52 protein-coding genes, 1 tRNA gene and 3 pseudogenes (1 of these 56 running past the window's edge) are annotated in these 57,671 nt (G+C 66.5%); 28 read left to right on the top strand and 28 right to left on the bottom strand.

Going from position 1 to position 57,671, the window contains the following annotated elements; all coding sequences use genetic code 11:
* From A5724_RS34830 to A5724_RS31250, 4 genes and pseudogenes are all read right to left on the bottom strand, one after another.
* Positions 1-109, bottom strand: a pseudogene (locus tag A5724_RS34830) (DUF501 domain-containing protein); the annotation flags it as partial.
* Positions 105-719 (bottom strand): annotated as a pseudogene (locus A5724_RS31240) (septum formation initiator family protein); the annotation flags it as partial. The pseudogenes A5724_RS34830 and A5724_RS31240, both read right to left, overlap by 5 nt.
* A 3-nt stretch (positions 720-722) precedes the next feature.
* Complete coding sequence (gene eno, locus A5724_RS31245) at positions 723-2,045, bottom strand: phosphopyruvate hydratase (protein WP_067811762.1); 1,323 nt, start codon at positions 2,043-2,045, stop codon at positions 723-725.
* A gap of 68 nt (positions 2,046-2,113) precedes the next feature.
* A complete protein-coding gene (locus tag A5724_RS31250; protein ID WP_067811763.1) occupies positions 2,114-2,845 on the bottom strand; it encodes a lytic transglycosylase domain-containing protein in 732 nt (243 codons plus the stop codon).
* Between the two features lie 172 nt (positions 2,846-3,017).
* Between A5724_RS31250 and efeU the strand changes: the two genes are divergently transcribed.
* The 3 genes from efeU to efeB are packed head-to-tail and all read left to right on the top strand — an operon-like array spanning position 3,018 to position 6,359.
* Positions 3,018-3,932, top strand: a complete 915-nt coding sequence (gene efeU / locus A5724_RS31255; protein WP_067811764.1) for an iron uptake transporter permease EfeU — start codon at positions 3,018-3,020, stop codon at positions 3,930-3,932.
* The gene (gene efeO, locus A5724_RS31260; RefSeq protein ID WP_067811766.1) at positions 3,929-5,086 is read left to right on the top strand and encodes an iron uptake system protein EfeO; all 1,158 of its coding nucleotides are present in this window, start codon (positions 3,929-3,931) and stop codon (positions 5,084-5,086) included. The genes efeU and efeO overlap by 4 nt, the downstream gene beginning before the upstream one ends.
* A complete protein-coding gene (efeB, locus tag A5724_RS31265; protein WP_067811768.1) occupies positions 5,067-6,359 on the top strand; it encodes an iron uptake transporter deferrochelatase/peroxidase subunit in 1,293 nt (430 codons plus the stop codon). Before efeO ends, efeB begins: the two co-directional genes overlap by 20 nt.
* Positions 6,360-6,429: 70 nt before the next feature.
* On the opposite strand, the gene A5724_RS31270 is transcribed toward efeB, so the two are convergent.
* From A5724_RS31270 to A5724_RS31280, 3 genes are all read right to left on the bottom strand, one after another.
* Positions 6,430-7,404, bottom strand: coding sequence for a nucleoside triphosphate pyrophosphohydrolase (locus A5724_RS31270; protein WP_067811770.1), 975 nt, complete (start codon positions 7,402-7,404; stop codon positions 6,430-6,432).
* Positions 7,401-11,075 carry a transcription-repair coupling factor gene (gene mfd, locus A5724_RS31275; RefSeq protein ID WP_067811772.1) on the bottom strand — a complete coding sequence of 1,225 codons (3,675 nt, stop codon included), beginning with the start codon at positions 11,073-11,075 and terminating at the stop codon, positions 7,401-7,403. The genes A5724_RS31270 and mfd overlap by 4 nt, the downstream gene beginning before the upstream one ends.
* A 97-nt stretch (positions 11,076-11,172) precedes the next feature.
* Positions 11,173-11,775 carry a TetR/AcrR family transcriptional regulator gene (locus A5724_RS31280; RefSeq protein WP_067811775.1) on the bottom strand — a complete coding sequence of 201 codons (603 nt, stop codon included), beginning with the start codon at positions 11,773-11,775 and terminating at the stop codon, positions 11,173-11,175.
* 85 nt (positions 11,776-11,860) lie between these two features.
* On the opposite strand from A5724_RS31280, the gene A5724_RS31285 reads away from it, so the two are divergent.
* From A5724_RS31285 to pth, 8 genes are all read left to right on the top strand, one after another.
* Positions 11,861-11,932 (top strand) — tRNA-Gln (locus A5724_RS31285).
* Positions 11,933-11,936: 4 nt separating this feature from the next.
* Positions 11,937-13,499, top strand: coding sequence for a bifunctional UDP-N-acetylglucosamine diphosphorylase/glucosamine-1-phosphate N-acetyltransferase GlmU (gene glmU / locus A5724_RS31290; protein ID WP_067811777.1), 1,563 nt, complete (start codon positions 11,937-11,939; stop codon positions 13,497-13,499).
* Between the two features lie 82 nt (positions 13,500-13,581).
* Positions 13,582-14,562: a ribose-phosphate diphosphokinase gene (locus tag A5724_RS31295; protein WP_067811779.1), complete on the top strand. Its 981-nt coding sequence runs from the start codon at positions 13,582-13,584 to the stop codon at positions 14,560-14,562.
* Entirely contained in the window at positions 14,562-14,909 is a 348-nt protein-coding gene (arsC, locus tag A5724_RS31300) for an arsenate reductase (glutaredoxin) (protein WP_067811780.1), read from the top strand. The genes A5724_RS31295 and arsC overlap by 1 nt, the downstream gene beginning before the upstream one ends.
* A gap of 29 nt (positions 14,910-14,938) precedes the next feature.
* Positions 14,939-15,556: an LpqN/LpqT family lipoprotein gene (locus A5724_RS31305; RefSeq protein WP_232005034.1), complete on the top strand. Its 618-nt coding sequence runs from the start codon at positions 14,939-14,941 to the stop codon at positions 15,554-15,556.
* 82 nt (positions 15,557-15,638) lie between these two features.
* Positions 15,639-16,508 carry an oxidoreductase gene (locus A5724_RS31310; protein WP_067811784.1) on the top strand — a complete coding sequence of 290 codons (870 nt, stop codon included), beginning with the start codon at positions 15,639-15,641 and terminating at the stop codon, positions 16,506-16,508.
* 137 nt (positions 16,509-16,645) lie between these two features.
* Positions 16,646-17,305 (top strand): 50S ribosomal protein L25/general stress protein Ctc, encoded by a 660-nt coding sequence (locus A5724_RS31315; protein ID WP_067811786.1) that lies wholly within the window; start codon positions 16,646-16,648, stop codon positions 17,303-17,305.
* Positions 17,306-17,317: 12 nt separating this feature from the next.
* Positions 17,318-17,896 carry an aminoacyl-tRNA hydrolase gene (gene pth / locus A5724_RS31320; protein WP_067811788.1) on the top strand — a complete coding sequence of 193 codons (579 nt, stop codon included), beginning with the start codon at positions 17,318-17,320 and terminating at the stop codon, positions 17,894-17,896.
* Here the strand turns inward: pth and A5724_RS31325 are convergent, their stop codons facing one another.
* Both A5724_RS31325 and A5724_RS31330 read right to left on the bottom strand, forming a co-directional pair.
* Positions 17,897-18,640 (bottom strand): cutinase family protein, encoded by a 744-nt coding sequence (locus A5724_RS31325; RefSeq protein WP_067811790.1) that lies wholly within the window; start codon positions 18,638-18,640, stop codon positions 17,897-17,899.
* Between the two features lie 72 nt (positions 18,641-18,712).
* Positions 18,713-19,747: an epoxyqueuosine reductase gene (locus tag A5724_RS31330; RefSeq protein ID WP_067811792.1), complete on the bottom strand. Its 1,035-nt coding sequence runs from the start codon at positions 19,745-19,747 to the stop codon at positions 18,713-18,715.
* Positions 19,748-19,860: 113 nt separating this feature from the next.
* On the opposite strand from A5724_RS31330, the gene A5724_RS31335 reads away from it, so the two are divergent.
* Together A5724_RS31335 and A5724_RS31340 are read left to right on the top strand one after the other, a co-directional pair.
* Positions 19,861-20,385, top strand: a complete 525-nt coding sequence (locus tag A5724_RS31335) for a DUF6611 family protein (RefSeq protein WP_067811794.1) — start codon at positions 19,861-19,863, stop codon at positions 20,383-20,385.
* A 186-nt stretch (positions 20,386-20,571) separates the two neighbouring features.
* Positions 20,572-21,588 (top strand): LysR family transcriptional regulator, encoded by a 1,017-nt coding sequence (locus A5724_RS31340; protein WP_232005035.1) that lies wholly within the window; start codon positions 20,572-20,574, stop codon positions 21,586-21,588.
* A 32-nt stretch (positions 21,589-21,620) separates the two neighbouring features.
* Here A5724_RS31340 and A5724_RS31345 read toward each other — a convergent pair whose 3' ends face one another.
* The 6 genes and pseudogenes from A5724_RS31345 to A5724_RS31370 form a co-directional block, all read right to left on the bottom strand.
* Positions 21,621-22,190, bottom strand: a complete 570-nt coding sequence (locus A5724_RS31345) for a redoxin domain-containing protein (RefSeq protein WP_197518865.1) — start codon at positions 22,188-22,190, stop codon at positions 21,621-21,623.
* A gap of 40 nt (positions 22,191-22,230) precedes the next feature.
* Positions 22,231-23,534, bottom strand: a pseudogene (locus tag A5724_RS35265) (NADH:flavin oxidoreductase).
* Positions 23,443-26,250 carry a LuxR family transcriptional regulator gene (locus A5724_RS31355; RefSeq protein ID WP_255397319.1) on the bottom strand — a complete coding sequence of 936 codons (2,808 nt, stop codon included), beginning with the start codon at positions 26,248-26,250 and terminating at the stop codon, positions 23,443-23,445. Before A5724_RS31355 ends, A5724_RS35265 begins: the two are co-directional and overlap by 92 nt.
* A 232-nt stretch (positions 26,251-26,482) precedes the next feature.
* On the bottom strand, positions 26,483-26,770 hold the full coding sequence (locus tag A5724_RS33465) for a hypothetical protein (protein ID WP_082965377.1): 288 nt from the start codon (positions 26,768-26,770) through the stop codon (positions 26,483-26,485).
* A gap of 308 nt (positions 26,771-27,078) precedes the next feature.
* Positions 27,079-28,596 carry an NAD(P)/FAD-dependent oxidoreductase gene (locus tag A5724_RS31365; RefSeq protein ID WP_067812015.1) on the bottom strand — a complete coding sequence of 506 codons (1,518 nt, stop codon included), beginning with the start codon at positions 28,594-28,596 and terminating at the stop codon, positions 27,079-27,081.
* A gap of 68 nt (positions 28,597-28,664) precedes the next feature.
* Entirely contained in the window at positions 28,665-29,168 is a 504-nt protein-coding gene (locus A5724_RS31370; RefSeq protein ID WP_067811801.1) for a YkgB family protein, read from the bottom strand.
* A gap of 382 nt (positions 29,169-29,550) precedes the next feature.
* Here A5724_RS31370 and A5724_RS31375 point away from each other — a divergent pair, with 382 nt between their 5' ends.
* Positions 29,551-29,880 (top strand): hypothetical protein, encoded by a 330-nt coding sequence (locus A5724_RS31375; RefSeq protein WP_156752535.1) that lies wholly within the window; start codon positions 29,551-29,553, stop codon positions 29,878-29,880.
* Here A5724_RS31375 and A5724_RS31380 read toward each other — a convergent pair.
* Both A5724_RS31380 and A5724_RS31385 read right to left on the bottom strand, forming a co-directional pair.
* Entirely contained in the window at positions 29,877-30,725 is an 849-nt protein-coding gene (locus tag A5724_RS31380) for an ABC transporter permease (protein WP_067811805.1), read from the bottom strand. The genes A5724_RS31375 and A5724_RS31380 overlap by 4 nt on opposite strands.
* The gene (locus A5724_RS31385; RefSeq protein ID WP_067812017.1) at positions 30,722-31,684 is read right to left on the bottom strand and encodes an ATP-binding cassette domain-containing protein; all 963 of its coding nucleotides are present in this window, start codon (positions 31,682-31,684) and stop codon (positions 30,722-30,724) included. Before A5724_RS31385 ends, A5724_RS31380 begins: the two co-directional genes overlap by 4 nt.
* Positions 31,685-31,782: 98 nt before the next feature.
* Between A5724_RS31385 and A5724_RS31390 the strand changes: the two genes are divergently transcribed.
* Positions 31,783-33,210, top strand: coding sequence for a lipase maturation factor family protein (locus A5724_RS31390; protein WP_067811807.1), 1,428 nt, complete (start codon positions 31,783-31,785; stop codon positions 33,208-33,210).
* A gap of 5 nt (positions 33,211-33,215) precedes the next feature.
* Here A5724_RS31390 and A5724_RS31395 read toward each other — a convergent pair whose 3' ends face one another.
* Positions 33,216-34,850, bottom strand: a complete 1,635-nt coding sequence (locus A5724_RS31395) for a fatty acyl-AMP ligase (protein WP_067811809.1) — start codon at positions 34,848-34,850, stop codon at positions 33,216-33,218.
* 262 nt (positions 34,851-35,112) lie between these two features.
* On the bottom strand, positions 35,113-36,087 hold the full coding sequence (locus A5724_RS31400; protein ID WP_067811810.1) for a 4-(cytidine 5'-diphospho)-2-C-methyl-D-erythritol kinase: 975 nt from the start codon (positions 36,085-36,087) through the stop codon (positions 35,113-35,115).
* Between the two features lie 67 nt (positions 36,088-36,154).
* Between A5724_RS31400 and A5724_RS31405 the strand changes: the two genes are divergently transcribed.
* On the top strand, positions 36,155-36,952 hold the full coding sequence (locus tag A5724_RS31405) for a serine/threonine-protein kinase (protein ID WP_067811812.1): 798 nt from the start codon (positions 36,155-36,157) through the stop codon (positions 36,950-36,952).
* On the opposite strand, the gene rsmA is transcribed toward A5724_RS31405, so the two are convergent.
* From rsmA to A5724_RS31420, 3 genes are all read right to left on the bottom strand, one after another.
* Positions 36,953-37,888, bottom strand: a complete 936-nt coding sequence (gene rsmA, locus A5724_RS31410) for a 16S rRNA (adenine(1518)-N(6)/adenine(1519)-N(6))-dimethyltransferase RsmA (RefSeq protein ID WP_067811814.1) — start codon at positions 37,886-37,888, stop codon at positions 36,953-36,955.
* On the bottom strand, positions 37,885-39,012 hold the full coding sequence (locus A5724_RS31415; protein WP_156752536.1) for a resuscitation-promoting factor: 1,128 nt from the start codon (positions 39,010-39,012) through the stop codon (positions 37,885-37,887). Before A5724_RS31415 ends, rsmA begins: the two co-directional genes overlap by 4 nt.
* A 90-nt stretch (positions 39,013-39,102) precedes the next feature.
* Positions 39,103-39,945: a TatD family hydrolase gene (locus tag A5724_RS31420; protein WP_067811816.1), complete on the bottom strand. Its 843-nt coding sequence runs from the start codon at positions 39,943-39,945 to the stop codon at positions 39,103-39,105.
* Between the two features lie 24 nt (positions 39,946-39,969).
* Here A5724_RS31420 and metG point away from each other — a divergent pair, with 24 nt between their 5' ends.
* From metG to A5724_RS31445, 5 genes are all read left to right on the top strand, one after another.
* Complete coding sequence (gene metG / locus A5724_RS31425; RefSeq protein ID WP_067811817.1) at positions 39,970-41,547, top strand: methionine--tRNA ligase; 1,578 nt, start codon at positions 39,970-39,972, stop codon at positions 41,545-41,547.
* A 67-nt stretch (positions 41,548-41,614) separates the two neighbouring features.
* On the top strand, positions 41,615-42,916 hold the full coding sequence (locus tag A5724_RS31430) for an NtaA/DmoA family FMN-dependent monooxygenase (protein ID WP_067811819.1): 1,302 nt from the start codon (positions 41,615-41,617) through the stop codon (positions 42,914-42,916).
* 60 nt (positions 42,917-42,976) lie between these two features.
* Positions 42,977-44,167 carry an NAD(P)/FAD-dependent oxidoreductase gene (locus tag A5724_RS31435; RefSeq protein ID WP_067811821.1) on the top strand — a complete coding sequence of 397 codons (1,191 nt, stop codon included), beginning with the start codon at positions 42,977-42,979 and terminating at the stop codon, positions 44,165-44,167.
* A gap of 192 nt (positions 44,168-44,359) precedes the next feature.
* Positions 44,360-44,818 (top strand): hypothetical protein, encoded by a 459-nt coding sequence (locus tag A5724_RS31440; RefSeq protein ID WP_067811823.1) that lies wholly within the window; start codon positions 44,360-44,362, stop codon positions 44,816-44,818.
* Positions 44,818-45,714, top strand: a complete 897-nt coding sequence (locus A5724_RS31445) for an RNA polymerase sigma-70 factor (RefSeq protein WP_067811825.1) — start codon at positions 44,818-44,820, stop codon at positions 45,712-45,714. Before A5724_RS31440 ends, A5724_RS31445 begins: the two co-directional genes overlap by 1 nt.
* Here A5724_RS31445 and A5724_RS31450 read toward each other — a convergent pair.
* On the bottom strand, positions 45,704-46,177 hold the full coding sequence (locus A5724_RS31450) for an Lrp/AsnC family transcriptional regulator (protein ID WP_067811827.1): 474 nt from the start codon (positions 46,175-46,177) through the stop codon (positions 45,704-45,706). The genes A5724_RS31445 and A5724_RS31450 overlap by 11 nt on opposite strands.
* Before the next feature lie 101 nt (positions 46,178-46,278).
* Here A5724_RS31450 and A5724_RS31455 point away from each other — a divergent pair, with 101 nt between their 5' ends.
* Entirely contained in the window at positions 46,279-48,564 is a 2,286-nt protein-coding gene (locus tag A5724_RS31455; RefSeq protein ID WP_232005038.1) for a pyruvate dehydrogenase, read from the top strand.
* Positions 48,565-48,568: 4 nt separating this feature from the next.
* Entirely contained in the window at positions 48,569-49,819 is a 1,251-nt protein-coding gene (locus A5724_RS31460; RefSeq protein ID WP_067812025.1) for an aminodeoxychorismate synthase component I, read from the top strand.
* Here A5724_RS31460 and A5724_RS31465 read toward each other — a convergent pair.
* Both A5724_RS31465 and rsmI read right to left on the bottom strand, forming a co-directional pair.
* On the bottom strand, positions 49,761-50,498 hold the full coding sequence (locus A5724_RS31465; RefSeq protein ID WP_067811828.1) for an alpha/beta fold hydrolase: 738 nt from the start codon (positions 50,496-50,498) through the stop codon (positions 49,761-49,763). The genes A5724_RS31460 and A5724_RS31465 overlap by 59 nt on opposite strands.
* An 11-nt stretch (positions 50,499-50,509) precedes the next feature.
* The gene (gene rsmI / locus A5724_RS31470; RefSeq protein ID WP_067811829.1) at positions 50,510-51,346 is read right to left on the bottom strand and encodes a 16S rRNA (cytidine(1402)-2'-O)-methyltransferase; all 837 of its coding nucleotides are present in this window, start codon (positions 51,344-51,346) and stop codon (positions 50,510-50,512) included.
* A 24-nt stretch (positions 51,347-51,370) separates the two neighbouring features.
* Here rsmI and A5724_RS31475 point away from each other — a divergent pair, with 24 nt between their 5' ends.
* Positions 51,371-52,909 carry a dolichyl-phosphate-mannose--protein mannosyltransferase gene (locus A5724_RS31475; protein WP_067811830.1) on the top strand — a complete coding sequence of 513 codons (1,539 nt, stop codon included), beginning with the start codon at positions 51,371-51,373 and terminating at the stop codon, positions 52,907-52,909.
* Between the two features lie 109 nt (positions 52,910-53,018).
* On the top strand, positions 53,019-53,879 hold the full coding sequence (locus A5724_RS31480) for an endonuclease domain-containing protein (protein WP_067811831.1): 861 nt from the start codon (positions 53,019-53,021) through the stop codon (positions 53,877-53,879).
* A 40-nt stretch (positions 53,880-53,919) separates the two neighbouring features.
* Here A5724_RS31480 and arcA read toward each other — a convergent pair whose 3' ends face one another.
* The gene (gene arcA, locus A5724_RS31485) at positions 53,920-55,152 is read right to left on the bottom strand and encodes an arginine deiminase (protein ID WP_197518867.1); all 1,233 of its coding nucleotides are present in this window, start codon (positions 55,150-55,152) and stop codon (positions 53,920-53,922) included.
* Here arcA and soxR point away from each other — a divergent pair.
* Together soxR and A5724_RS31495 are read left to right on the top strand one after the other, a co-directional pair.
* Entirely contained in the window at positions 55,151-55,585 is a 435-nt protein-coding gene (soxR, locus tag A5724_RS31490) for a redox-sensitive transcriptional activator SoxR (RefSeq protein ID WP_067811834.1), read from the top strand. The genes arcA and soxR overlap by 2 nt on opposite strands.
* A 32-nt stretch (positions 55,586-55,617) precedes the next feature.
* Positions 55,618-56,214 carry an alpha-ketoglutarate-dependent dioxygenase AlkB gene (locus A5724_RS31495; RefSeq protein WP_067811836.1) on the top strand — a complete coding sequence of 199 codons (597 nt, stop codon included), beginning with the start codon at positions 55,618-55,620 and terminating at the stop codon, positions 56,212-56,214.
* Here the strand turns inward: A5724_RS31495 and A5724_RS31500 are convergent.
* Both A5724_RS31500 and A5724_RS31505 read right to left on the bottom strand, forming a co-directional pair.
* The gene (locus tag A5724_RS31500; protein WP_067811838.1) at positions 56,211-56,879 is read right to left on the bottom strand and encodes a DUF5642 family protein; all 669 of its coding nucleotides are present in this window, start codon (positions 56,877-56,879) and stop codon (positions 56,211-56,213) included. The two genes, A5724_RS31495 and A5724_RS31500, sit on opposite strands and share 4 nt — an antisense overlap.
* 28 nt (positions 56,880-56,907) lie before the next feature.
* Complete coding sequence (locus A5724_RS31505) at positions 56,908-57,564, bottom strand: DUF5642 family protein (protein WP_067811840.1); 657 nt, start codon at positions 57,562-57,564, stop codon at positions 56,908-56,910.
* A gap of 100 nt (positions 57,565-57,664) precedes the next feature.
* Here A5724_RS31505 and A5724_RS31510 point away from each other — a divergent pair, with 100 nt between their 5' ends.
* Positions 57,665-57,671 carry the 5' portion of a hypothetical protein gene (locus tag A5724_RS31510; protein ID WP_067812027.1) on the top strand. 302 nt of this gene lie beyond the right edge of the window, so the window shows 7 of its 309 coding nt (coding positions 1-7); its start codon is at positions 57,665-57,667; its stop codon lies off the right edge, out of view.

Consider the following 57,671-nt stretch of genomic DNA (forward strand, 5'->3'; position numbering starts at 1 on the left):
TTACCACGCCGGGCTCGCCGTTGGGGCACCGATCGCCTATCTCGACCACCCCGCGGGGCTCGGGGCCCATTTCCCGCGCGACGGCTTCGAGATCCGCTGCGAAAACCACCGGGAGGGGGGGGGGGCGGGGGCGGAGTGGCCGGAGCGGGTGAAACCCCGTGCGGCGCATCGGCGATGGTGTGCCACAGCGACGTGTACCACGGGTCGCCGCTCTTCACCCCAGTCGGGGCTTCGCCACCCGGCGGTCCGGGCGCGACGGCGCTTTCGGGCAACTGCACCTGATACGGGATGTCACCGGGCATCACGAAGCCGAGCCGTTCGCGGGCCTGCGCTGCGATGAACACCGGGTCGGCGAGCTTGACCTTCTGCTCCTCGAGATCGGCGATCTGCGAACGCAATTGCTGCTCGGTGGCCTTCAACTGTTTCATCTCGGTGCGCTGCGCGAAGTACGTGCGCACCGGACCCGCGATGGTCAGCGTCAGCACGCAGACCACCGCGGCCAGGATCGCCGCGCGGCGGGCCGCCGACCCGAACCGCTGCTCGGACTGCTGTTCGGCGGCCGCGACGATCGACTCGCGGACGGTTTCCTTCGGCTTCTCGACCGGTGCGGCCGCAGGTGCCTTCTCATTGCTGCGCGGCGGGCGGCGGCCAGGCGCGGTCCCCTTCGGACGGCCCGCGGGGGACCGTCGTTTGGGGTCTGGCCGTTTCGCCTCGGGCACGGGTTATTTGGCCTCTGACTCTACTCTTCGCGCAAGCGGCTCATCGCCCACCGAGAACCGCGGAAAGGCCAAGTCGCCCGCATAGCGCGCGGCGTCGCCGAGGGTCTCCTCGATGCGCAGCAACTGGTTGTACTTGGCGACCCGTTCGCTGCGGGCGGGGGCACCGGTCTTGATCTGGCCGCTGCCTACCGCGACGGCCAGATCGGCGATCGTGGTGTCCTCGGTCTCGCCGCTGCGGTGGCTCATCATCGTGCGATATCCGCTGTTGTGCGCCAGCGCGACGGCGTCCAGCGTCTCGGTGAGCGTGCCGATCTGGTTCACCTTCACCAGAAGCGCATTGGCGGCGCCCTTTTCGATGCCGTCTTCGAGCCGCTCGGGGTTGGTGACGAACAGGTCGTCGCCGACCAACTGAACGCGATCACCGATCGCGGTTGTCAACGCCACCCAGCCGTCCCAGTCGTCCTCGGACAGCGGGTCCTCGATGGACACCAGCGGATAGGAGTCGATCAGGCCGGCGTAGAACTCCGACATCTGCTCGGCGGTGCGGGTCTCTTTTTCGAAGCTGTAACCCGTTCCGGCGGTGAAGAATTCAGTGGCGGCGACGTCGAGCGCCAGCGCCACGTCGGAGCCGGGCGCCAGGCCCGTCGCCTCGATGGCGCTCAGGATCAGGTCGAGCGCCGCCTTGGTGCCTGCGACGTCGGGCGCGAAACCGCCCTCGTCGCCGAGGCCGGTGGCCAGGCCCTGCTTCTTGAGCACCGCCTTCAGCGAGTGGTACACCTCGGCGCCCCAGCGCAGCGATTCCTTGAAGCTGGGCGCACCGATCGGCGCGACCATGAACTCCTGGACATCGACGCCGGTGTCGGCGTGCGCGCCGCCGTTGAGGATGTTCATCATCGGCACCGGCAGGATGTGCGCGTTGGGCCCGCCGACGTAGCGGAACAGCGGCAGCCCGGCCGACTCCGCCGCGCCCTTGGCCACCGCGAGCGACACCCCCAGCATCGCGTTGGCGCCGAGGCGGGACTTGTCCGGCGTGCCGTCGAGGTCGACCAGCGCCTGGTCGACGAGTCGCTGGTCGTCGGCGGACAGCCCGATGACGGCGGGCGCGATCTCGTCGAGCACCGCCTGCACCGCCTTCTCGACTCCCTTGCCGCCGTAGCGGCTGCCGCCGTCGCGCAGTTCTACCGCCTCGTGTTCGCCGGTCGACGCGCCCGAGGGCACCGCGGCACGGGCGAACGTGCCGTCCAGCAGGGCCACTTCGACCTCGACCGTCGGGTTACCGCGGGAGTCGAGGATCTCGCGGGCTCCGACCTGCTCGATGATGGGCACTTGATTCTCCTTGGATCATGGGGCTGGACTCGCAATGAGCCTAGAGCGTGTGTCGGCCCGCGGCGTGCTCAGAGGGGGTGTCCGTTGGCGTAGGCGGTCGCCCAGTCCCGGACGGTACGGGCGTACTGGTCGGAGTGGTTGTAGGCGTGCAGCGCGTCCATCCAACCGCGGGGCTTGGCCAGGTCTTTGCCGCGCCAGCACAGGTAGCCCGCCGCGGACAGCGCGGCGTCGTCGAAATTGTCCGGGCTGATGATGCCGTCGTTGTTGGCGTCGACGCCGTAGAGCTTCCAGGTTTCGGGGATGAACTGCATCGGCCCCATGGCCCTGGCATACGGCGCGTCGCCGTCGTGGCTGACGCCGTCGTTGTCGAGGATCTCCAGGTTGCCGTTGGTGCCGTCCAACCGGACCCCGCGAATCGGCGGCGTGACGTCGCCGTTCGGCGCGATCACCGCGCCGTGGTAAGTGCCGTGGTGGCTTTCCACCTGGCCGATGCCCGCCAGCGTCGTCCAGGTCATGTGGCAGTCCGGGTTCTCCACGTCGGCCACCCGCGCGGCGTAGGCGTAGGCCTCCAGCGCCTGCACGGGCATGCCGAGCGCGGACGCCCGCTGCGCCGCCCAGTCGTGCAGCTGGTCGGCGGGTCTGCCTTTGGCGTGGGTGTCGATCTTGGGCACTGGATCGCCCGGCGGGGGCGGAACGCCTTCGGGGATCGGTGTGCCCACCTGCCACGAGCAGCTGGAAGCCATCAGCAGCACTGTCGCGCCGATTACCGCGACAATCCGCAGCCAACGCACTGGCGACACCGGACTCCCTCAAACCCACTCTCGTCATTGCCATGGTCGCACGCGCTCGGACCAGATCGGCAACGCTCACCGGACGTGTACTCTGCCGTGTCTCACCCTGCTAAGGTGAGCCACACCTTGCTTTGGTGAGCCAAAGCTTGGTGCGCGATTACGGCGTAGCGAGGACAAGTCGATGACTGCTGGTACGGACTTCCATGTCAGTATTCAGGCCGCGGCACCCAACATCACGTCGCAGCTGTTCGGGAGCGGTTTGATCGGCCTTCGCGAAGGGCTGGAAGCCGCGATCGTCGTCAGCATCCTGGTGGCATTCCTGGTCAAGGCGCAGCGCCGCGACGCGCTCAAGTGGGTTTGGCTGGGCGTCGGCGCGGCGATCGTGATGACCGTTGCGGTGTTTCTGGTGATCCAGTTCGGCGAGAACACGATCTCGGGGTTGGCGGCCGAGGCGATCGCGGGCATCGCATCGCTGGTGGCCGTGGCCATCGTCACGACGATGGTGCTGTGGATGAAGCGGGCGGCCGCCTCGATATCCGGTGAATTGCGCAGCGATATGCAGCGCGCGCTGGAGACGGGGTCGCTGGCGGTGCTTGCGCTGGCGTTCCTGGCGGTAGGCCGCGAAGGCGTCGAAACCGCGCTGTTCATGGTCGGCTACGCCGAGGCGCAGACGTCGTGGCCGCTGATCGGTCTGGTGATCGGGGTGCTGGCCGCCGCAGCGATCGCCTACGGCATGTACGCGGGCGCCATCCGCATCGACCTCGCCCGGTTCTTCTCCTACACGGGCGTCTTCCTGATCCTGGTAGCCGCAGGCATCCTGTCGTACGGCGTCGGCGCGCTGCAGACCGTCGGCTGGCTACCGGGGCTGAGCGCCAAGGCTTTTGACATCAGCACCTGGTTCAACTGGTCGTCGTGGTACGGCGAGATCGTGCAGGGCGTCTTCAACATCACCCCGACGCCGACCGTCCTGCAGCTCGTCGCGTGGCTGGCCTACCTGGTCCTCGTGCTGTCGATCTTCCTGCGACCGACCAGGTCGCCGGCGAAACCCGATCCTTCACCCCAACCCCTTCCCGAACCCGAAAGGTCCACCACGTGAAGCTTCATTCGTCCCTGGCGGTCGCGACGGCCGCGCTGGCGGGTCTGGCCCTGACAAGCTGTCAGGCAAAGCAAGAAGCAGCCCCGACCGAGCCGGGAAAAAGCGCCCCGTCTGAGATCACGGTCACCGCGTCGGACACTGCATGCGAGTTGTCGGGCACCGAAGCATCCACCGGGCCGAGCACATTCGTCGTCACCAACAACGGCAACAAGGTGACCGAGTTCTACGTGTACGGCGAGGGCGAGCGGGTGATGGGCGAGGTCGAGAACATCTCCCCCGGCCTGCAGCGCAAGCTGATCGTCCAGCTCGCCGAGCCGGGCACCTATCAGACGGCGTGCAAGCCCGGCATGGTCGGCGACGGTATCCGCGCCGACTTCAAGGTCACCGGTGACGCCGTCAAGGTCGACGAGGCGGGCAAGTTCAAGGAGGCGTCGGACGGCTACAAGCGGTATGTGAACAGCCAGACCGATGCACTGATCGCCGCCACCGGAGTGTTCGTCGACGCGGTCAAGAAGGGCGACGTCAACGCCGCCAAGGCGCAATACCCCGTCGCGCGCACGTATTACGAGCGCATCGAGCCGGTCGCCGAGTCGTTCCCCAACGATCTCGACCCGCGCATCGACCTTCGCGAGGCGGACCTGGAGCCGGGTCAGAAGTGGACCGGCTTCCACCGGTTGGAGAAGGACCTGTGGGTCACCGGTCTGCAGCCCGACAGCAACGCGATGGCCGACCAGCTGATGGCCGACGTGCAGGAGCTGGACAAGGGTGTGAAGGCGCCTGAGTACAAGATCGACTCGACCCAGATCGCCGGTGGCGCACAGGGTCTGCTCGACGAGGTCGCCTCGAGCAAGATCACCGGTGAAGAGGACATCTTCAGCCACACCGACCTGTGGGACTTCAAGGCCAACGTCGAGGGCTCGCAGACCGCGGTTGCGTCGGTGCGGCCGATCCTCGACGAGCGCAACGCCGATCTCGGCAAGAAGGTCGACCAACGGTTCGCCGAAGTCGAGGCGCTGCTCGAAAAGTACCGCCAGGGCGACGGTTTCATCTCCTACGACAAAGTGACCGAACCGCAGCGCCAGGAGTTGTCGCGGGCGATCGACGCGTTGTCCAAGGAAGTGAGCCAGGTGCAAGGTGTCGTCGCTCCCCAGTGACCCCGAGCCCCGCCAGGGGCTCTCGCGACGGAAGTTGTTCGGCGCGGCGGGAGTGACCGCCGCGGTGGTGGGCGCCGCCGGCGCCGGTGCGCTCGCAGGCCGGGCGTCGGCGGCGAGCGCGGATTTCGGCCTGGACAAGCCGATTCCGTTCCGCGGTGTGCGCCAGGCCGGCATCATCACGCCGCAGCAGGATCGAATGCACTTCTGCGCGTTCGATGTGACGACGGACAGCCGCGAGGACGTCGTCGCGCTGCTGAAGCAGTGGACACAGATGGCCGAGCGGATGACGCAGGGCGAGGACGCCGTGCCCAACGGTGCCGTCGGCGGCAATCCGTATGCGCCGCCGGACGATACGGGTGAGGCGCTGGGACTGCCTGCGTCCGGGCTGACGTTGACCATCGGGTTCGGGCCGTCGTTCTTCACCAAGGACGGCAAGGACCGGTTCGGCATCGCATCGCAACGCCCCGCGGCGCTGGCCGATCTGCCGAAGTTCACCAACGAGATCATGGATCCGGCCAAGTGTGGCGGCGACATCTGCATCCAGGCGTGCGCCCACGATCCACAGGTTGCGGTGCATGCGGTGCGCAACCTGGCGCGCGTCGGATTCGGCACGGTGGCGGTGAAGTATTCGCAGCTGGGCTTCGGCCGGACGTCGTCGACGACGCGGGATCAGGCGACTCCGCGAAACATGTTGGGGTTCAAGGACGGGACCAACAACATCAAAGCCGAGGACCACGACGCGCTCGACAAGAACGTCTGGGTGGCCAAGGGGGACGGCCCCGACTGGCTGGCCGGCGGTACGTATCTGGTGACGCGACGCATCCGCAACCGCATCGAGGCGTGGGACCGCACCACGCTCAAGGAGCAGGAGCGGGTTATCGGTCGCCAGAAGGGCAGCGGCGCGCCGAACGGTTACACCGACGAGTTCGCGCCGGTGGACTTCAACATCAAAGACGCCGACGGGAACCCGTTGGTCGACGTCGACGCCCACATCCGGTTGGTGTCACCTGACCATCTGGGCGGCATCAAGATGTTGCGCCGCGGCTACAACTTCACTGATGGCTCCGACGGATTCGGCCACCTCGATGCCGGGCTGTTCTTCATCGCGTTCGTGCGCAGTCCCACCACGAACTTCATTCCGGTGCTGGCACAGATGTCGACCGACGCGTTGAACGAGTACATCTTCCACACCGGAACAGCCGTTTTCGCATGCCCGCCGGGCCTTCCTGAGGGCGACGCGTCGGCGTATTGGGGTTCGACGCTGTTCGCCTGACGGTTTCGCCGAGACTGCAACTACGCACGAAAAGTACGAGAATCAGCGTCCTGGAATGCCGTTTCGGCGGTTACGCGGGGACATCCGCGGGCTCGGTGTCGTCGGCCGTGGACCAGTATGTCCGCCACTCCTCCTCGGAGATGTCACCGAGCGGCGCCACGTCCAGTTCCTCGGGGACATCCTCGCCGCGGCGTCCGGCGGCGATCGCATGCTCCACCACCCGCACTGTGTCCATGAACTCCAACACCGCTGAGCGCAAAACGTTTTCAGCGTCAGAACCCGCCGCCACCGTCACCGACGTGATCGACTCCGGAATCAGGTCGGCGGGCAGTCCCGCGGCGGAAACCCGCTCGAGCACCTTCTGCGCCAACGCCAACGCAGGCTGCCCGGTGGGCACGTCGTCCATCGACGAGTTGCGCGACTTCTCCAGCCTCTTGCGTTCCTCCCACTGGGCAAGCTGCTCGTCCAGCGAAATCGACTCCCCTGCCAGCACCGCGGGCACCCGGTTGCCGAGCTTGCGCACCAGCGAATCCGCCACATCGTCGATGGTGAACGGGTGCTGCGGCGCGTCCTCGGCGATGCGCGCGTGGAACAACACCTGCAGCAACACGTCGCCGAGTTCCTCGCGCAGTTCATCGGCGTTACCGCCACGCACCGCGTCGAACACCTCGTAGGTCTCCTCGAGCAGGTAGCGCCGCAGCGAATCGTGCGTTTGCTCGCTCTCCCATGGGCCCGCCGTGCGCAGCTTGTCCATCATCGCCACCGCGTCGACCAAGCGCTCCCCCGCGGCGGGTTCCGGTGCCGCGATCAGCTTCTCGCCCGCAGCGAGGCGGGCCTTCACCGCAGGATGCTCCGGATCACTCGACAGCAACACCGGGGCGTCCTCGTCGTCCGACACACCGGCGATGCACGGCCGCGCGGACGGCAACGACCACGGCACCCTGACGGGCATCTCCTCGGTGTATTGCACATCGCCGCCCAGCAAGCCAACGGCCTCGATCGGAATGAGCGAAGGTCGGCGAGGGTCGACGAGGACGACGGTCATGTCGCCTGTCGCTTCTCACTCATCGGCCTACCTCCGAACTTCGTTATATCAACACCTTCCAGGGGCTTTCCATCGAGGGCCAGCACCAAGCCCGCCACGAACGCGACGAGTTCAAGATCACGAATCCGTGGCGCGCCAACGCCGGAACCCGCCCGCGGGATGGGCACTTGTACGGTCGTCGTGGTCGCCCGATAGTTCGCTCCCGGATACAACCGCTTGAGCCGCAGTTGCTGAGAGTCGGCCAACTGCAGCGGAGACATCCGCAGCGTCGACTCCGAAATCGCACTGAGTTCGGTGATCCCGTAGCCGCGGAACAAGAGTCGCAGCCGCGCCACAGCAACCAATCTCTGCGCCGCCTCCGGTAGCGGACCGTACCGATCGATCAGCTCCTCGACCACAGCGTCCACGCCCGCGTCGTCGCCGGCCGCCGCCAACCGGCGATACGCCTCGAGCCGCAACCGGTCACTGGGGATGTAGTCCGGCGCCAGATGCGCGTCGACGGGAAGGTCGATCCGAACGTCCTTCGGTTCCTCGGGCGCCACAACAGTTTTCCCGTCCGCCGCCGCTCGGTATGCCTCGACCGCCTCACCAACCAGTCGCACGTAGAGGTCGAACCCGACACCTGCCACGTGCCCGGACTGCTCAGCTCCGAGAACGTTTCCGGCACCGCGGATTTCGAGATCCTTCATCGCGACCGCCATGCCTGCGCCCAGTTCGTTGTTCTGCGCGATCGTCGCGAGCCGGTCGTAGGCCGTCTCGGTCAGCGGCACCTCCGGCGGATACAGGAAGTAGGCGTAACCCCGCTCGCGGCTGCGGCCGACCCGGCCACGCAGCTGATGCAGCTGCGATAGGCCGAACGTGTCGGCCCGGTCCACGATCAACGTGTTCGCATTCGAAATGTCAAGGCCCGTCTCGACAATCGTCGTACACACCAGGATGTCGAACTCGCGGTTCCAGAAACCCTCGACGGTGCGCTCCAGCAGATCCTCCGGCATCTGCCCGTGCGCGATCGCGACGCGCGCCTCCGGCACCAGCGCCCGCACCTTGGCGGCAGCCTGCTCGATGGAGCGCACCCGGTTGTGAATGTAGAACGCCTGCCCGTCGCGCAGCATCTCGCGCCGCAACGCCGCCGCGATCTGCTTGTCGTCGTGCGGGCCGACGTAGGTCAGCACCGGGTAGCGCTCCTCGGGCGGCGTCAGGATCGTCGACATTTCACGGATGCCGGCCAGGCTCATCTCCAGCGTGCGCGGGATCGGCGTCGCGCTCATGGTCAGCACGTCGACGTGGGTGCGCATCGACTTGATGTGCTCCTTGTGCTCGACGCCGAAGCGCTGCTCCTCGTCGACCACGACCAGACCGAGGTCCTTCCAGGTCACTCCGGTCTGCAGCAGCCGGTGCGTGCCGATCACGATGTCGACCGAGCCGTCCTTCATGCCTTCCAGCACCGCCCGCGACTCCGCCGGGTCGGTGAACCGCGACAGCCCCTTCACGGTGACCGGGAAGCCGGCCATCCGCTCGGTGAACGTCTGCAGATGCTGGTCGGCCAAAAGCGTCGTCGGCACCAACACCGCGACCTGCTTACCGTCCTGCACCGCCTTGAACGCCGCGCGCACCGCGATCTCGGTCTTGCCGTAGCCGACGTCGCCGCAGATCACGCGGTCCATCGGCACGGGCTTCTCCATATCGGCCTTGACCTCGGTGATCGCGGTCAACTGGTCGACGGTCTCGGTGAAGCCGAACGCGTCCTCCATTTCCGCCTGCCACGGGGTGTCCGGGCCGAACGCGTGACCCGGCGACGCCTGCCGCTTGGCATACAGCGACACCAGCTCGGCCGCGATCTCGCGAACCGCCCTGCGCGCCTTGGTCTTCGTGTTGGCCCAGTCGCTGCCGCCGAGCCGGCTCAACGTCGGCGCCTCACCACCGACGTAACGGGACAGCTGATCGAGTGAGTCCATCGGGACATACAGCCGGTCGGAACTATCTTTTCCAGCCCCCCTTTTTCCTGACGCGTACTCCAGCACCAGGTATTCGCGGCGGGCGCCACCGACCACCCGCTCGGTCATCTCGACGAACCGCCCAATGCCGTGCTGGTCGTGCACCACCAGGTCGCCCGCGGTCAACGCCAGCGGGTCAACGACGTTGCGGCGCTTGGCCGCAAGCTTCTTACCCTCGGTCGCGGTGGCCCGGTTGCCGGTCAGGTCGGTCTCGGTGATCACCACGAGGTTGGCGCCTTCGATCACCACCCCTTCGTGCAGCGGACCCTTGAGCACTCCGACGACGCCTTCTTTCGGCGCGGCGCCGGCTTCCAAAAGGCTTGCCGGCGTGTCGGATTCGGCCAACTGCTCGATGACGCGGTGCGCGGTGCCGGTGCCGGGGGTGACGACGACCGCGTACCCACCGGTCGCCACGTGGGCGCGCAGCATCGCGAAGATTCCGTCGATAAAAGAAGCACCGTGTTGCTGGCCCCTAGCCGAGGGCGCCGGCCGGATGTTCAGCTCCAAAGCCGACTCGTCGGACAACTGCGAGAGCGTCCACCACGGGTGCCCGCCGTCGCGTGCGGCGGCTCGGGCGTCGTCGAGTTCGACAAAGCCGGATGCGCCCAGCGCCTCGATGTCGATCGGCACGTCACCGCCGACCGCGGCCGTCGACCACGAGGCCTCGAGGAACTCGCGGCCGGTCTTGATCAGGTCGGCTGCCCGGGTGCGCACCTTCTCCGGATCGCAGATCAGCAGCGGCGTGCCCTCGGGCAGATGCGCCGACAGCGTGGTCAGTTGGGTGGGCCGCAGCAGCGGCAGCAGCGCCTCCATGCCGTCGACCGGGATGCCCTCGGCCAGCTTGGCCAGCATGTCGGGCACGCTGCCGGGCACGCTGTTCTCGACAACCGGGTGCTCGGCCGACAACTGCGCGGCCCGGTCACGGACGTCGTCGGTCAACAACACCTCGCGGCACGGCACCGCGACCACATAGTCGACCTCGATTTCGGGGATGGAGCGTTGGTCGGCGACGGAGAACATCCGCATCTCCGACACCTCGTCGCCCCAGAATTCCACCCGCACCGGGTGCTCGGCGGTGGGCGGGAACAGGTCGAGGATGCCGCCGCGGACGGCGAATTCACCGCGCTTGCCGACCATGTCGACGCGCTCGTATGCCAGCTGAACCAGCCGGGCGACCACATTCTCGAATTCGGCCTCCCCGCCGACGGCCAGCGTCACCGGTTGGATGTCGGCGACGTCGGGCGCCATCGGTTGCAACAGCGACCGCGTCGTGGTGACGACGACGCGCAGCGGCACACCGAGGCGCCCGTCGTCGGGGTGGGCCAGCCGGCGCAGCAGCATCATCCGCGCACCGACGGTGTCGACACCGGGCGACAGTCGCTCGTGCGGCAGCGTCTCCCACGACGGGAACATCGCCACCGCGTCGCCGAAGACGCCTCGCAGTTCGGCGGTCAGGTCGTCGGCCTCGCGGCCAGTGGCGGTGACGACGAGCAGCGGTCCGGCCTGCGCCAGCGCGCTGGCCGCGAACAGCCGCGCACTGGCGGGTCCGACGAGGGTGAGATCGCTGGGTTTCTCGGCGGCCAGGCGGGCGACGTCCGCCAGCGACGGATCCTTCAACGCCAGGTCGACGAGCCCCGCGATCGGGGTTTGAACATGGGTGTGCCCCGATGCGGTCATGATGGTTCCATCCTAGTGCGCCGCCCAAACGGACATTTGGGCGCGAAAGTGCGAGTAGTCAGCACCATTTCGTCGATCTCGGCGGCCGCCGAAGCGATCACTCGTCGATGAGTTGCGGGTCGTCCTCGAGATGCATCAGCCCGTTCCAGCACAGGTTGACCAGATGCGCGGCCACCACTTCCTTCTTGGGCTCCCGCACGTCGAGCCACCACTGCGCCGTCATCGACACCGAGCCGACCAACGCCTGGGCGTACAGCGGCGCCATGTCCGGATCAAGACCGCGGCGGGAGAAGTCGCCGGCCAGGATCGACGACACCTGGTTGACGGCCTCGTTGAGCAGCGTCGAGTAGGTGCCCGCGGTGATGGCGGCGGGGGAATCGCGGATCAGGATGCGGAACCCGTCGGTGCGTTCATCGACGTAGGTCAGCAGCGCCAGCGCCACCCGCTCGATGCGCAGCCGGGACCGGTTGTTGGTCATCCTGGTCAGCGACGAGGTGATCCCGTCGAGCAGCGCCGACATCTCGCGGTCGACGACCACCGCGTACAACCCCTCCTTGCCGCCGAAGTGTTCGTAGACGACCGGTTTGGAGACGTTGGCCCGCAGCGCGATCTCTTCGATCGAAGTGCCTTCGTAGCCGCGTTCGGCGAACAACGTGCGGGCGACGTCGATCAGCTGATGACGCCGCTCGGCGCCGGTCATCCTGGCGCGGGGCGCACGCACTTCCTTGTCGAGTGCTGCCACGTATTCAGGGTAGAGCGTTCGGCTAGCATCACGAGTTGATCAGTCCGTCGTGGTGTAATCGGCAGCACCTCTGATTTTGGTTCAGATAGTTCAGGTTCGAGTCCTGGCGACGGAGCTCTATGTCGGATGTGCACGGTGAGGCCGCGGTCCTGGTTCTAGCGGCCGGGGCAGGTACCCGCATGCGGTCGGACACCCCGAAGGTGCTGCACACGCTGGCCGGGCGCAGCATGCTGGCACACGCGCTGCATTCGGTGGCCAAGGCCGCACCGGGTCATCTCGTGGTGCTGCTCGGCCACGACCGCGAACGCATCGAACCCGCGGTGGGCGCGCTGTCCGAGGAGTTGGGCAGGCCGATCCAGGTGGCCGTCCAGGAGCAGCAGCTGGGCACCGGCCACGCGGTCCGCTGCGCGCTGGGGGCGCTTCCCGACGACTACGCCGGCGTCGTCGTCGTGACCTACGGCGACGTGCCGCTGCTGGACGCCGACACGCTCGCGGGTTTGATCGCCGCCCACAGTGCCGAGTCCGCCGCAGTGACGCTGCTGACCACGACGCTGCCTGATCCGACCGGCTACGGCCGGGTGATCCGGACGCAGGACGGCGAGGTGATGGCCATCGTCGAGCAGGCCGACGGCAGCCCGTCGCAGCTGGCCGTCAACGAGATCAACGCGGGCGTCTACGCGTTCGACGCCGCGGTGCTGCGCGCGGCGCTCGGCAGGCTGCAGCCCCACAACGCGCAGCAGGAGCTGTATCTGACCGACGTGATCGCGATCGCGCGCGCGGATGGGCTCAGCGTGCGCGCCGTGCACGTCGACGACTCGGCGTTGGTGGCCGGCGTCAACGACCGGGTGCAGCTCTCAGAGCTGGCGGCCGAGCTCAACCGACGGATCGTCGCCGCCCATCAGCGCGCGGGCGTGACGATCATCGACCCGGCCACCACATGGATCGACGTCGACGTGACCATCGGCAGGGACACCGCGATCCAGCCGGGCACGCAGCTGCTCGGCGCCACCCGGATCGGGGCGCAATGCATCGTCGGCCCGGACACCACGCTGACCGACGTCACCGTCGGCGACTGCGTCTCGGTGGTGCGCACCCACGGCGGCCAGTCGGTCATCGGCGACGGTGCGGTGGTCGGGCCGTTCGCGTACCTGCGACCGGGCACGGTGCTGGGCGCCGACGGCAAGCTCGGCGCGTTCGTCGAAACCAAGAACGCGACCATCGGCACCGGCACCAAGGTGCCACACCTGACCTACGTGGGTGACGCCGACATCGGCGAGTACAGCAACATCGGGTGTTCCAGCGTCTTCGTCAACTACGACGGCGAGAACAAGAGCCGCACCACGATCGGCTCACATGTACGCGCTGGCTCCGACACGATGTTCGTCGCCCCGGTGACCGTCGGCGACGGCGCCTACACCGGCGCGGGCACGGTGGTCCGTGAGGACGTGCCGCCGGGCGCGCTGGCTGTGTCCGCGGGGCCACAGCGAAACATCGAGGGCTGGGTCGCGCGCAAGCGGCCGGGATCGGCTTCAGCGGCCGCAGCGGCGGCGGCATCGGCTTCAGCCGCAGCGGCGGCGGCATCGGCTTCAGCCGCCGCAGCGGCGGCGGCATCGGACAGCGACAAAGCCGCCCGCCGGGCCACCGGCGAAGACGAGAACCCTGGCGACGCCGCGAAGCCGTGAGCCGGTTGCCAGTTGTTGGGGATTCGGCAACCCGTACGATTAGGCCGTAACGATCCCGATCTCAAGGGCGGCGAAAGACACCGTGGGTACCGAGTGGACCGATAACCGCAAGAATCTGATGCTCTTCTCGGGTCGTGCGCACCCCGAACTGGCTGAGCAGGTGGCCAAGGAGCTCGACGTTCCGGTCACCGCGCAGACCGCACGGGACTTCGCCAACGGCGAGATCTTCGTTCGTTTCGACGAATCGGTTCGCGGCTGTGACGCATTCGTGCTGCAGAGCCACCCGTGGCCGCTGAACCAGTACCTGATGGAACAGCTGATCATGATCGATGCGCTCAAGCGCGGGAGCGCCAAGCGGATCACCGCGATCTTGCCGTTCTATCCGTACGCCCGGCAGGACAAGAAGCACCGCGGCCGCGAGCCCATCTCCGCCCGCCTGGTCGCCGACCTGCTCAAGACGGCAGGCGCCGACCGGATCGTGTCCGTCGACTTGCACACCGACCAGATCCAGGGGTTCTTCGACGGCCCGGTCGACCACATGCGGGCCCAGAAGCTGCTGACCGGCTACATCGCCGAGAACTACTCCGACCACGACATGGTCGTCGTCTCCCCCGACTCGGGGCGTGTGCGCGTCGCCGAGAAGTGGGCCGACTCGCTCGGCGGTGTGCCGCTGGCCTTCATCCACAAGACGCGCGACCCGCTGGTGCCCAACCAGGTGGTGTCGAATCGCGTGGTCGGCGACGTGCGCGGCAAGACCTGCGTGCTGACCGACGACATGATCGACACCGGCGGCACGATCGCAGGCGCCGTCAACCTACTCAAGAAGGACGGTGCGGGCGACGTCATCATCGCCGCGACGCACGGGGTGCTGTCCGACCCCGCGTCGCAGCGACTGGCCGACTGCGGAGCGTGTGAGGTGATCGTCACCAACACGCTGCCGATCGGTGAGGAAAAGCGTTTCCCGCAGCTGACCGTGCTGTCGATCGCACCGCTGCTGGCCAACACGATCCGCGCCGTGTTCGACAACGGTTCGGTGACAAGCCTTTTCGACGGGTCCGCGTAGTGGCAGCGAAAAGCGTCATCTACCACAACCCGAAGTGCTCGACGTCGCGCAAGACCCTGGAGTTGTTGCGCGACAACGGCATCGAACCCGAAGTGGTGCAGTATCTGAAGACGCCGCCGACACGCGCCGAGCTGGTTCAGATGATCAAGGACGCGGGCATCGACGTGCGGACCGCGGTGCGCAAACGCGAGGCGCTGTACTCCGAACTGGGCCTGGCCGAGGCGTCGGATGACGAGTTGCTCGACGCGATGGCCGAACACCCGATCCTGATCGAGCGCCCGTTCGTCGTCACGCCGAAGGGCACCAGGCTGGCTCGGCCGATCGACGCTGTCCGAGAGATTTTGTGACCTTTCGGCACTGGGCCGGCGTCGGTCTCGTGGCGGTCGCTGTAACGGGCTGCGGCGCGGAAAAGGTTGACTATCAATCGGTCTGGTCGACGTCGCCGACCACGACGACGACAACGACCACGGCGTCGGGTGCGCCGGTGCCCATCGCGAAGTATCTAGAGGACTCCGGGGTCACCGGGGAACCTGTCGCGCCGCAGCAGCTCACCGATCTGACGGTGACGATGCCGCAGCCGAAGGGTTGGCAGCAGTACAACAACCCGAATATGGCGCCGGGAACGCAGATGATCGCCAAGGGCGACACCTATCCCACCGCGACGCTGATCGTGTTCAAACTCAAGGGCGACTTCGACGTCACCGAGGCCATCAAGCACGGTTACGTCGACGCGGAGCTGTCGCAGAACTTCCACCGGCTCAACGCCTCGATGGACAACTGGCGCGGCTTCCCGTCGGCGATGATCGAGGGCAGCTACGACCTCAACGGCGCCCGCATGCACAGCTACAACCGCATCGTCATCCCGACCACTGCGCCGCCGGCCAATCAGCGCTACCTCATCCAGTTCACCGTGACCGGTTTCGCAGAGAAGGCCGCCGAGCAGGCAACCGACATCGAGGCCGTCATCAAGGGCTTCGACGTCAAGCTCAAGTAGCGGCGAAACGCACGTTTTGTACACGAAGTGCGAGAAGACGTGTGCAAAACGTGCATTCCGTGGAACGGATTAGGGTTAGCCCATGACTGAGTGGACCGCCGCCGATCTACCCTCCTTCGCCGGCCGCACGGTGCTCGTCACCGGAGCCAACAGCGGCCTGGGCCTGGTCACCGCCCGCGAGTTGGCCCGTGTCGGGGCGAAAACGATTCTGGCCGTGCGCAACACCGCCAAGGGCGACGCAGCCGCCGCGACCATGACCGGCGACGTCGAGGTGCGCAAGCTCGACCTGCAGGACCTGGCGTCGGTGCGGGCGTTCGCCGACGGGATCGACGGCGTCGACGTGCTGATCAACAACGCGGGCATCATGGCGGTGCCGCACGCGCAGACCGTCGACGGCTTCGAAAGCCAGATCGGCACCAACCATCTCGGCCACTTCGCGCTGACCAACCTGCTGCTGCCCCGGATCACCGACCGGGTGGTGACGGTGGCGTCGATGATGCACCTGTTCGGGTGGATCAACCTCAAGGACCTCAACTGGAAGGCCCGGCCGTACCTGGCGTGGCCGGCCTACGGGCAGTCCAAGTTGGCCAATCTGCTGTTCACCTCAGAATTGCAGCGCCGCCTCGACGCCGTCGGGTCAACGGTGAAGGCGCTGGCCGCGCATCCCGGCTATTCGGCCACGGAACTGCAGTCGCATTCGGCGGGACCGTTCGGCAAGGTCTTCCAGGCTGGGAATTCGCTGGTGGCCACGTCCGCCGAGTTCGGGGCCCGCCAGACGCTGTACGCGGCGTCGCGGGACCTGCCGGGCAACACCTACGTCGGCCCGCGGTTCGCCATGTGGGGGCCGACCGGGCCGACGCCGTTGCGCAGCCCGCTGGCCCGCGACGCCGACAAGGCCGCCGCGCTCTGGGAGCTGTCCGAGCAGCTCACAGACACGAAGTTTCCATTGTGATTTGGGCGTGAGCCGCCCTCCGCGGTACCCTCGCTGACGATTCACGGCGAGGGTGGCCCGGCCACCGTTATCGACGCGAGCCTCATCTAGTGGTGCGCCCTTGCTGTGCTGAGCACACGACACAGGAGCAACACCACATGGCCAAGACCGCGACCAACAAGCTGACGGCTGCCGTCCGCACCGAGACGGGCAAGGGCGCCTCGCGTCGCGCCCGCCGTTCGGGCAAGGTGCCCGCCGTTCTCTACGGCCACGGCAGCGACCCGCAGCACCTGGAACTCGACGGCCACGACTTCGCGGCCGTACTGCGGCACTCCGGCGCCAACGCGGTGCTCACCCTCGACATCGAGGGCAAGGAGCAGCTCGCCCTGACCAAGGCGCTCGATGTACATCCGATCCGCCGCACCATCCAGCACGTCGACCTGCTCGTGGTACGTCGCGGCGAGAAGGTGACCGTCGAGGTGAACGTGGTGGTCGAGGGCGAGGCCGTGTCCGGCTCGTTGGTCACCCAGGACGCCAACACCATCACCGTCGAGGCCGACGTGCAGTCGATTCCCGAGCACCTCACGCTGTCGATCGAGGGCGCCGAGATCGGCACGCAGTTCACCGCCGGTTCCATCGCGCTGCCGTCGGGCGTCAGCCTGGTCTCGGATCCCGAGACGCTGGTGGTCAACGTCGTGGCCGCGCCGACGGCTGAGGAACTCGAGGCCGAGGGCGCCGGTGAGGGCGCCGAGGGTGAGCCGGCGGCTGAGGCCGGCGAGGGCGAAGCCGCAGAGGCACCCGCCGAAGAGTCCGAGTAAGCGGGTTCCGGTATGGCCGAACCCATCTTGGTGGTCGGCCTGGGCAACCCCGGACCGCAGTACGCGACGACGCGGCACAACCTGGGTTTCCTTGTCGTCGACATCCTCTCGGACCGTCTCGGTTCTGGATTCAAGGTGCACAAGAAGTCCGGTGCCGAGGTGGCGACCGGCCGCCTCGGCGGCCGGTCGGTCGTGCTGGCCAAGCCGCGCTGCTACATGAACGAGTCGGGGCGTCAGGTCGGGCCGCTGGCCAAGTTCTACTCGGTGCCGCCCGCCGACGTGGTGGTGATCCACGACGAACTCGACATCGACTTCGGCCGGATCAGGTTGAAGTTCGGTGGCGGCGTCGCAGGGCACAACGGCCTGCGGTCGGTGTCATCGGCATTGGGCACCAACGACTTTCAGCGGGTGCGCATAGGAATCGGCCGCCCACCCGGTCGGATGGAGGGCGCGGCATTCGTGTTGGGCAACTTCACCAACGTCGAATGGCGCGAGGTTCCCACCATCTGTGAGCAGGCGGCCGATGCCACCGAACTGTTGGTCTCTCAAGGGTTGGAGCCGGCGCAGAACACCGTGCACGCCTGGGGCTGATCAGCCCTGGGCTGACAGTGTGCTGATCGGCGCCTGCGGTGCGTTGATCCGGTCAGCCACGAATTGTGCTGCCTGCGTTGGCATTCCGGCCTGAACGTAGAGGCTGTGGGCAGGAATGTCGTCGCCGTTGGAACACACCGGGTCGGCGCCGTTGCACAGATCGATCGTCTTGGGCCCGTACAGCGGACTCAGCACGGTCAGCGGGTTGCCGAGCAGTCGGATCGACGGGTTGCCGAACACCGCAACGCCAGCGACGTGGTCAGCGATGTCGGCGGGCATGATCTGGTTGAAGCCGAGGGTCGGCTGGTCGGCCACCGTGATCGCGTCGATGACGGCCGCCCCCTGCGAGTAGCCGCCCAGCACGATCTTCGTATCGGGGCAGGTGTTGGCGATGTTCTGCACAAAATTGCTGGCGTCGTTGGCGCCGTCGGCGGCGCGCAGGAAGTCGCGTGACGCGGGGTAGTTCACGGCATACACCGCGACCGACTTGCCTTTGACGAGCGGCTTGAGAGCGTCGACGAACGCCTGGCCGACCCGACCTATTCCCTCCGGTTCGCCGGTGCCGCGTGCGAACACCACCTGGACCGCCGGACACGAATCCGGTGCTGCCGAGGCCACTGCCATCGTGGCCGGTGCGACCAGCGTCACACCCGCAAACAAAGCCGCCGCAACACACATCATCAGCCGACGCAGCGGCGGAACGGTACCTGACTTGCGAAACGCCGCTACCTCGTTGATCTTCATGATGTGGCAAACGCAGCGCCGCCGCAGAAGCTTCCCGATCCGCCCAAATGGACAAAAGGGCGGGGAAGTGCGCTAGCGTCCCCGGATCCCGCTGTCGACGACCTTCACCTGCTTGTGCGGGTAACGGCGTTCGGCGTGCTCCTTGGCCGCCGAGTTCGGCAGCACGTAGAGCGTCTCCTTCTTCTCCTGCAGCGGTTTGAGTACCAGGTCCATGAAGCCCTTGCGATCTTCCAGATAGGGTTCGATGACGTCCTCACCCGCGGGGCACACCGCGAGGCAGTACGCGGCCTTGTAATTCGCCTTGAACGAAAGGCTCTGCCACATCGAGGCGTTCTCGGAATCGGTTATCCGCGAACGGAAGTCGTCGGCCGACGAACTGTCGGCGATGGTCTGCGCCCAGTCGGTGAACCCACCCATGAACTCGCGGTAGTTGTGCACCGAACAGGCGACGAAATCGAACTGGCCATCCTTCTTGATCGCTCCGATCGGGCAGGCCGCGACGCACAACTTGCACTCCAGGCATGGCGAATAGTCAAGCGGCTCACCGTAACTGCTGATTTCAGCGGCCACCAGAATGGTGCCGAGCAGGATGAAATTGCCGAACTTGGGGTGGATGACATTGCGGTGGATGCCCATCACGCCCAGACCGGCGGCCACCGCCACCGGCTTGTGGGCCACCACCCAGATGCGGCCGGGGTAGCGGTCCATCTCCATCGGGAACGACATCGACGGGTTGATCGCCCGGTAGCCGGCGTCTTCCAGCGCCCGGGTGATCCGGTGCGCGGCGGCGTTCATGATCTCGCCGCTGCGGTGGAACTCCTGATTGGCCACGCTGCGCGCGGTGGAGCGGACGTTGTTGCGATTCATCTTGACGACCAGTGAGACGTAGCTCAGCGTGCCCGGTAGCGCCGCGTCGACGTGTTCGCGCTCGCCCGCCAGATCGGGGTGCTCCACGCTGGCGAAAGAGACGTCGTCGGCACCGGCATCGAGGCACACCCGACGCAACCAGTCCGCATCGATGACGCCCGGCCGCTCGGATTTGCGGGACCGGACTTTGCGCACCGTCGGGTGGTGGGCAAGCCGAGATGGGATCTTCTCGATCGTCATGCTGAGTATAGTACACACTACTCAGATCGCGATGTTGTCAGTAAATCCTTCACACGCGTAAAGAAACTGTTCAGACCGCACATCTGCGGCGCAAGCGGGGGTACACCTGAGACATGAACGGCATGGATCTACTACGCCGGGGATGGGTGCGGTTGCTCGACGGTGACCGCCCGTGGGGGTCGATCGAGGTTCGCCCCGACCGCTTCGGAGTCACGCGATACCGCCTGGTGGTGTATCCGCCGGGGATCAGCGATGCGGAACGGCGCCGCGTCCGGATCGCCCGCGGTTGGCCGCTGTGGGGCGCGCTGGTCTGGGTGGTCTGCGAGATCTGGCTCAACCAGCTGACCGAGCCGTCGACGGCGGTGAGCATCGCGACGGCGCTCTTCATCGGGCTGGGGGTGGTCGCCATGATGAGAGCCGGCGATGCGCGCAGACAGGTCAGGACGATCGGCGCCATGGTGCTCGCCGGCCACCGCGATCCGATCTCGGCGGCAGTGCACCACAAGCTGGAGAACCTCGCAGGCACGCTGCTCGAGGCGGACGAACTGCTCGCGCGCGGTGCGATCACACCCGCGGCCCACGAGGCGATCTGGTGGCGGGTGTACGACCAGATGAGTGAGACGCACGTCGCAGCCTGACCCTACGCATCACGCGTCGATTGGGCTGTGCAGCGCCAGGTCGCCGTCCGCGAACACGGTTTGCCCTGTCACCCACGACGTTTCGAGCACCGCGTACGATGCTCGGTTATCCGTACCCCCGCGACGCCTTGGAAATAGCCTGTTGGGCGATGGTGTTCTCGCCGCGTTCCTTGTCAGGCTGGAACAATGACCAATGCCGTCCCGCATGACACGGATCCGAGGGCCTCCACCGCGTCACAGGCCAACTTGCGGTTGGTCGAGCCACCGCTGAGAACCGTGGAGCCACCGAGCATGCAATCAGGCAACGGGAGCTTTCTCACGCCTGCGCGGCTGGAAGCGTTCATAGCCGTCGCGGAAGAGGGCACGTTCTCGGCGGCCGCACGTCGGCTGTGTATGACCCAGCCGGCTATTTCCAAGACGATAGGCGCAATCGAACGTCACCTCGGAGTGGAACTGTTCACCCGTAGCACCGCAGGAGTGCAGCGGACCGAGGCAGGTCAGACGTTTCTCGATGAGGCGCACGCGATCCTTTTTCGTTACGGCGAGTTGTTGCAAGCCATGTCCCGGTATTCCGGCTTTGGCGCAGACGTCATCCGGGTCGGCATCCCGCATGAGATCGCTTCGGAAGTGTTGCGCGGTCTCGCCAGGTTTGCCGCGCGCCATCCCGACTCGCGGGTGCATCCTCACCACCTGAGCATGTCGGATCAACTCGCGGCGCTGCGCGGCGGTCAGCTTGACGTCAGTTTCATGGTTCAACTGCCGATGGGACCAGACCTCGACAGCATGCTGGTTGCTCGCGAGGAATTGGGCGTGTTGCTTCCCGAGAAGCTGGCTGACCAACTAGCGGGAGCCGACGGCGTTCGGTTGAATGCACTGGCCGGGCTCGACTGGGTCGGGTTCCCGCGCTCGACCAGCCCGTCCTGGTACGACGAACTCGCCGCCATCTTGCGTACACATGGAATCGACGTCGGCGACGCCGATCGCGGTGACCAGTTCCCGATTCCCTCCGTTGCGTTCACTGCGCTCAGTTCGGGAAGTGCCTTCGCGCTGGCACCGCAGCGTTGGACCCACCCCGTCCCCAACGCCGTGGTGTGGGTGCCGCTGGCTGGCGATCCCCTTGTGAGAAGCACCTGGGCCGTGTGGCCGGCCGGCTCCCGTCGCCGAGATGTCGCCCGATTCGTCTCTGCGTTCGACCAGAAATGACGTTCGACAGAGATGAACCACCGAGAGCGCGTTCACGCCGTTGGGTAAGGGTAGTGATTCGATTTGTCACCCCTGTCCCATGCATCGCGTAGACCAGGCGCTGTCGGATCCCAGTCCGGTCGGACATCGCGAGTCACCTCACGCAGGTCGCGGCGCAGATCCTCGAACGACGGCCGTCCCCAAAACCAGTAGCCGTTGTAGATGCGGTAGATCACCAAGCCCGGCTTCAGCACCAACGTATAGGGGATCATGGGATCGTGGTGCGGGTCGGTGTACTCCTGAATTTGAAGATCCTTCTGGACCTTTCGCCCCGCATCCGAGAGGAAGGTCCATTGGGCGCCAACCGATGCGCGAAACTCTGCGGTTTCAACGATGTTGTCGGTTGAGATCGTGACGATGCCGGTGTAGGCGACCGCGATCTTGGCATAGTTCGCGCTCAACTCGAGATGCTGCTGATGGTCTTTCGGGCAGAAGTGTCCCCGCGACAGCAACAAGATCATCGGGTCACCACCTTGAAGGTCGCTGAGCCTCCGACGAACCCGCCCGTGATCGGTCAGTTCATAGTCGGGAAACGTCGCCCCCGGAACAATGTCGCCTCGCACGGCGAACTCCTATCGACACACGTTGAGGGTTTCAAATGTGCTACGCGCCAGCCACTTCCCAGTCTTTGACATTCGCGATCGGGCCGAGCAGACCGGCGGGCAGGTCCGGCGTCAGCGGTTGACCCGCTCGGACACGGCGTGGCCAGTCACGATTGGCCAGGGCCGGCTTGGCCAGTGCGACGACGTCGGCGGCTCCGGAGGCGATCATGGCAGCGGCGTCACGCGGATCGTCGAGGTTGCCGTTGGCGATCACCGGCAGCCCACCGTATTCCTTTGCCAGCGCGGCCAGTGTCTTATTGGAATCGGTGAAGGCCGGTGCCAGAGAACGGTATTCGGTGGTATGGATGACGTCGATGCCGGTGTCGCCCAGAGTGCCGAAGATGACGGCTGCGTCCTGCTCGCAACCAGCCCAGCGATGGTAGTTGTCCGAGACCTTTCCCTGCGATATCCGAATGCCCGTCGCGATGTCCGAGCGACCGCCTGGACCACGTCGCGACACACCTCAGCGGCAAGCCGAACGCGGTTGCCCACGTCGCCGCCATACTCGTCGGTGCGCGTATTCATGTAGTCGGTGAGGAATTCGTCGAGCAAATAGCCATTCGCGCCGTGTATTTCCACGCCGTCGAATCCGGCTTCGCGCGCCTTCTTCGCCGCGTTGACGAAGGCCCCGCGGGCTTCGCTGATCTGCTCGCTGGTCATGGCCTCAGGTGTCGGGAACGGGCCCGCCCCGCGGTACATGGCGAGTTGTTTTCCCTTCGGGGGTACCGCCGACGGCCCAAGGGTGCGATCGGTGTGCGGGTTACCCTGCGACTGGCTGCCTGCGTGCATCAACTGGGCAAAGATCTTGGTCCCCGCTTCGTGGACTCTGTCCACGATCCGTCGCCAACATTCGGCTTGGGCGGAATCCGCAATACCCGGCTGAAAGAAATATCCTTGGCTGGCTTGGTGATCGATGTAGAGACCCTCGGTGATCAATAAGGCGAACCCGCCGTCGGCGAACCTGCGGTAGTACTCACCCATGCGAATCGTGGCCAGCCCCTCCGCCGTTGCACTCACTCGAGTCATCGGCGCCAGGGCGACACGATTTGTCAGCTCGACATCACCAATGGAGGTGGGACTGAAGAGTGTGTCGTACCGCGGTGCGCACATGACGTCGTCTTCTTTCGTGTCAGCAGAGTGACCGGCCGGTAAGCAAAATTGTCGACATCTGCGCACCCTGATGCCATAGCCCGCTGGGCGATATTCAGGGCCGTTAGGGATTACGAATAGCGACGGGGTCGGCTGCCGGCCGGCGCAACTCTGCCCGCGATCGGATACCGAGTTTGGTGAAGGCGTTGCGCACATGAGCTTTGACGGTGTGCGGAGAGAGATTCAGCCGCGCGGCGACTTCGCGATTGGTCGCGCCGTCGCCAATCATGTTGACAATCTTGAGCTCCGCATCGGTCAGGCTGTCCCATCCCGTCTTGTCGCGCGGGCTCGCGACGATTCGGCGCTCCACTCCCAATGCGCGTAGTACCCGGCCAACTCGGCGGGCGTCCGCATCTGCTTCGCAGTCGACGAAAGTGTCGAATGCGTCATTGAGTTGCTCGATCGCCTCGTCGATTCGGCCGGCCCTGGCGAGCTCTTTGCCGGCGTCCTCGCCTGCGCCCGCGCACAGAAGAGGGCGCCACTCACGCAGCATGTTGGCTGCGTCCATCAACGCATCCGGATCTCTTTCCAGAACGCCGCGCACGTGCCGAGCGACCGCCGCGAACAAGCGTGCTCCCCGACGCTCACGTTCGAGCACCTCGACGCTCTCCAGCACGCGTGCACGCAACCCGGCGTCCCCGGCGGCCGATGCCACTCGCGACATCAAGATCAACTGTTCGAAGACGTTCAACCAAAGCGGCGTGATGACTCTCGTGTGCTGCCCACTGAGCCAACGCACTGCCTCGTGAGTGTCATCGCGGTGCCACGCGGCCCGCGCCATCACATAGGCGGCGCCGCAGGACACCAGTGGTGACGTGCTCGCATACAACTCGAGCGCATCGTTCTTCATCTGCTGCAACGTTTTTCGGTCATCGGTCCGCACCGCAATTTCCGTCAGGACCATCGTTCGCATCATGTTGTTCTCGGTGACGGTCCCCCATTCGCTCGACGGCAACGCGTCGATGCTTACGCGAGCAGCGGCCAATTCGCCTGCCGCGATGCGCACCATGGCATCCAGGATGGTCAGTGGCGGAAGCGCCATCGCGTTGTGGTCACGGCGTGCTTGTGCAGTAGCGGCGGTGACCTGCTCGCGGGCCTGGTTCAGCCGACCGACGGTGACGAAAAGCCGGACACGGTGGACCACGGCGATGATGTGTCCCAGCGTCGCTGGCCCAGTGCCCATCAGGGCATCGACGTCGGCCATGCGCTGCGTCGCGCGCATGACATAGCCCTGCTGCTCGTCGAGGACCGCGAGCGCCGTTCCGCTGACAATCCGGGCTTCCAGATCACCCGTAGAGGTTGCGGCGACCATCGCCGTCGTTGCTGCCGACTGGTCGGCATGAAGACCGTTCACCACCTCGAAATAGGCCAGCCACGCGAGATGTCGGGCTCGGGTTGTGTCGTTGATGTCCGACAGCTGCAGCGCTCGGCGGTTATCCGCAATGCGTTGCCCGGGCTCCTCGTTGCCCGCTGCGACGCGCAGACGAATCTCGGCTTCGCTTTCCTGCGAGACCTCTGTCAACAGGACGCTCTCGGCCAGCTGCTGGGCTTGGCGATATCGGTTGGCCCTGTTCAACAGCACGACGGTGTCAGCCACCAACGGACCCCGCGCCGGGTCCCCAGGAAGAAGCAACTCGAGCGCGCGCCCGCTGAGATCGGCGGCGGTGCTCGGATCGCTTTGACCAACCACCGAGACCGCCTGGCGCAACGCCGTGATTGCACTTTGGTCACCCACCTCGGCGCTGCGGGCCAGCTGGGTGGCCACTTCCTCGGGCGCAGCTCCCATCTCGAGCATGGTGGCCGCCGACTGGCGTTCCATGGCTCGACGCAACGACCGGGGTATCGATTCACGCGTTGCCTCACGGAGCAAGCCGTGCCTGAACGTCAGTTGATCGCCACATTCCGTCAGCAGATCCGCACGAACCGCTTCCTGGACAGCCGACACCAGCGCAGTCGCCGGGCGGTCCAAGATCGTTGCGAGCACTGCCGCTGAAAATCGGTCGGGAAGTGTCGCCGCCACCCGCACTACCTCGGCCGCCTCCGCACTAAGACCCTCGAGGCGTTGCTCCATACCCACCGCCAGCCTGCGCGGAAGCCAGTCGCCCACAGCACTGGCCTGGCCGCCTTCGACGTTGAGCCGCCCTTCTTCGTCAAGTCCGCGGACGAGTTCCGTCAACAGGAAGGGACTGCCGTGCGCCTTGGCTGCCAGCATCAGCAGCGACTGGTCCGCCCTCGCCCGAACCGCGTCTTGCACGACATCTGCGACGGCTTCCGCCGACAAGGGCGCTAGCGGAATGAAGGCCGCTCCTGCACAACAGAGTTCAGATATCAGGTCACGGACCGGCGCGCCACCGGAACCGCTGCGCGCGGTGAATACCCATACCACGGAGGCCTGCAGCTGCATCGGCAGCGTGTGCAACGCCAGCAGTGTGGCATTGTCCGCCCAATGAATGTCGTCCAGCATGATGATGAGCGGTTGTCGACTGGCGGCTTCCGCGATGGCGGCTCGTAAGTCGTGAACGACCCAGTAGCGAAGGTCGGCCGACTGCCGCATGCCGCGCAACGCTTTGGCATCGCCGACGGGAGGATCGGCTTGCAACGTCGCCATGAACAGCGGGTAGAACGGCGCGGACTGCTGGTACTCGAATCCCCGCCCGAATAGTGTTCGGATACCATGGGTTTGAGCTCGGTCCGCGAACTCTGCAAGTAGCCGTGTCTTACCGATTCCCGGGGGACCGTCGACAACGACGACGCCACCCCTACCTTCGGCGACTGCGAGGATCGTCTCGTCGATGACAGCCAACTCAGCCGGTCGTCCGCGAACCGGCGGAAGTTCGCGTCGCTTGGCAGAATCGCACGCCGCAGTCCCCACGAAAGCCAAGCGAACCGCGCGTCGTTGCGTATCAGGGGTGGACTGCGAGACCGGAGGTTCGGCCCTGCTAGCGGTCATCCGGTTCCCTTCCGGCGTACGCCTCCACGCAAGCAGCACACGGTGGGGTGGGTTAGCTCACCCAGTATTTTGGGTCATAGGACCCAAAATGTCCATCGGTGTTTACTGAGACTCTGCTGGGAACGGATGCGACAGGCAGAAGGAAAACTTGGGGTCACGGAATCCCGTTGATGCCGGGGTGCTGGCCCGGCTGAACCGTTGGTGCTCCAGGCGCCTGAATTGGCGGCGTGAACAGGTTGCCGCCGGTCGGGCTGATGCTCTTCTCTGTCGGAGCGGTTGGTGGTGTGCTCGACGGTGTTGTGCTGGTCGTGGTGGTAGTCACGCTCGTCGACGTCGTCGCGGGACCGTGGTTGTCACTGGTTCCACATGCCGCCGCTGTCGCGATGATCGCGGCGCCGCCGATGACGACAACGACGGGATGCCCAATACGCTTGGAAGTCAACGTCTTACTCCTGTCTGAGCTGGCTACGCGCCGCTAATGCTTGCGGTGAACACCAGGCGGTTCGGTTGGCGCGGGCGGTGCGATCACCTGAGGGGTGAAGAGATTGCCTCCGGTGGGATTGATGCTCTTCTCCGTCGGCGGCGCAGGCGGCGCAGTGGTCGCTGCCGTCGACGTGGGGGTGGTCGTGGTTGGCGTCGTCGAGGGCGCCTGATTACCCGAACTTCCGCAGCCTGCGGCCATCGCAATGACTGCAGCACCAAGCGCGACGTCACAATGCGACGCATTGAGTACGCCATTTCCGACCCTCCTTACTGGCTGCCGACTAGCGACTCGTCGAGCGATGTAGGCACGTCGGGTGTGTCGCGATGGGCCTCCATCAGCTTCAGCCACACTTCGCTGATTGTGGGAAAGCACGGCACGGCATGCCACAATCGGTCCACGGGAACCCGGCCCGCGACGGCGACAGTGGCCGAATGCAACAGTTCGGCGACGCCTGGTCCGACGAAGGACACCCCTAGCAGGTGTTCGCGGTCGAGATCGACAACCATCCGAGCGTGCCCGGCGTAGCCGTCGGCATAGAAATTGGCGCCGGGCACGGTCTCCCCGATGTTCACGTCGACGATCTTGATGCGGTGCCCCGCTCGCTCGGCCTGCTCGGCGGTCAGACCAACGGATGCGGCCTCCGGATCCGTGAAGAAGACCTGCGGCGTCGCCTGTGAATCGGCGGTGGCGACGTGCGCACTCCACGGCGTCATATCCACCGGCGCTCCGTGGGCTCGGGCGGCAATTGCGTTGCTGGCCATGCGCGCCTGGTATTTGCCTTGGTGCGTCAGCAGCGCACGATGATTCGCGTCGCCCATGGCGTAGAGCCAACCGGCGTCGACGTTGCGGACAAGACACGTGTCGTCGACGTCGAGCCACGACCCTGGGGTGAGACCGATCGTTTCCAGCCCGATATCGCCGGTGTTGGGCGTTCGACCGATCGCGAAAAGGATTTCATCGGCCTCGATTTGGTCGCCGTTGTCGAGTCCGATCCAAACCAGCCCCGTGCCGCCGGGACGCCGCAGTTCCGCAACGGATACCCCCGTGCGGACCTCGACGCCGGCTTCCGTCAGGCCGCGGACGACGTGTTCACCGACGAACGGTTCCATTCTGGGTAGCAGGCGCGGTGTGCGTGTCAGCAAGGTCACCTTCGACCCGAGACCGCGCCACGCCGTGGCCATTTCGACGCCCACACCGCCCGCGCCGACCACAACCAATCGCGGTGGGACGATGCTGCTGTCGGTTGCTTTCCGATTGGTCCACGGCCTCGCCTCGGCGATTCCTGGTATATCGGGAAGCGTCGCGGTGCTGCCAGTGCAGATGGCAACGGCATGGCGCGCGGTCAACTCAACGAGCTTTCCGTCAGCGGTAGCGACCGAGACTCGCCGTGGCCCAGCCAAGCGTGCATGGCCGCGATACAGCGCGGCATCGAGTCCCTCCACGAATTCGGCTTGGCCGCTGTCGTCCCAGTTCGTGACGTATCGATCGCGACGGCGGAATACACCTGCGGCCGCGATGGCGCCGGTGACCGCCTCGCGAGCACCATCGATGCGTCGGGCGTCCGCGACTGCCAATACCGGTCGAAGTAGCGACTTACTCGGAACACAGCCCCAGTAGGAACATTCTCCGCCGACCAGCTCCCGCTCGACCACGGCCACCGACAATCCGGCTGAGCGGGTGCGCGCTGCGACGTTCTGGCCGACCGGACCGGCACCCAATACGATCACGTCCAACTCACCGTCGCAGGCCGCGCCCACGCCGGATGGCTGAAAAGAAGTACTCATGTCCGCAATCCCTTCCATTGCCGCTGCTTCATTGTGGTTAGTCGATCAAGCGGTTTGGGTCATACGCCTCAATGCTCCGCGCGCCGGTTCGCTGCTCTGATCGCGTCAGCGAGTGTCCAGAACGAGAGTCCCAACAATGGGATGTCCTTGAGCAGAAACTCTGCGAGGAGCGAGATCGCCGGGAAACCACCGCCCTTGGGTTCGCCTATTCCCGGAGTTGTGAAGAGAAAGCTCACCGTGGAAATGAACAGCACAATCGCGATCAGGCTGCCGATGATGGACAGCTTTGGAGCGAACGGCTTGATAGCGAGCAACACGGCGCACGAGACCTCGAGCACACCCAGCAGCGCCGAGAACGTGTAGACCGGCATGAAGCTGTACAGCCAGCCCATGAACGGGCTATTGGCCACAAGCGGTTGGATCTGATGAGCTTCGAAGTCGGCGAACTTCAACGCCCCGATCCAGCCGATGACGATGACGAGTCCGTATCGGCCCAGCACGCCGGCGATCGCGTCGATAGCTGTCAGATTGAGGAATCGGTCGACGGGCCGACGATTCGTACTGATGGTCATGGCTACTCCTGACGGATTATCGGTGACGCTTGAATCCCGCTGTTGGCAACAACTTTCGGCTTCATCAGAACCGATGCAGCCGCAAACCTAGCACCGATTGCGGTCCCCGCTCATTCGGATCGGTTATGTAGCCCATGAGCCAGATCCATGACCCCACCGCAGCGGATCACAGATCTCCAACTACTTCACAGACACGCAGTCGTTGGTCAGCGCAGTTGTCGAGCATCGATACGACCGAATGCTGTTGCCTGCCTGCGAAGGACCCCACACTTTCCACACTGCGGCCAGCTCGGCTGCACGTCTCCCAATTGGCTACTGATGACAGTCTGTGCCTTGCACCGCAATGGTTTTCGCGAAGAACGGCCCTCGATAATCTGTGGTCATGAAGCTTCGTATGCAGCACACCGCAGGCACATTTCTTCTAGCAGCCGCATTGGCCGCCGGCATATCGGCGCCACTGCCCACCGACGGAGCGGTAGGGCCGGGCGGCGGCTGCAACCACAACGCAGGACCGAATGAAAGAGGCGACGTCAGCGGCACCAGTCACGGCGCCGTCGGAGGCGGCGGCACCGAAGGCACGACGGGAATCGCGTCCGACGACAGCTGCCCGAGCAGCATGAGCAGCGTCAGCGGCGCGCGGGGACCTGCAGGCCCCACCATCGACGCCTCGACCACCGGACCCGACTCGCGTCCGCCCTCAGGTATCGGCTAACCGCCCGTCCGGCGCGCGTAGGCACGCAGCGCGAACGGCGCGAAAACGGCGGTCAGCGCCACCGACCACAGGATTGTCGCCAGAATCGGATGGTGCAACGGCAACTGGGCGGCTTCCGGGGCGGGCCCACCGTTTCCCCATAGTTCGCGCATCGCCTGCGCCAGTGACGACACCGGATTCCACTCAGCGACCGTGCGCAGCCACGGTTGCATCGGCTCGGTCGGTGCGAATGTGTTGGCCAGAAACGTAATTGGGAACAACACAGTGAACATGACGCCATTGACCGCCTCGACCGACCGCATCACCGAGCCGATCAGAATGCCGAACCAGATCATGGCGAAGCCGAACACCAGGATCAGCAGGAACGCCAACGCGGCCTCAGCGACACCGCCGCGGATCCGCCATCCGATCGCAAGTCCCGTCAGCGCCATCACCACGACGCCGATCGACGAGTGCAACAAACTGGCCACGCTACGGCCGATCAACACCGACGACCGGGAGATCGGCAGCGAGCGGAACCGGTCGATGATGCCCTTCTCGACGTCGGCCGTGATGCCCGACGCCACCACGAACGCCGTGAAGACGATGGTCTGCGCCTGGATGCCCGGCAGCAGGAACTCGCGGTAGGACGCGCCACCGCCCGTCGCGATGGACGCGCCGAAGACGAACGCGAACAACAGCACGAACATGATCGGTTGCACCGTCACATCGCTGAGCATCTCGGGCATCCGTTTGGTGTGAGTCATGTTGCGCTTCACCATGATCCACGACTGCTGGGCGATGTTGGTGGGATGGGTGCGTGCCGGGGGCAGCTCGATGCGCGCCTGCGTGGTGGTCGCGGTCATGGGCCTACCTCTTCTTCGGTGCGGTGTCCGGTGAGCGAGAGGAACACGTCGTCGAGGCTGGGCCGGGACAGCCCGATGTCGTCGACGTCGATGTCGCTGTCGCGGAGCCAGCCCGCGACGCGGACCATGTCGGCCAGACCGTCGGCCGCCGAGGTCAACTGCCGAGCACCCGCGTCGACGAACACCTCGGTGCCGGTCTTGCCCAGCAGCGCCTCGGCGGCGGGCAGGTCGTCGGCGTTCGAGACGGTGACCACCAGGCTGGCGTTGCCCGCCTGCTGCTTGAGCTGCAGCGGCGAGCCTTCGGCGATGATCCTGCCCTTGTCGATCACCACGATGTTGTCGGCCAACTGGTCGGCCTCCTCCAGATACTGCGTGGTCAGCAGCAGCGTGGTGCCGCCCTGCACCAGCCCGCGCAGCACCTCCCACAGGTCGCTGCGGCTGCGCGGATCCAGCCCGGTGGTGGGCTCGTCGAGGAACAGCACCGGCGGCGATGCCAGCAGGCTGACCGCGAGATCCAGCCGCCTGCGCATGCCCCCCGAGTAGGACTTGACCACCCGGTCTGCGGCGTCGGCGATCGAAAACTGTTCCAGCAGTTGATCGCCCAACCGCGCCAGTTCCTTGCGGCGGATGCCGTACAGGCCGCCGATCATCCGGATGTTCTCGCGCCCGGTGAGCAGTTCGTCGACGGTGGCGACCTGGCCCGTGAGCCCCATGTTGCGGCGCACCTTGTCGGGTTCGCGGACCACGTCGTATCCGGCGACGCGGGCGGTGCCGCTGGTGGGCAAGGTCAGCGTGGTCATCATCCGCACCGTGGTGGTCTTGCCCGCCCCGTTGGGCCCCAGCAGTCCGAGCACGGTGCCCGGTTCGACCGCGAAGCTGACGCCGTCCACTGCCGGCCTGTCCGAGGCGATATCCCCGAACTGCTTGACGAGGTCAACGGCCTCGATCGCGGGTGTCATGTAACCGACGGTATCGGCGCGGCACGACACCCGGCCAATGGTTTGTTTCCATGTCTCGTTTGCCTGACTGCGGGTACAACAGTGTCAGGAGTACCCGAATGAACGCGCAGTGGTTCGTTGCCCCTGAGTACTGGCCGGCCAGGCAGGTCCTCCAGCGCGGCGTTGCGGTCGTGTACCTGATCGCGTTCATCGGCGCTGCGCGACAGTTTCGTGCGCTGATCGGTGAGCACGGCATGCTGCCGGTGCCGCGGTTCGTCGACCGGGTGCCATTCCGGGTGGCACCGAGCATTTTCCACTTCCACTATTCGGACCGGATGTTCGCCGCCGTCTGCTGGGTGGGCGCGGCGTTGTCGGCGGCGGTCGTCGTCGGAGTGCTCGATGTGGTGCCGTTGCTGGCGACGATCGTGATCTGGCTGGCGCTGTGGGTGCTGTACCTGTCAATCGTCAACGTCGGGCAGCGTTGGTATGGATTCGGCTGGGAGTCACTGCTTTTGGAGGCCGGCTTCATCGCGATCTTCCTTGGCAACGACGACGTCGCACCCCCGCTGCTGACGATCCTGCTCGCCCGCTGGCTGCTGTTCCGGGTGGAGTTCGGCGCCGGTCTGATCAAGCTGCGCGGCGACCCGTGCTGGCGGGATCTGAGCTGCCTGGACTACCACCACGAGACGCAGCCGATGCCCGGCCCGCTGAGTTGGTTCTTCCACCATCTGCCCAAGCCGCTGCACCGGATGGAGGTGGCGGGCAACCACTTCGCCCAACTGGTGGTGCCCTTCGCGCTGTTCGCACCGCAACCGGTGGCGAGCGTGGCGGGCGCGATCGTGATCGGCACCCAGTTGTGGCTGGTGTTCTCCGGCAACTTCGCGTGGTTGAACTGGCTGACGATCCTCCTCGGCTTCAGCGCCGTCGCGGGCCCCGCGACCCGCACGCTGCCTGACCCGCCGCTGTGGTTCGCCGCTCTGGTGGTCGCGTTCACGGTGGTGACCGTCGTGCTCAGTTTCTGGCCTGTGCGCAACATGGTGTCGAGCCACCAGCGGATGAACGCCGCATTCAATCCCATTCATCTGATCAACACCTACGGCGCGTTCGGCAGCATCGGCCGTAGGCGCCTCGAGGTGGTGATCGAAGGCACCGACGAGGCCGAGATCACCGAGCACACCGTCTGGAGGGAGTACGAATTCAAGGGCAAACCCGGCGACCCGCGCCGGCTGCCCCGACAGTGGGCGCCTTACCATCTGCGGCTGGACTGGTTGATGTGGTTCGCCGCGCTGTCACCGCACTATGCGCGGGACTGGATGGGGCCGTTCATCATTCGGCTGCTATGCAACGATCCGCCGACGCTGCGGCTGCTGCGGCACAACCCGTTCCCCGAGTCACCGCCGCGTTACGTGCGCGCCCAACTGTACGAATACCGGTTCACCACCTGGCACGAACTGCGGCGCGACCACGCATGGTGGAATCGCACCCTGGTCGGCGAGTTCCTGCCGCCCGTGGCGCTCGGAAAATCGCCGCGAACCACCGCAAGATGACGTAGTTAGGTGACCAGGGAGACCGAGTTCGACCGGCGCAGCTTGCCCGACGACGTCTTCGGGATGCTGCCCGGGCCGAGCACGACGACATTGCGCGGTCGCACGTCGACCTCGCTGACCACCTCGTGAGCGACCTGATGCTCGATGCGACGCACCTCGGCCGGATCCTGCCAGTTGTTGGACTCGACGGCCACGGCGAACGTCTCGCGCGAATGCCCGGCGTCGAGTCGCACCGCGACGGCGCAGCCCGGCCGCACGCCCTCGACGCGACCTGCGGCCCGCTCGATGTCAGTTGGATAGATGTTGCGGCCGGCCATGATGATCACGTCCTTGACGCGGCCGCACACGATGATGTTGCCCTCTTCGGTGATGTAGCCGAGGTCGCCGGTGTCATACCAACCGTGCTCGTCCTGCGCGGGGATGAAACCGCCCATGGTCATGTAGCCGGGCGTCACGCACTCACCGCGCAACTCGATCACCCCGACACCGCGCGGCGGCATCACGCTGCCGTGCTCGTCGATGACTCGGGCCTCGAGGTCGGTCAGCAGCGGGCCGAGCGAGGCCAGCCTGCGGGTGTTGCCCTTCGTCGCGGGCACCGCGCGGCGCAGCGCGGCCAGCAGATCGGCGTCCACCTCGTCGACCACCAGACCGGCGCCGCACGGCGAGAACGACACCGCCAGCGTCGTCTCGGCCATGCCATAGGCCGGCAGGATCGCATCGGGCTTGAGCCCGAACGGCTTGCCCGCGTCGAGCAGGTCCTCGACGTCGGCCGGCTCGACGGGTTCGGCACCGGACAGCGCGAACCGCAGCGTCGACAGGTCGAACTCGCCGGGCTTGGCCTGGCGGCGCAGCCGCTTGGCGAACAGCGCGTAGGCGAAGTTCGGAGCGGCGGTCATCGTGCCCTTGTACTTGTCGATGAGCTTGGCCCACAGCAGGGTGTCGCGCAGGAAGTCCATCGGCGTGACCTTGACCAGTTCGGCGCCGAAATACATCGGGATGGTCAGGAAGCCGACCATGCCCATGTCGTGGAAGCAGGGCAGCCAGCTGACCATGACGTCCTTGTCGACGTCGTACTGGGCGCCGATGAACATCGCCTCGGCGTTGGAGTAGATGTTGCGGTGGGTGATCTGCACCGCCTTCGGCGATCCCGTCGAACCCGACGTCAGCTGCATCAGCGCCAGGTCGTCCTCACCGACGTCGATCGGATCGGTCGGGTCGGAGGCCAGCAGGTCGGTGATGGTGAGGACCTTGATGCCCTTCTCCTCGAGCACCGGGATGGCCACCATGAACGGCTCGGACACGATGACGGCCTTGGCCTCGATCATGGCGATCACGTTCATGGTGTCTTCGGCCCAGACCACCAGGTCGGTGCGCGGTGTGGGCTGGTGCAGCATGGTCAGGCTCGCGCCACGCATCCACAGGCCCTGCGCGGTCGGCGCGATCTCGACCGGGAACCCGGCCAGCACGCCGACGGCGTCACCGAGGCCGATACCCGCCTGCGCCAGGCCACCTGCGATACAGCGGGCACGCTCGTGGACCTCACCCCAGGTGTGACGCACAGGCTCATAAGGTTCACCGGTGACCATGCCCGTCTTCGCGGTCCGGGCGTTGTGGTACATCTTCTCGGTGAATCTGCTCACGCCAACCTCCTAATGGGTCCCAGAGCAAACCTCTGGGTGTAATGCTCCCGCTGATAGAGGGCGCTTTCGCGTAGACGCGCACACAATTGGGGAGCGGTTCGGTCTCGAATCGGGGATATGCCTATATATCCGAACAAGCCACCACCGGGGTTACCGGTGGTCGAAAAGGCCGCGCCCGATTCCTGACCGCTAGCTTTCACCGCGGATCATCTTAAGCAACTCTTAAGTAGCCGCCAAACCGACGCGATAAATGAGGTCTGGGTCACACCGACGTCGATGGCGTCGGCACGACGCGGGCGCCGTGCACCGGCCCGCTGGCCACCCGTACCGTGCGGCACACCCCGGCACCGGCGAGTTGCGCCCCGACGTCGACGGCCTGCGACGCGGTCCTGCACAGGAACGCACACGTTGGTCCTGATCCCGACACGATGCCCGCCAGCGCACCGGCCTCCTCGCCCGCGCGCAGTGTGCGGCGCAGCCCCGGGTCGAGGCTCAGCGCCGCCGGCTGCAGGTCGTTGCCGAGCAGCGGCGCCAACTCTGCCGGGTCACCCGACGCCAGCGCGGCCAGCACCGGCTCTGGATCCTCCAGCCGCGGCGGGGCGTCGCGGCCCGCACCTGCGGTGTCGCGCAACCGGTCGAGTTCGGTGAACACCGCGGGCGTCGACAGCCCGCGGTCGGCGAACGCCAGCACCCAGTGGAACGTGCTGCGGGCCAGCACGGTGGCCAGTTCCTCGCCGCGGCCGGTGCCCAGCGCGGTGCCGCCGTGCAGCGCGAACGGGACGTCGCTGCCCAACTGGGCGGCCAGGGCGTGCAGATCGCGTCGCGGCACCCCGAGTTCCCACAGCGTGTTCATCGCGACCAGCACCCCGGCGGCGTCGGCGCTGCCGCCCGCCATCCCGCCCGCGACGGGGATCGTCTTGTCGATGGAGATCGCGACGTCCGGCGCCCGGCCGACGTGGTCGGCCATCAACTCGGCGGCTCGCCAGGCCAGGTTGCGCTCGTCGGCGGGCAGCGAGTCCACGCCCTCCCCCGCCATCTCGAGCGACAACACGTCGGCCGTGCTGACCGTCACCTCGTCGAGCAGCGAGACGGCATGAAAGACGGTGGTCAACTCGTGGTAGCCGTCGTCGCGACGGTCGCCGACGGACAGATACAGGTTGACCTTGCCGGGCACGCGCACGGTGACCGACCCGGTGGGAACCCACTCGGATGCGGTACTGCCGTCGGACGCGGACACGGCACGACACTAACGCCGCCGCTGGTTTCCGGCAGGCGAACCCACCCGGCAAAACTAGGCTGGACAAGTGCTGTCCCCCGGCGAACGGTACGAGGGTTACGTGGTGGACGCGGTTCTGGGCCACGGCGGGTACGCGACGGTCTACCGGGCGCGCGAGGCAACCCAACCATACCGGGTGGTGGCGTTGAAAGTTCTCGACACCCATCATCGTCAGCCGGCCCAGATCGCCCAGTTGCAGCGGGGATTCGACATCGCGAAGCGTCTCGACCACCCGCACATCATCAAGACCTACCAGAGCGGACCCGGTTGGCTGGCAATCGAATTGGTCAACGGTGGCACGGTGACCAGGCTTCGGGAGTTGCCCGACCGGCTGCTCGCATTGGCCCAGATCGCCGAAGCACTCGACCACGCCCACCAGCGCGGCGTGGTGCACTGCGACGCCAAGCCCACCAATATCCTTGTCTCGCAGCCTTTTTCCGAACGCGGCGCGGTGTTGATCGATTTCGGGATCGCCCATCTGATGGCGAAGGACGTCAGCCACCGGCCCACGCACGTCGTGGCGTCGCTGCCCTACGCCGCACCGGAACTGCTGCGCGGGCAGACGCCGTCGGCCGCGACCGACGAGTATGCGCTGGCGTGCACCGCGTCCGAGTTGATCACCGGCGCACCGCCATTCACCGCGAAGACGTCGTTCGAACTGGTCGACGAACACCTGCACGCGCCGCCGCCGAAGCTGTCGCGCAAAGTCGCCTGGCTACCTCACGCGTTCGACTCGATGATGAGCAAGGCGCTGGCGAAGAACCCCGACAACCGATACGAGACGTGCTCGGAGTTCATCGCGTTGATCACCCGCGCGTTGCGGTAGCTAGACGACGCGGATTTGCGGCTGCTCGGCTGGCTGCTCCTCGGCCTGCTTGGCCGCCTGCTTCGGGGCTGGCTCCCATTCGTCGGACCGCTGCAGCAGCCGGACGAAATCCGCGACCGACAGCGTCTCGCCGCGGCGTGACGGGTCGATGCTCGCCGCCAGCAGTCGGCGGGCCGACTCGTTACCCGAGCCCGCCCACTCCGCGAACGCGTTGCGCGACGTCTTGCGGCGCTGAGCGAATGCCACGTCGATCAACTCGAACACCTTGCCGCGGAAGTCGGCGTCGGTGGGCCATGGAGAAACCTCGTGCCGGTCGATACGCACGAGCCCCGAGTACACCCGCGGAATCGGCCAGAACACCGTCGGCGACACCATGCCGTAGCGCCGGACGTTGCCGAAGAAGCGGACCTTGACGCTGGGCACGCCGTAGTCCTTGCCGCCCGGTTCGGCGGCCAGCCGCTCGGCGACCTCCGCCTGCACCATGACCATCACCGTGCGGATGGACGGGAACTCGGCGAGCAGGTGCAGCAGCGCCGGGACCGCGACGTTGTACGGAAGGTTCGCCACCAGCGCGGTGGGCTGTTCCTCCACTTCCGGGGCTTGCACCGTCAGAATGTCGCGGTTGAGCACCGTCAGCCGGTTGATCTCGCTGTGGGAGTGCTCGGCGATGGTCTTCGGAAGCTGCCGGGCCAACACCGGGTCGATCTCGACGGCCGTCACCCTGGCGCCCCTGTCGAGCAGGGCCAAGGTCAGCGATCCGAGCCCGGGTCCGACCTCCAGGACGTGATCGTGACGATTCACGCCAGAGGCCGAGACGATACGGCGAACGGTGTTCGCGTCATGAACGAAATTCTGGCCGAAAGATTTACGGGGCCTGAAGTCGATCTCTTTCGCCAGGTGCCTTATCTCGGTCCGCCCGAGGAGTCGAATAGTCAGCGCGCTCCAATCCTCCCGCTACACACGGGCCACGCGCCCCACCCTTGTCGCGCCCGAGTGACCTCAGCAATCGCGATCTGTTCTTCTCTTGTCGCCAGATCCGCCCTCGGAGCATACCTCAGACCCCCTTGGCGTTCCCAGGTGTTTTGATCAAATTGAACGCCACCGTAAAATCCGTTGCCAGTGTTGATGGCCCAGTTACCACCGGCTTCACATTTGGCCAGCGAATCCCAAATACCGGGATTAGTTACCGGGGGAACTTCTGTACCCGGTTTTGCACCGATCCGCGTCACCCCGTCGCGGGCCGGAACGACAACGACATTGGCTACTGGCAACTTGCCGGTCTCGACGCCGTTGACGGTTGCCACCGCGAAAGTCACGTCCTGGGTTCCCTGCGTGCCGGGGTCCTCGACGACCTGTCGGCTCATATTCATCGTGGGGTCGGGAATCTGCTTGTTTTCGGGTTCAAGCGGAATCCGCTCGGTGACTTTGTCGATGCGAATTCGGGTCACCTGGATGGACATGTCGTCGACGATCGGCGACCACGCGGGCGGCACCACGGCGTCGTTCTGCTCGAGCGGAACACCCGCCGCTTGGAGCAGTCCGGCAACGTTCGGCGCCGCGATGTGAACCGTCCGGATGACACCAGCGTCGTTGAGCTGCACCGTTTTTGCGCTCACCACGGGCAGCGACATACCTGCCAGCGGAACACGGCTACCGCGCGACGCCGCGGCCGGGGCCTTGTCCGACATCCGCAGTTGCGCCAGCGCCTCGTCGACCGTCGACGCGGTGGTCCACACCTGTCGGCTGTTCTCGCCGTCGAGCGAGATCTGCAACGGCCTGCTGCGGCGCAGCACGATCGATTCGGACTGATGTACGGGCGCGTTGGCGGCCGGGTAGATGTCGTCGCGTTCTCCGACGTTGAAGCCGTTCTCCTTGACCACGTCGATGACGCGGGACTTCATCGTGGCAACGGTCATCTCGGAGCCGTCGACGGTCAGCTTGACCGTCTTGTGTGCGGCGACGGCAATGCCGCCTGCGAAGGTGAGCGTGAGCAACAGCGCGCCGACCAGCAGGCGGAGCATCGGCGAGCGCGCTTCGTGGAGCTTGTTCAGAGTATTCAAGATGTTTAATGCCTGGTCTATCCCCGACTATCGGACGGTCGCCGGCCGGAGCCGCCCCCCCGTTCGATCACAGCACGGTAACGAATTGGTCTAGGAGCGGCAACTGGTGAGCCCATAGGCTCGGACGGCGGTCGTAGTACTTGCCTGGGCAATTTCTTCTGCCGGGCGGTCGACGACTTCGGCGAGCGCCCTCACTGTGTAGGGCAGGCAGTACGGCTCGTTCGGCGCTCCACGATACGGGTGCGGAGTCAAAAACGGCGCATCGGTCTCCACGAGCAGCTGGTCGGGCGGGATCAGCGGGGCCGCTTCGCGCAGCGTTTTGGCGTTTTTGAAGCTGACCGTGCCGGCCAGACTGAGCAGCCACCCGTTGGCCACACAGGTGCGCGCCATCGCCGCGTCCGACGAGAAGCAGTGGAAGATGACAGTCTCCGGCGCGCCCTCGGCAGCGAGCACGTCGAGCACCTCGGCGTCGGCGTCACGGTTGTGGATCATCAGCGGCTTGCCGGTGCGCTTGGCGAGGTCGATGTGCCAGGCGAACGCGTCGCGCTGGGCGGCGGGCGCCGCGCAGCCGTCGAGCTTGCCTGGCCAGTACATGTCCATGCCGGTTTCGCCGATCGCGACGACGCGGGGATGCTCGGCCAGTCGCTCGAGGACGGCCTTGGCTTCGTCGGTGAGCGCATCGGCCCGCGTCGGGTGCAGCGCCACGGCGGCGTACACGCGGGCGTCCCAGTCGGTTGCCTGGGTCACCCAACGGGCGGACTCCAGATCGTCGGCGATGGTGACGACGGCCTGCACCCCGACCGCGGCCGCGCGGTCGACGATCGCCGTGACGCTCGCCGCGTCCGTGGCGCCGCAGGCGTCGAGGTGTGTGTGCGCGTCGATCAGGGGGGCTAGCGGCTCGGGGGCGGGCGGCGCCGGACGACTCGAGCTCACCTGGACACCATAAGCTGAGCGCAAATGAGCACTCCCGTTTCCCCCGGCGCGAGGACGCGCACCCCCGGGGACCCGTACTACATCACGACAGCGATCGCCTACCCCAACGGCGACCCGCACGTCGGACACGCCTACGAATACATCGCCACCGACGCGATCGCGCGGTTCAAGCGACTCGACGGCTTCGACGTGCGCTTCCTGACCGGCACCGACGTACACGGCCTCAAGATGGCGGAGACGGCGGCGGCAGAAGGCATTCCGACCGCGGAGTTGGCCCGTCGCAACTCCGACGTGTTCCAGCGGATGCAGGAGCGACTGAACATCTCGTTCGACCGGTTCATCCGCACCTCCGACGCCGACCACTACGAGGCGTCCAAGGAGATCTGGCGCCGGATGAACGAGGCCGGCGACATTTATCTGGACGCCTACAAGGGCTGGTATTCGGTGCGCGACGAGCGCTACTTCACCGAAGCCGAGACGACCGTCAGTCCCGACGGTGAGCGCATCGCCACGGAGACCGGCGCGCCGGTGCGGTGGACCGAGGAGCAGACGTACTTCTTCCGGCTCTCGGCCTACGCCGATCGGTTGCTCGCCCACTACGAGGCGCATCCGGAGTTCATCGAACCCGAGGTGCGCCGCAACGAGGTGGTCAGCTTCGTCTCCGGTGGGCTACGTGACTTCTCGATATCGCGGACGACGTTCGACTGGGGTGTGCCGGTACCGGACCATCCCGACCACGTGATGTACGTCTGGGTCGACGCGTTGACCAACTACCTGACCGGCGTCGGCTTCCCCGACACGTCCTCGGAGCTGTTCCAGCGGTTCTGGCCGGCCGATCTGCACATGATCGGCAAGGACATCATCCGGTTCCACACGGTCTACTGGCCGGCGTTCCTGATGTCGGCGGGAATCGAATTGCCGCACAAGGTCTTTGTGCACGGATTCCTGCTCAACCGCGGCGAGAAGATGAGTAAGTCGGTGGGCAACGTGGTCGATCCGCTGAACCTGATCGACACGTTCGGCGTCGATCAGGTGCGCTACTTCTTCCTGCGCGAGGTGCCGTTCGGGCAGGACGGCAGTTACAGCGAGGACGCGATCATCGGCCGCATCAATGCCGACCTGGCCAACGAGCTGGGCAATTTGGCGCAGCGTTCATTGTCGATGGTTGCCAAGAACCTCGACGGAAAGGTCCCCGAGCCAAGCGATTTCACCGCAGACGACAAGGCGCTGCTGGACGCCGCGGACGCGCTGCTGGACCGGGTGCGCGGTCATTACGACGCCACCGCAATGCATCTCGCCTTGGAGTCGATCTGGTCGGTGCTGTCCGCCGCGAACAAGTACTTCTCGGCGCAGGAGCCGTGGGTGTTGCGCAAGAACGACGAGGATCGGTTCCGCACCGTGCTCTACACGACGCTGGAAACGGTGCGCATCGCCGCGCTGCTCGCCCAGCCGGTGATGCCGGAGTCGACGGGAAAGCTGCTTGGCCTGCTCGGCCAGGCCGACGATCAACGCAGCTTCGCGGCGATCGGCGCGCGGCTGGTGCCAGGCACCCCGCTGCCCGCGCCGGTCGGCGTGTTCCCGCGCTACCAAGCGGAGTCATAGCAAGCGCAATCTCGGCGGTACGTCGCGGCAATCTCGGAGTAATGGTCGGCGACTTGTCTTGTCACCCATGACCGACATGTTTCATCTGGGCTGGTTTCTCAACTTCGTCGCCGACGAGTGGAACGGAAACTGGGGTGACGGCGGGCGCGACTTCACCGGCGACTTCTACGTCGAGCTGGCCAAGGATCTCGAACGCGCCAAGTTCGACTTCGTGCTGATCGAGGACAAGCTGATGGTGTCGACGGCCTACGGCGGCACGATGGAACACGATCTCAAACACGGCGTGAACCCCAAGCACGATCCGGTTCCACTCGCCGTGTTGATGGCCAACGCCACCACCCGCCTCGGCGTGATCCCGACGATGTCGACGACGTTCTACCCGCCGTTCCTGCTGGCTCGGCTGTGCAGCACCGTCGACCACATCGCACGCGGCCGGTTCGGCTGGAACGTCGTCACCTCCGCGGAGGACCGCTCGGCGCAGAACTTCGGCATGGACAAGCTCTACGAACACGACGAGCGCTATGCGCGGGCCGCCGAGTACATGGAAGTGGTCAGCCAGCTGTGGGAGTCGTGGGAGCCCGACGCGATCGAACGGGACCACACCACAGGCACTTACGCCAATTACAAGAAGGTGCACACGATCGACTTCGAGGGCAAGTACTACAAGGTGCGCGGCCCGCTGAACACCGCACCGTCACCGCAGTACCGCCCGACCATCGCGCAGGCGGGCGCTTCACCGCCGGGGCGGGCACTGGCGGCGAAGCACGCGGACACCATCGTCGCGCCCGCCAACGGCGTCGAGGCGATGCGGGCCTACCGCGACGACATCCACGCCAGGATGACGGCCATCGGCCGCGACCCGTCGGACTGCAAGTTGCTGTTCCTGGTGTCGCCGATCGTCGCCGATACGCACGACGAGGCGGTGGCAAAGGCGCAGCGCTGGTTCACCAGCCCGACCTACATCGAGTACATGCTGGCCGAGATCTCCTCCATCACCGAAATCGACTTCTCCCAGTTCGATCTCGACGAGCCGCTGCCCGAGGTGTGGACGAACGGCGAACGCGGCACCCTGGAGAGCTTCGTAGCCAGGGGTAGGGACAAGACGCTTCGCGAATTGGTCACCAACTCCGGCATGATCGGCGGCAACGTGCAGTTCTGCGGCACGCCTGAGGAAGTGGCCGACGAGATGGCCGAGGTGATGACTCAGGTCGGCGGCGACGGCTTCCTGATCACCAGCCCGGTGATGCGGTTGAACCGCCGCTACGTCACCGAGATCACCGACGGCCTGGTGCCCGAGTTGCAGAAGCGTGGCCTCACCCGCCGCGAGTACACCAAGACGATGCTGCGCGATCACCTGCGGGAGTTCTGAGCGTGGTGTGATTCGGGTCACCCCCTGTCACGTCGCCGCGGTCGGCGGTGTCTTGAGGGCATGACTGATCACAACGGAAACACGAAGGTCGTCGTCATCGGCGGCGGCTATGCAGGAACGCTGGCGGCCAACCACCTACGGATGCGCGACGACGTCGACATCACGCTGGTCAACCCCCGCCCCCAGTTCGTGGAGCGGATCCGGCTGCACCAGCTCGTCGCGGGCACTCACAACGCCACCGCGGACTATGGCAGCCTCCTCGGGGAGGGCATCGACCTGGTCGTCGACACCGCCACCCGGATCGACACCACGAACCGCACCGTGCGGTTCGCCTCCGGCCGCACGGCGTTGGACTACGACTACGTCATCTACGCGGTCGGCAGCACGGCGGCGGTTCCCGCATCGGTGCCCGGTGCAGCCGAATTCGCTTATCCGATCGCCGAATTGGAGCCGGCGCAACGGCTGCGTGCCGCCATCGACGAGCTGCACCCTGACGCGCCGGTGACCGTTGTCGGCGCCGGGCTGACCGGCATCGAAGCAGCCACCGAGCTCGCCGAGCAGGGCCGCAAGGTCACTCTCGTCTGCGGTGGCCAGCTGGGCCCGTACCTGTCCGAAGGGGGCCGCCGTTCGATGGCCAAGGTGCTGCGCAAGCTGGGTGTCACGGTGCTCGAGGCTGACGTGGTCGCCGAGGTACGGAGCGGCGCGGTGGTGTTCGCCGACGGTGCGATCCGTCCGAGCGCGGTCACCATCTGGACGGCCGGGTTCGGGGTGCCCGGCCTGGCCGCCGACAGCGGTCTGCGCACCGACGCGGCGGGCAGGTTGCTCACCGACGAGACGCTGACGAGTGTGGACGATCCGCGGATCGTTGCCGCGGGCGACTGCGCCTCCCCGTCGGGTGTGCCGCTGCGGATGAGCTGCCAGTCCGCCTCACCGCTGGGCGCGCAGGCTGCCAACACCGTGCTGAGCCGGATCGCGGGCACCGAGCCTGCGGTCATCGACCAGGCGTTCAGCGGGGCGTGCATCAGCCTGGGCCGCAAGTCCGCCATCGTGCAGGTCGCCCGCAAGGACGACACGGCGGTCAACGTCTACTTCACCGGACGCTTCGTCGCCCCCGTCAAGGAGGCGATCTGCAAGGGCACGCTGTGGGCGCTGCGCCGGGAGGCCACCAAGCCGGGGTCGGCGTTCTGGTTCAAGGGCGGACGGCACGTCGAGCAGGCGGCGCTGGCACCGCAGGTGGCGAGCGAGAAGTGACGGGGCAGAGGATCCGAGTCGTCGTCGGCGGCGGTTATGCGGTCGAAATGGCCTCCGGCGACGTGTTGCACTACGACTATCTCGTCTATGCCGTCGGCAGCGTCGGGGCGGTGCCCGCATCGGTGCCCGGCGCTGCCGAATTCGCCTATCCGATAAGCGAATTCGAGCAGGCACAGCGGCTCACCAACCGGCTTGCCGACGTGCCGACATCGGCGCCGGCGGTGGTGGTCGGCGGGCGGGCTGACCAGTGTTTCGGATCCGCGCATCGTCGGCGCAGGCGACGCGGTGTCACCGTCGCGGTTGCCCTACCGGATGAGCTGCCAGGCCGCGCTGCCGCTCGGCGCGCAGGCCGCCGACACCTGGTTGAGCCGCATCGCCGGAGAACCGGCCGCCGAGGTGAACCATGCGATGGCCGCCCAGTGCATCAGCCTGGGCAGGCATGCCGGCACGTTCCAGGTCAACGACAAGGACGACTCGCCGCGACGGCTCTACATCGGCGGCCGGCTCGGTGCCGTGGTCGAGGAGCAGGTGTGCCGCTATACCCTGAAATGGCTTCGCGGTGAAGCCGAGAAGCCGGGCACCTACTCCTGGAAGGAATGGCCCGAACGTTCCCAGCTTGTCGCCGAGACCGCACAGGTGGAGAGGGTCTGATGACCACACCGGATGACGAACACGCCGAACGATTCACCGCATTGCGACCGCTGCTGTTCACGATCGCCTACGAAATCCTGGGCAGCGCAACGGAATCCGACGACGTGCTGCAAGAAAGCTATCTGCGCTGGGCGAAGGTGGACCTGTCGACGGTGCAGGACACCAAGGCCTACCTCGCCCAGCTCGTCACCCGGCAGTCGCTCAACGCGCTGCGCGCGCAGTCCCGCAGGCGCGAGGAGTACGTCGGCCCGTGGTTGCCAGAGCCGGTGATGGTCGAAGCCAAGGACGCCTCGACCGATGTCGTTCTGGCCGAATCGGTTTCAATGGCGATGCTGGTGGTGTTGGAGACGTTGAGCCCCGACGAGCGGGCGGTGTTCGTGCTGCATGAGGTGTTCGGCTTCAGCCACGACGAGATCGCCTCCACCATCGGGAAGTCGACGGTCGCCGTTCGACAGATGGCCCACCGCGCCCGCTCGCATGTGCAATCGCGGCGCAAGCGGTTCGAACCCGTCGACCCGAAGCTGTCCATGGAGATCACCACGCGCTTCTTCACCGCGGCATCCACCGGAGACGTCGACGCGCTGCTGGAGATGCTCTCGCCGGACGTGGTCTGGACCGCCGACAGCGACGGCAAGGTCAGCGCTGCCCGGCGGCCGATCGTCGGCGCCGACCGGGTGGCCCGCGTGATCGTCGGGTTGATGCGGGTGGCAGGCGAGCAGGGCCGCATCGAGCCCGCCACGTACAACAACGCCCCTGCGCTGAACCTCTACCTCGGCGACAGCTTCGAAGGCGTGATCACGGTCGAGATCGTCGACGGCAAGATCACCCACTTCTATGCGATGCGCAACCCCGAGAAGCTGGTCGGCATCACCGTGCCGCGGAAGATCAGCCGGTAGCGCAGCGCCGAATCAGCGGGGTGAGCCGGTAGTCCACCAGTTCGCGCATGACCAGCGCGGTGTTGGTGCGTTCCACCCCGTCGATGGCCAGGATCTGGCCCGCGATGCGGTACAGGTCGTCGGCGTCGGTGGCGACGACCTGCACCAGCAGATCCGTTTGCCCGCTCAGGCCCTGCACCTGGATGACTTCGGGAATGCCGTCGAGGGCGGCGGCCACCTCGTCGAGAAGACGCTGGTGCACCTGGGTCGTGACGTAGGCGGTCAGCGGATAGCCCAGCGATTTGGGCGACACCCGTCGCTCATGGGAATGCAGGCGCTCGTCGAGCCGGGTCAGCCTGGCCTGCACGGTGTTTCGGGACAGACCGGTCTGCTCGGCCAGCGCGACGGTGGTGGCCCGCGGATCGTCGTTGAGCGCGAGAAGAAGCCGCGCGTCCGTCGGGTCGAGTCGGCCTGGGCTGGGCATGCTGCTCACTTTCCACGCAGGGACGAACGTCCTGTCTGAGCATAATGCTCTAGCCAGGACGCTTCGATTGCGCATTCTAGCGATTGCTGCTGCACTGAAGTGTGCAAACTGCAACATCGCTTCTGACCGAGATCGAACGCCGCGTGCTGTGGCTGTCCACCGCGATGATCCACCACGCCAACCGGGTGCGCCCCAATCCGTCGGGCCTCAAGGTCGGCGGACACCAGGCGTCGAGCGCATCGATGGTGACGATCATGACCGCGCTGTGGTTCAACCACCTTCAGGCAGACGACCGGGTGTCGGTCAAGCCGCACGCATCGCCGGTGCTGCACGCGATCAACTACCTGCTCGGCGAACTGGACGAGGCGTACCTGCCTCGACTGCGCGAATTCGGCGGCCTGCAAAGCTATCCCAGCCGCAGCAAGGACCCCGACCCCGTCGACTACTCGACGGGATCCGTCGGCATCGGCGCCACCGCCCCGATCTGGGGCGCGCTGGCGCGTCGCTACGTCGAATCCACCCTCGGCGGTGCGGGCACCGGGAGGCAGTACTCGTTGTTGGGCGATGCCGAACTCGACGAAGGAGCGGTGTGGGAGGCGATCCTCGATCCGGCGGTCGCCGAACTCGGCGAGATCGTCTGGATCGTCGACCTCAATCGGCAGTCGCTCGACCGGGTGGTGCCGATCCTGGCCGCGGATCGTCTTCAGCGGATGTTCGGCGCGGCGGGCTGGCAGGTGCTGACCATCAAGTACGGCGGACTGCTGGAGGAGTTGTTCGCCCGACCCGGCGGCGACGCGCTGCGGGCAAGGATCGACGCCATGCCGAACCCCGAATATCAGCGCCTGCTGCGCTGCGATGCGGCCCAGCTTCGCGAGCGGCTGCCCGACGGCAGCGCGGAAATAGCAGGTCTGCTAAAGGAAGTCGACGACGGCAAGCTGCTGGAGGCCATTCGCAACCTCGGCGGGCACGATCTGAACGCCGTCGACGACGCGTTGCGGGCCATCGACGACTCCAGGCCGACGGTCATCTTCGCCTACACCGTCAAGGGCAAGGGGTTACCGATCGAAGGCCACCCGCAGAACCACTCCTCGGTGCTGTCCGACGAGCAATTCCGAACGCTGGCCGCGGATTTGGGCGCCGATGTGGACGCGCCGTGGACCCGCTTCCCGTCGGACAGCCCGCAGGCCGACCTGTGTGCGGCGACCGCGCGCCGACTACGTCGCCCCGACGTAGCGCTCACCGCGCCGCCCGCGATCCCCACCGACATCGGCCGCACACCGTCGGGCACCGCGACCACCCAGGCCGCGCTGGGCCGCGTGCTGCTCGACCTCACCCGCGAGGCGCCGGATGCCGCCCGTCGGATCGTGACCGTCAGCCCCGACGTGAGTTCCACGACGAATTTGGGCGGCTGGCTGAACAAGGTCGGCGTGTGGTCACCCGCCGAGCGTGTCGACTGGTTCGCCGACGACCGCGAGACCATCCTGCACTGGCGCGAGAAGCCAACCGGACAGCACATCGAGCTCGGCATCGCCGAGACGAATCTCGTTGGCGCCCTTGGCGAACTGGGTGCGACATGGAGCCGGTGGGGCCAGCCGCTGCTGCCCATCGGGGTGCTGTACGACCCGTTCGTCGCGCGCGCGCTGGAGCCGTGGTCGTTCGGTATCTACGCGGGCGGCCAGTCGATCCTGGTCGGCACCCCGTCCGGTGTGAGCCTGGCTTCCGAGGGCGGGGCGCATCAGTCGGTCACCACGCCGTCGATCGGACTGGAGCAGCCGGGATGCCTCAGCTACGAGCCGGCCTTCGCGCTCGACGTCGAATGGATTCTGTTGGACTGTCTGGCCAAGCTCGGCAAGGCCGACGGCACGTCGTCGTATCTGCGGCTGTCCACCCGCCCGGTCGACCAGACGCTCGCCGATGTGCCGGTGGATCCCGCGGCGCGGGAGCGGCGCCGCCGCCAGGCCATCGCGGGCGCCTATCCGCTTCGCCGTGTCGACGCACCTGCGGTGACGATCGCCGCGATGGGGGCACTGGTCACCGAAGCGCTCGCCGCTGCCGACCGCCTCACCGCAGACGGCGTGGCCGCCGACGTCGTCTGCGTCACCAGCCCCGGGCTGCTCTTCGAGGCGCTGCAGGCGAGGCGCGGCCGGGGGGACGCGCCAACCTGGATCCTCGAGCAGGCGTTCCCGGCACGACGGGCGACGCCGCTGGTCACGGTTCTCGACGGACACCCGCACACGCTGGAGTTCCTCACCTCGATCAACGGTGTCCGCGGGACCGCGCTGGGGGTCAGCAGGTTCGGCCAATCCGGCGGTTTGGACGACGTCTATCGGCTCCACGGCATCGACGTCGAGGCCATCGTGCGCGCGGCGCTGGACGTGCTTGACTGACTGCGTGCGCATCGAGCGGCTCGGCGATTTGGGCAGCGCCCCCGAGGTATTGCGCGCCGTCGCCGCGGGCGCGCGGCGATGCGGACTGCCTGCACCTGCCGCGCTGATCGGCGACTGGTTCGGCTCCGCTGCCGTCATCGCGCCATCGCTCGGCGCCGTTGCCGTCGACCATGTGTTCGCGGTGCCGACGGGCGCCTCCGACGGCCCGGTCGGCGGCGGCTGGTTCGGCTATCTGTCGTATCCGGACCCGGGTGTCGACGGCCTCGGCCCACGCATCCCCGAAGCGGCCGGCGGCTGGTCCGACTGCGTGCTGCGACAGGACCGCGACGGGCGGTGGTGGTACGAAAGTCTGTCCGGCGCTGGGCTTCCGGAGTGGGTGGCCGATGCGCTTCGGATGCGTACACCCGTCGGCGAATGCCACATCGCATGGCAGGCAGCGGACCGCGATGCACACCGCCGCGGTGTGCTCGAATGCCTGGAAGCCATTGCGGCGGGCGAAATCTACCAGGCGTGCGTGTGCACGCAGTTCCTCGGCCGTATCGACGGTGCGCCGATCGACTTCTTCGTCGAGGCGGCAGCGCGCACCACTCCGGCGCGGGCGGCGTATGTGGCGGGCGAGTGGGGGGCGGTGGCGTCGTTGTCACCGGAACTGTTCCTGCGGCGCTGCGGCGAGTCGGTGACGTCGAGTCCGATCAAGGGCACGCTGCCGCGGTCGGCGGATCCCGCGGCGCTCCGGGCGTCGATCAAGGATGTCGCGGAGAACATCATGATCGTCGACCTGGTGCGCAACGATTTGGGCCGCGTCGCGATGACGGGGTCGGTGACGGTGCCGGAGTTGTTGGCGGTCGAACCGGCGCCTGGCGTATGGCATCTGGTGTCGACGGTGAGAGCGCGTGTCGGGATCGGCGTGCCGATGGGTGCAGTGCTCGACGCGGCGTTCCCGCCTGCGTCGGTGACAGGCACACCGAAACTGCGCGCCCGTCAGCTGCTGCGCGCCTGGGAACCGCACCGCCGCGGAATTTATTGCGGCACACTCGGATTGGCGTCACCTGTGGCGGGTTGCGAACTCAACGTCGCGATCCGCACGGTCGAGTTCGACGCCCGCGGCAACGCGGTGCTCGGCGTCGGCGGCGGCATCACCGCGGACTCCGACCCTGACCGCGAATGGGACGAGTGTCTGCACAAGGCGGCACCGTTCATCGATATTGCCGGCATCGCGCAACGAGTATCTGGGCCAGCCGTTCCGGTTCGCTGACCATCAGGCAGTGACAGGTGTCCATCTCGATCAGAGTCTGCACCCCGCCGAGGGCCTCCATGCTCGCCCGTTGTTGTTTCGGCGACAGGGCCTTATCGCGCAACGTCAGGATCCACGTCCGCGGCACATCGGTGGGCATGTCCCGCCGGGACACATTCTCCGCGAGCATTCGTGCCGATTCCGCGTGGAGTCTGCCGTCCATGAATTTCCGCCTGGCACGAGACACTCCATTGAGATAGGTGAATCGCACCCCCCACGAAGGTGTTTCGCTCAGGCCGCCCCGCCGAGCGTTTCGCCGGGCAAGCGGTGCCAACGGACCTGTCAGCGTGTCAACGAGTGACCTGCTCTCGGGTGGCACGAATGCGGTCGCAAAGATCATCTCGCGCACCGTCGCGGCGCCGAGTGTGGCGGCCACGCCGGGGATGGTCAACCCGGCCAGCGAATGCCCGACTAGCACGATCCCGTCCAGGCCCGCGTCCTCGATGTCAGCGACCACAGAATCCACGAAGTCGGCGATTGTGATGGTCATCAGATCTGCCGGCTTGCCGCGCCGACCAGGCAAGTCGACCGCCAGCACTCTCAGTTCCGGTGCCTGCCGCTGAATTTCGTCGATCGTGAGATCCCAGGAATCTGCGGCGAGCCCACCGCCATGAACCAGCACCAGTGCGGGTGGCGCCATGGCGGACCCCCTCATTGCCGTGAGCGCAGAACCGCATCGTAGAGCTCACGCCGTGACGGTGAACCCGGATTGGCCTCGACGACCCGCGCGCATGCGTCCTTCACTCGTGCACCAGCTTTGACGAGCGCGTCCACTTCGGCCACCAGCGTCGCAACGTCGGCCGTCGGCGTCGCCCCGGCGAGCACGACGGTGATCTCGCCGAGCACGCCGTTGTTCGCCCATTCGGCGAGTTCGCCGAGCGTGCCGCGGCGGATCTCCTCGTGCGTCTTGGTCAGCTCGCGGCACACCACCGCGCGGCGCCCAGGCCCCAGCACCTCGACGGCGGCCGCGAGCGTGTCCGCGAGCCGCCGCGGGGACTCGAAGAACACACAGGTGCGCGGTTCGGCGGCCAACGCCTTGAACCACGACAGCCGCGCCGACTGCTTGCGCGGCGCGAACCCCTCGAAGCAGAACCGCTCCGACGGCAGTCCGGACACCGCAAGCGCCGTCGTCACCGCCGAGGGGCCAGGCAGGCAGCTGACCGGCAGGTCAGCCTCGATGCACGCCGTCACCAGCCGGTAGCCGGGGTCGCTGATCAGCGGCATGCCGGCGTCGCTGACCAGCAGCACCGTCGCGCCTGCGCGCATGTCGGTCACCAGCGCGGGGACCCGGGTGGCCTCGTTGGCGTCGTAGAGGCTGAGCACCTTGCCGGTCGGCTTGACCTCGAGCGCCTGGGCCAGCGCGCGGATCCGGCGGGTGTCCTCGGCAGCGATCACATTGGCGCTCGCCAGCGCCTTGACCAGCCGCGCGGAGGCATCCGACGGCTGGCCCAGCGGCGTGGCGGCGATAAGCAGTCGGCCGGCACTCATTCCCCACAGCCTACGATCGCACTCGTGACAGCTACCGCCACAGAAGCGCGCGCGGTCCCCGTCATCAGTCCCGCGCCCCTGGTACCGGTTGCTGACTTCGGGCCGGTCGACCGGCTGCAGGGCTGGGCGATGACGGCCGTGATGACCGCGTTGGCGGCGATCACCCGTTTCCTGAATCTCGGCTCGCCGACCGATGCGGGCACGCCGATCTTCGACGAGAAGCACTACGCGCCGCAGGCCTGGCAGGTGCTGCACAACCACGGCGTCGAGGACAACCCCGGCTACGGCCTGGTGGTGCACCCGCCGGTGGGCAAGCAACTGATCGCGATCGGCGAGGCGATGTTCGGCTACAACGGGCTGGGCTGGCGGTTCTCCGGCGCGGTCTGCGGCGTGATCGTCGTGCTGCTGGTCGTGCGGATCGGGCGGCGGATCAGCCGCTCGACGTTGGTGGGCGGGATGGCAGGCCTGTTGCTGATCTGCGACGGCGTCAGCTTTGTCGCGTCGCGCACCGCGCTGCTGGACGGCTTTTTGGTGGTGTTCGTGGTGGCGGCGTTCGGCTGCTTGATCGTCGACCGCGACCAGGTGCGCGAGCGGATGCACGTCGCGCTGTTGGAAGGCCGCATCGGCGAAACGCCGTGGGGCCCGCGGCTCGGCGTGCGGTGGTGGCGGTTCGGCGCGGGTGTGCTGCTCGGATTGGCTTGTGCGACAAAGTGGTCGGGGTTGTACTTCATCGTCTTCTACGGTCTGATGACGCTGGCGTTCGACATCAATGCGCGCAGGCAGTACCGGGTGCCCCGACCGTGGGTCGGCGCGTTTCGCCGCGACCTGGGCCCGTCGTTGTATGCGTTGGTGCTGATCCCGTTCGGGGTGTACCTGGCGTCGTATGCGCCGTGGTTCGCGTCGGAGACCGCGGTGAACCGGCATGAAGTCGGCAATTCGATCGGGCCGGACAGCGTGCTGCCGCTGCCCGATGCGGTGCGCTCGCTGTGGCATTACACACATGCGGCGTACAAGTTCCACGCCGGGCTGACCAACGCCGACGGCAACCACCATCCGTGGGAGTCGAAGCCGTGGACGTGGCCGATGTCGTTGCGGCCGGTGTTGTACGCGATCGACAACCAGAACGTGCCGGGCTGCGGCGCGCAGTCGTGTGTCAAAGCCGTGATGCTGGTCGGCACGCCCGCGATGTGGTTCATCGCGGTGCCGGTGTTGGCGTGGGCGGTGTGGCGGGCGTTCGTCAAGCGCGACTGGCGCTACGCGGTGCTGTTGGTGGGCTACAACGCCGGATTCCTGCCGTGGTTCGCCGACATCGACCGGCAGATGTACTTCTTCTATGCGGCGACGATGGCGCCGTTTTTGACGCTGATCATCGCGATGATCCTCGGCGACATCCTGCACAAGCCGAATCAGAACCCGGAGCGACGAACGCTCGGGCTGATCGCCGTGTGCTGTTATCTCGCACTTGTGGTCACGAACTTCGCGTGGATGTATCCGATCCTCACGGGCCTGCCGATCTCGCAGGCGACGTGGAATATGCAGATCTGGCTACCCAGCTGGCGCTGACTTGTTGGGTTGCTGCGCCGAAATAGAATTCCGGGTCGCGAAATTCGGTTGTTAACAACCCTGGCGTCTGTTTCGCCGAACTGTCGGACGACCTATGCACCATCACGCCATGGACGACGTCTTCATCGGCAGCGAAGCGATCGCGAGCGGTGCCATCACCCGTGGCCAGCTGCGGTCGAGGTATCGCCCCATCTACCCGGATGTGTATCAGCGGAAGTCCGTCGCCTCCTCACTGCGGGTCAACACGAAAGGTGCGTGGCTCTGGTCCAAAAGCAGAGGCGTCATCACTGGCAGAGCGGCGGCGGCACTGCACGGCGCGCTGTGGGTTGACAAGATGGCACCAGTCGAAATGCTGTGGCAGAACTGCAATCCGCCGCCGGGTATCGTATGTCGCGACGAGCGGTTCAGTCGCGACGAGGTCGTCGAGATGAACGGTATGGCCGTCGCGGCATTACATCGGACAGCGTTCGATCTGGGAAGGCATCTGCCCCGCCTCAAGGCCGTCCAACACCTCGATGCACTTGCCCGTGCAACGGGGCTGCAACCCGAACACGTGTTGCCACTGGCCGACCGATACAAGGGCGCTCGCGGTGTGCGGCTGCTGAAGGAAGCACTCGATTTAATGGACGCCGGTGCCGAGTCGCCGCAGGAGACGAGGACGCGACTCGTCCTGATCGACGGCGGCTTTCCGCGCCCGATCACGCAGATTCCAGTGCCGAATGACAGCGGAGGAACGTTCTACCTCGATATGGGGTGGGACGACATCATGCTCGCGGTCGAATACGACGGCGACCACCACCGGTCCGACCCTGACCAATGGGCCAGGGACATCGCGCGATTGGAGGAGTTACAGCGCAGAGGCTGGATCGTCATTCGGGTAATCGCAGGACAGCGTCCTGCCTACATCCGGTACCGCGTCCGACAAGCGTGGGCGCAACGCGAAACAGAAGCCAGGGCTGTCATCGCGTGAAAACAGCGACCCAGAATTCTATTTCGCCGCATCAGGCGCCTCAGAGCGGGTCGCGGGCGGCCGGGCACGACATGCAGCGCGGCCCGCCGCGGCCGGTGCCCAACTCCGACGCCGCGATCGGCAGCACCTCGATGCCCGCATCGGCGAGCCGCGCATTGGTTTCCGCGTTGCGTTCGTATGCGACCACCACACCGGGCGCCAGCGCCAGCGTGTTGTTGCCGTCGTCCCACTGCTCGCGCTCGGCGGTCACCGGGTCCAGCCCCGTCGCGATCACCCGCAGCTTGTCGATCTGCATCGCCTTGGCGGCGGCCTCCACGAACAACTCAGCATCGTCGATCTGCACCCCGCCCTGCCCGTCGCGGTGAATCGTGAACGCCGACAACGTGTCCACAATATTCGGATACATCACCGCCGCGTCGACGTCGACCATCGTGCACACCGTGTCCAGATGCATCTGCGCACGCTCCTGCGCGATCGGCACCGCCAACACCGTGTGCGCCAGATCGTCGTCGAACAGGCTGCGCGCCAACGCTTCCGCGCCCGCAGGCGTCGTCCGCTCCCCCACTCCGACCGCGACCACGCCCGGTGCCAGCAGCAGCACGTCGCCGCCCTCGACCGGCGCCGACCGCGACTCGTACGCTCGTCGCACCCCGAGAAAGCGCGGGTGATGCGCATAGATCAGATCCGTCAGCGACGTCTCCCGCACCCTGGCAGGCAACGCCAGCGACGTGATCGCGACTCGCGGGCCGATCCAGAACGACGAGTCACGGGTGAACAACAGATTCGGCAGCGGGTCGATGACGAAGTCCCCGCCGTGGTGCATCCGTCGCACCAGCGACAGATCGCCACCGCTGAGCGGCAACTCGTTGAACGTCATCCCCGCCGTCAACACCCGCGCCAACGGAGCGGCGTCCAGCGTCCGCAGATACGTCGAAAGCTCCTGCGCCAACGGCAGTCCCAGCCTTCGCGCATCGACAGCAGCCGAAATCCCGTGCATCCGCGCCGCGCCGCTGTGTGACAGCGCCTCGGTCAGCAGATCCGCCAGCAGCAGCACCTCCACCCCACGCGACGCGAGCACCTCCGCGAACGCGTCGTGCTCCTCCTGCGCCTTGGACACCCACGGCAGTCCGTCGAACAGCAGCGCATCGTTGTTGCGCGGGGTCAGCCGCTGCAACTCGGCGCCAGGGCGGTGCAGAATGACGGTCCGCAGCGTGCCGACCTCGGAGTCGCAGCCCAACTTCACACCTAGCACCTTAACTATGGTTGAGCTCATGGAGCTGATTCACGAACTCACTCCCGGCGAGATGTCGCAGCGCAGTGGCGTCGCCGTTTCGGCACTGCACTTCTACGAACGCGAAGGCCTCATCGCCAGCAAGCGCACCAGCGGCAACCAACGCCGCTACGCACGGGAAACACTGCGACGAGTGGCATTCATCCGGATGTCCCAACGCCTCGGCATCCCGCTGGCCCGCATCCGCGAAGCCCTGGCCACCCTACCCACCGACCGCGTGCCGACCAGTAAGGACTGGGCCAAACTCTCGGCCGGCTGGCGGCAGGACCTCGACGACCGCATCCTGCACCTGCAACGGTTGCGCGACAACCTCGCGGGCTGCATCGGCTGCGGCTGCCTCAGCCTCAAGACCTGCGCCCTGACCAACCCCGGAGACAAGCTCGCCGAACAAGGCCCAGGCGCCGTTCGGCTCTAGCGCTCGAACGCTTGTGCGATAGAATCGCGGCCATGGAGCTGGCGCTTCAAAGCTCTCTGTTCGAGCACGCCGAACGCCGCGACCTCGGAAACGGCGCGTGGGTCGAGGTGCGCTCGGGCTGGCTCACGGACTCCGAAGGGCTGTTCGAGGAACTGCGCGACACCATCCCGTGGCGCGCCGAGCGCAGGCAGATGTATGAACGCGTGCTCGACGTGCCTCGGCTGGTCAGCTTCCACCACCTGATCGACGACCCCGTGCCGCATCCACGGCTCAAGCAGATGCGCCGCCGGCTCAACGACACCTACGGCGGTGAACTCGGCGAACCGTTCACCACAGCGGGGTTGTGCCTGTACCGCGACGGCAACGACAGCGTCGCTTGGCATGGCGACCGGATCGGCCGGAGCAGCACCGAGGACACCATGGTGGCGATCGTGAGCCTCGGTGCCACAAGGGTTTTCGCGCTACGCCCGAAGGGGGGCGGCAAGTCGCTACGGCTGGCACACCGACACGGTGACCTGTTGGTGATGGGCGGATCGTGCCAGCGCACCTGGGAGCATGCGATTCCGAAGACGACGCGCCCGGTCGGCCCGCGGATCAGTATCCAGTTCCGCCCGCACGACGTGCGCTAACTCTTGACGGCAGCCACCGCCGCGGTCAGCAGGTCCCGCGCCCGCTGCGTGTTGACCGGCGCGACCGGCTTGCCGGGCACCACCAGCGGGTTGGCCGTGACGATCACCATGAACGTGCCGAAGCTCGCGGTGTAGTTGTACAGCTCACCGGTGCGCGGCTTGCCGTCCACGGTGGTCTGCACCACCCGGTGCATCCCGAGCGTGTGCACCCCGTCGATGTGCGGCGCGTCCACCACCTCGACCAGTCCGCGCACACCCGGTCCGGTGAACCCCACCTTCCTGCAGTTCTGCGCGGGATCTTCGCGTGTCACCGCCTCCGACGTCTCGACCGCCATCGCGATGAACCGGTTGCCGTCGCCCTCGGCGGTGGTGGCCGCCATGTTGCCCTTCACGCCCGCGGGCACCACCTGCTGGCTGGCCGCCTTCCCGCAGTCCGCCGGATCGAACGTCATCCCCTGCGGCAGCGGCTGCGGTCCCAGCAGCCGCGGGTCGATACCCGTCGGGCCGACGCTGGTCACCTTGAACTCCGACCCGAAGCTCGACTTCACGTTGGCCACGTGGGCGATGTCCGCATGCAAGACATCCTCGTCTGCGGATTGTCCGGTCGCGCACGCAGTCAACAGACCTGCGCACGCAACGACAATCATCGCCATCCGGTTCGACATCGCCGCCAATGTACCTGCAGGCACCCGGTCAACCGCGTAACGCCGACACCGTTTTCACCAGCAAGTCCGACGCGAACTGAAGTCCTAGTTGAGGATTCGGTGATCCCGGATCGCGGACCACAGTGACGAATGCGACGTAGTCGCCCAGGTAGGCGGTGAACGTATCCGCGTGCGAATGGGTTTCGGTGCCGCCCTCGACGACCGTGGTCATCGACGTCGCCAACCCGACCGTCGCCGCCCCCGCGATCGTCGGCGCCGCCACGAACCCGACCGTGCCCGTGGTGTGTCCGGCCGATGCCGTCCACTGGCCGCAATCGGTGCGCAGGGCAGGGTCGAGCGACGCCGCCGACGCGGCGACCGCCGCGTAGACGATCCCGCCGGGCCCCGACGCCGACCACCCCTTGGTCGCCGCCGCGCCGGACGCCGGATCCGCCAACGCACCGCAGGGCGGCGGATCCGCGGTCCACTGCGGGCCGAGCCCCCATAAGGCAACCGGGGCCGCCCTGGCCGGCAGTGCGGCCACCTCATATCCCGCGGGCAGGGCGGCGCGCACCTGCCCGATCCGCGCCGGATCGACCGCACCGGGGGTGGTGCCGGGCGACGTTGACGGCGCCGACGACGGCGACTGACCGCACGCCGCCAGCCAGAGTGACGTCGTCGCTGCGAGCCAGGCAAACAGCCGCACGCCCGTTGATACCACAGAGATTGCTTAGAAAAAGCCTGCAACGTCCTGTGTCCGCAAAACGAATAACAGGTACCAGGCAAACAACAGAATGGAGACTGTCATGCGCG

It is taken from the genome of Mycobacterium sp. ACS1612 (assembly GCF_001667505.1).
Lineage (GTDB): Bacteria > Actinomycetota > Actinomycetes > Mycobacteriales > Mycobacteriaceae > Mycobacterium.

Coding starts and splice junctions, on each gene's coding strand:
- A5724_RS31435 (WP_067811821.1), top strand. CDS start 42,977: ATGACTGATCACAACGGAAACACGAAGGTCGTCGTCATCGGCGGCGGC.
- A5724_RS31450 (WP_067811827.1), bottom strand. CDS start 46,177: ATGCCCAGCCCAGGCCGACTCGACCCGACGGACGCGCGGCTTCTTCTC.
- glmU (WP_067811777.1), top strand. CDS start 11,937: ATGTCGGATGTGCACGGTGAGGCCGCGGTCCTGGTTCTAGCGGCCGGG.
- A5724_RS31380 (WP_067811805.1), bottom strand. CDS start 30,725: ATGACCGCGACCACCACGCAGGCGCGCATCGAGCTGCCCCCGGCACGC.
- metG (WP_067811817.1), top strand. CDS start 39,970: ATGAGCACTCCCGTTTCCCCCGGCGCGAGGACGCGCACCCCCGGGGAC.
- A5724_RS31430 (WP_067811819.1), top strand. CDS start 41,615: ATGACCGACATGTTTCATCTGGGCTGGTTTCTCAACTTCGTCGCCGAC.
- A5724_RS31310 (WP_067811784.1), top strand. CDS start 15,639: ATGACTGAGTGGACCGCCGCCGATCTACCCTCCTTCGCCGGCCGCACG.
- A5724_RS31445 (WP_067811825.1), top strand. CDS start 44,818: ATGACCACACCGGATGACGAACACGCCGAACGATTCACCGCATTGCGA.
- soxR (WP_067811834.1), top strand. CDS start 55,151: ATGGAGCTGATTCACGAACTCACTCCCGGCGAGATGTCGCAGCGCAGT.
- A5724_RS31500 (WP_067811838.1), bottom strand. CDS start 56,879: ATGTCGAACCGGATGGCGATGATTGTCGTTGCGTGCGCAGGTCTGTTG.
- A5724_RS31480 (WP_067811831.1), top strand. CDS start 53,019: ATGGACGACGTCTTCATCGGCAGCGAAGCGATCGCGAGCGGTGCCATC.
- mfd (WP_067811772.1), bottom strand. CDS start 11,075: ATGACCGCATCGGGGCACACCCATGTTCAAACCCCGATCGCGGGGCTC.
- A5724_RS31335 (WP_067811794.1), top strand. CDS start 19,861: ATGAACGGCATGGATCTACTACGCCGGGGATGGGTGCGGTTGCTCGAC.
- A5724_RS31495 (WP_067811836.1), top strand. CDS start 55,618: ATGGAGCTGGCGCTTCAAAGCTCTCTGTTCGAGCACGCCGAACGCCGC.
- A5724_RS31390 (WP_067811807.1), top strand. CDS start 31,783: ATGAACGCGCAGTGGTTCGTTGCCCCTGAGTACTGGCCGGCCAGGCAG.
- A5724_RS31330 (WP_067811792.1), bottom strand. CDS start 19,747: ATGACGATCGAGAAGATCCCATCTCGGCTTGCCCACCACCCGACGGTG.
- rsmI (WP_067811829.1), bottom strand. CDS start 51,346: ATGAGTGCCGGCCGACTGCTTATCGCCGCCACGCCGCTGGGCCAGCCG.
- A5724_RS31340 (WP_232005035.1), top strand. CDS start 20,572: ATGACCAATGCCGTCCCGCATGACACGGATCCGAGGGCCTCCACCGCG.
- A5724_RS31325 (WP_067811790.1), bottom strand. CDS start 18,640: ATGAAGATCAACGAGGTAGCGGCGTTTCGCAAGTCAGGTACCGTTCCG.
- pth (WP_067811788.1), top strand. CDS start 17,318: ATGGCCGAACCCATCTTGGTGGTCGGCCTGGGCAACCCCGGACCGCAG.
- A5724_RS31375 (WP_156752535.1), top strand. CDS start 29,551: ATGAAGCTTCGTATGCAGCACACCGCAGGCACATTTCTTCTAGCAGCC.
- A5724_RS31280 (WP_067811775.1), bottom strand. CDS start 11,775: ATGACCGGCGCCGAGCGGCGTCATCAGCTGATCGACGTCGCCCGCACG.
- A5724_RS31370 (WP_067811801.1), bottom strand. CDS start 29,168: ATGACCATCAGTACGAATCGTCGGCCCGTCGACCGATTCCTCAATCTG.
- A5724_RS31465 (WP_067811828.1), bottom strand. CDS start 50,498: ATGGCGCCACCCGCACTGGTGCTGGTTCATGGCGGTGGGCTCGCCGCA.
- A5724_RS31365 (WP_067812015.1), bottom strand. CDS start 28,596: ATGAGTACTTCTTTTCAGCCATCCGGCGTGGGCGCGGCCTGCGACGGT.
- efeU (WP_067811764.1), top strand. CDS start 3,018: ATGACTGCTGGTACGGACTTCCATGTCAGTATTCAGGCCGCGGCACCC.
- arcA (WP_197518867.1), bottom strand. CDS start 55,152: ATGAGCTCAACCATAGTTAAGGTGCTAGGTGTGAAGTTGGGCTGCGAC.
- A5724_RS31315 (WP_067811786.1), top strand. CDS start 16,646: ATGGCCAAGACCGCGACCAACAAGCTGACGGCTGCCGTCCGCACCGAG.
- A5724_RS31270 (WP_067811770.1), bottom strand. CDS start 7,404: ATGACCGTCGTCCTCGTCGACCCTCGCCGACCTTCGCTCATTCCGATC.
- A5724_RS31385 (WP_067812017.1), bottom strand. CDS start 31,684: ATGACACCCGCGATCGAGGCCGTTGACCTCGTCAAGCAGTTCGGGGAT.